Raw genomic sequence first — 56,484 nt, forward strand, 5'->3', positions numbered from 1 at the left:
CGCAACTGAAGCGACACAACCGACTCCGCCTCACCCACCGACCGGTTCGCAAATTTGACGACCAGGTCAAACCCTTATGTGAGCGGCATTGCACCCGGCCCGGCATCGGCCGCGATGTGCTCGGCACCCAGGTCGCGCCGCTGATGGAACATCCGGACCTGTTGGAGACGCTGCGGATCCACATCGACAACGACCTCAACCGCCAGCGCACAGCTCGGCAACTCCATGTGCATCCGAACACCGTCGATTACCGGCTGCGCCGAATCGCGCAGCTCACCGGACTCGATCCCGCCGACGCCAGGGGACTGTGGTACCTGCGTTCAGCACTGATTGTCTGGACCGACGGCGGCACCCGACGGCTCCCCGCCGATGCCAGGCGAATGGCCGACTCGCGGTAGTCCGCAGGCTGCTCGCGCCCTCGACAATCCGCGATGGAGGTGCGAAGAATATCCGGACGTGCGACGCACGCCGCGCGGATGCTCATGGAGGTGCGTGCCGTGGCCGATCGAGTGCCCGGAGGACGTCTGGTCAGGAGCGGTCGGTTGGGCAGACTGGCCGCAGGCCAAGCCGTGCGTGGGGTCGGAGCCCGGTTGTCGATGATCGGCAGGACCGAAGAGGCCCGGCGCGTACTCGCCGAACGTTCCACACTCGCGACCGCGCAGCAGGTTGTCACGGTGCTCGGCAGCATGAAAGGCGCGGCGATGAAGCTGGGCCAGATGCTGTCGGTCCTCGATGTCGACCTCGTTCCCGAATCGCATCGCGAACTCTTTCGGACCAAGCTGGCCGAACTCCGCGATCAGGCGCCGGCCGTGCCGTTCGCGGAGATGCTGAAAGTCATCGAGGACGATCTCGGACCCCCTGCGCGCGTATTCGCCGACTTCGACGAGACACCGATCGCCGCGGCATCGATCGGCCAGGTCTATCGGGCACGACTGCACGATGGGCGCACCGTCGCGGTAAAGGTGCAATATCCCGGTGTCGATCGAGCCGTCCACGCGGACATGCGCAATCTCGAGATGCTCAGCAAGCTGTGGAAGTCCATGTTGCCCAGCGCCGCCGACAATGCCGTGCTGGACGAGATCTCGCGCAATATCGGTAACGAACTCGACTATCCGCGGGAAGCCAGGACCCAGCATCGGGTCGCGATGCGTTATCGCGGGCATCCTTTCATCACCGTGCCCGACAGCATCGAAGAGTACTGCGCGCGAAAAGTTCTCGTGACGGAGTTCGTCGAAGGCGACAGTTTCCGGCAGATCCGGACGCTACCCGACGCCGAGCGTGATCGGCTCGGTGAATTGATCTACCGCTTTTACATCAGTTCGCTGTTCTGTGACAACGAATTCTGCGGTGACCCCCACCCGGGCAATATCCTGCTCACGGCGGACGGCGGGCTCGCATTCGTCGATTTCGGACTCTACGACCGGATGGATCCCGCGCATGTCGACTTCGAGCGCGCGTGTCTGCGGGCGGCCGGGGAAAACCGTGCCCATGACCTGTACGAGGCGTGGGTCGCGCGCGGCATCATCGACCCGGATGCGGGCGTCACGGCGGAGGAATGCTTGGAATACGTCTGGGCCGCGGCGGGGTGGCATTTGCTCGACGAGCGGATAATGATCACCCCAGAGGTCGCGACCGGTGCGGTGGTTTTCGCTGTCGATCCTCGTGCTGCCGAGTTCAAAGGTATGCGACAGCAACTGCTTCCGCCGGAGCACGTGTTCTCGCGCCGCGCGGATCTGTTCACCTTCGCTGTGCTCGGTCAGTTGCGAGCCGCCAACAATTGGCATCGACTCGCGCGTGAGTGGCTCTATGACGAGCCTCCCGTCACCGAGATCGGGCGGGCCATCGCAAAATGGCGGGACAACTTGTGACGCTCCCTGTCGCACAGTGATTCACTGATCGAGGCTCGCCTAACCGATCCTCTCGGGTTTTCGGATCCCCCAACCCGCTGATGGACTCCGACGCCTCGCGTTTCGGTTTGCCGGTCCGGAACGGAACTGCGCGCCGCGGTATCTCGTCGGCAGCCCGACCTCATGCGGTGGAACTCGCATTCTCTCGTTCTGTGGCCGCTCATATATCGAGCTGCAACTTTGCAGTGAGCCGCCCAGAATCCGTTGCTGACCAGCGTTTTTCACCGATTTCCGTCCTATCGTTGCTGCCGTTCGACATTGCGAGGCGCGCCTGCCGGCAAGGACAACCATGCCGAAATACGGAAAGGCATTCGATGAGATCAAGCGTCAGTCGGCGAATATTGCGCACCGCCGTATTCACCGTAACCGCGACCATGACGATGGGGTTGAGCGTGCTGACCGTGCACGCGGCCCCGGAGGCGGGTCCGACCGAGCAACAGTTGGCCGATTACATCGCGGCGGGCCGTAAGGCAGCGCCGGTGGCGGATTCGGGGAGTGCGGGGTCGGGGTCGGCGTGTACGTCGGGGAGTGGTGCGGGTTCCGGGAATGGATCCGGTGACTGCTACGGGGGTTCGGGCAGTAGTTCGGGGTCGTCGGGTGGTTATGCCAGTGACACCGTGGGATTCGGTCCGCCGATGACGTCGTGGGTGGCGGCGTTCGGGTACGGATTGACGCATCCGGATGCCGCGCCGCCGGGAGCGAACGACTGGAACTGTAAGCCGACGGCGGAGCATCCGCGTCCGGTGGTATTGGTGCACGGGACGTGGATGAACGCCTACAACGGATTCGCGTTCATGGGGCAGCCGATCAAGGACGCGGGGTTCTGCACGTTCACGTTCAACTATGGACGGTCGAATCTGTTGGAGGGCGGCGGTCTCGGGTCGGTGTTGCCGGGGGTGATGGGCACCGGTTACATCCAGGACTCGGCCAAGCAGTTGGCGGTCTTCGTGGATCGCGTGCTGGCGGCGACGGGAGCCTCGGAGGTGGATCTCGTGGCGCATTCCCAAGGCGGGTCGATGTCGAACTGGTACACGAAGTTCGAAGGTGGCGCGGCGAAGGTGAAGAACTTGGTCACTTTCGGTGCGACGCATCACGGGACGAGTCTCGACGGGATCGGCGCGTTGGGGCGGGCGATCAACAACTTCGGAATCGATGTGCTGGGTTTCATCGAGATTTTCGTGGGGCACGCGGGAATTCAGCAGACGATCGGTTCCGACTTCGTCAACAAGCTGAACGAGCACGGTGACACGATCGCGGGGGTGGACTACACCGTGGTCGGTACCCGGTACGACGAGATCACCAATCCGTATGACCTGACGTTCCTGAAGGCGGCGCCGGGGGTGTCGGTGCAGAACATCACGTTGCAGGACGGGTGTGAGCAGGACGTGTCGGATCATCTGACGATGATGTATTCGCCGCGAGCGTTGTCGATCGCGTTGCGGGCCTTGGACCCGGTGGGTCACCCGAATCTGGAGTGCACGTTCAACCCGTGGCTGCTGGGCGGGGGAGGTTCGCTGTAATCACTGGATTCTCGAGCGTGCGCCGTAGGCGGCGGTTCCAGTGGGACTCCGACGCCGCGTTCCGGCGCACATTCGCCGCGAAGTCTCGATCATCGACGCGTTGCCCCGATCGATGATCCGCACCGCGGCGAAGTGCCCATCGAGCGACCTGGACCCTCGCTCGATGGGCACACCCATGCGGTCAGTGAGCATGTCTGGAGAGCAGCGGCCGACCGACCGGCTCAGACCGCGGCCTCCCAGGCGAACCCGTCCGGGTCCACGAAAGGGCCGATATTGCCGCGGATGGCGATCCGGTGCGATCCGGTGCCTTCCGGTGCGATGCCGGCGTCCTTGGCCGCGGCACGGCGCCCGTAGAGCGCCAGTTTGACCGACGCGGCCGGGGTGGCGAACTCCACGTACTTGCTGCCGAAGCTCTTCGCGACGGCCAGGCCGTGGTCGATGTAGAACTGCTTGGTCGCCTTGACGTTGTCGACCCCGAGGAGCACGACGAAATCGTCGACTTCCCGAGTGGCCGGGCCGGTGTCCTTCTTCGATGACGTCGCCACCTTCCAGAGCGCACCGTCCGGCGCCTGGACGACGCCGCCGTAGCCCCAGAAGCTCTTCTTGACGGGCTTGAGCGTCGTCGCTCCCGCGTCGACAGCGGTACCGACGAGGCTGTCGACGGTGCTCGGCTGAGACACCACCAGCGAGAGCACGTAGCCCCGGAAACCGCTGGTCGGGGCGTCGGAGGCGCGGAAGCGCAGCTTGTCGCCGAGTCCGAACGCGGCGGCGTAGAAGGCCTCGGCGGCGCCCGGATCGGGCACCTCGAGCACGACGGAATCGATTGCGGCCTGATCAGTGGTGAGGTTCATGGCACCAACGCTAGGCGGCGCGCGGCGAGCGACGCTTCTCGATTCCTGACCGGTCGGTTCCGGCGGCCCGGGATCCTGGGTGTGCCTGGTCGGCCGCTGCGGCGTGGCGTCGGGATCGGCTTGCTCGTGTCCGCTGTGGGTGTTTACTGAAGGAGCGGTTCGGTTCGTCCACCCTTCGATGGCGGTTCGAGGTGCGTATGCCGGTATGGCGGATTCGCGAGTTTCGTGACGCTGATCTGGATCAGGCGATCCAGATCTGGGAGCAGAGCCGTATGGACACCGCGGGTGAGCCGGTGTTCGCGTTGGCGGAGGTGCTGGCGTCCGCGCGGGCGGGGCAGCAGGCGGTGGTGGCCGAGATCGGCGAAGAGATGGTCGGTATGGCCGTCGCGCAGGTCCAAGGTGAGCGGGCGTGGGTGTTGGTGGTCGCGCTCGGTGCGCAGTGGCGTCGGCGCGGTATCGGCAGTGCGTTGCTGACCGAACTGGAGAGGCGTCTGCGGGCGGATGGGGTGCGGCGGATCTGCACGCTCGTTCCCGAGGGCGCCACCGGGTCGGTCGCGTTCGAGAATTCCGGCTATCTGCGCAGGACGGGTTTGGTCTTCTACGAGCTGGTCGAACCGTTGGCGCCCGCGCAGTCCAGCCTGCTGAGCGAACTGGGCGGTCGGCTGTTGCCGCCGGGACTGTGGGAGTCGATGGCGGGCATGGACCGAGAGAAAGAGGTCATCGAGCGGCGGATCGTGCTGCCGTTGGCGCGCCCGGATGTCGCGGAACGTTATCGGGTCATGCCACCCAAGAGCGTGATCTTGTTCGGACCGCCGGGGACCGGGAAGACCAGCTTCGCGAAAGCGGTCGCTTCACGGTTGGGTTGGCCGTTCGTGGAGTTGTTCCCGTCTCGGCTTGCCGCGGCGGCAAGCGGTGGTCTCGCGGCCTCTTTGCGCGAGGTGTTCGCGGATTTGAGCGACCTCGATGAACTGCTGTTGTTCATCGATGAGGTCGAGGAGATCGCCGGTGCGCGCGAGGGGACGGCGACCAGCCCGGCGCACGGGGTGACGAACGAGTTGCTGAAGCTGATCCCGGTTTTCCGGGAGGACTACAGCCGATTGCTGATCTGCGCGACCAACTCGGTCCGGTCTCTGGATTCGGCGTTCCTGCGGCCGGGCCGCTTCGACTACGTGATCCCGGTCGGCCCGCCCGACGAGCCCGCACGCAAGGCGATCTGGCGGCGCTACCTGGGTCCGGCAGCCGAGAGCATTGATCTCGAACGCCTGGTCCGCGCGACAGTCCACTTCACTCCCGCGGACATCGAGTTCGCCGCGCGCGCCGGTGCGCAGTCGGCATTCGAACGCGCGGTCTGCGAGGAAACGAGCGAACCCGCCGACCTCGAGGACTATCTTGCCGCCGTCGCGAACACTCGCCTGACGCTGACACCGGAAATCCTGACAGCGTTCGAGCAGGACCAGGCGAACTACACCCGCCTATGAGATTCGGCCACAGTTGAGGCGTGATTCGAGGGGATGCAGGACTCAATACCGAGGAGTGGGCCGCCCTGCGCTGGACGCCTTCGCCGATCACCTCTCCGAGGCCTGCCGAAGGGGGTGCGACTCCATCAACAGTTCATAAGATCTGCGGCGGTCGCTCGGGTCGTACAGGTCGGTCTTGATCAACAACTCGTCGGCGCCGGTGGCATCGACCAGCGCTTGCAACTGCGGTAGCACCGTGGCGGCGCACCCGACGAACACACCGGTCAGCTTGTCACCGGTGTTCCGGATATCCATATACCCGTGTGCTTCAGCGGTTTGCGGGCTGGGCAGTTGTATCGGTCGGCCCTGCCGCCGCCGGGCGATCTTCATTCTCAATGATCCGGCCAGCCACTGCGCTTGCTCGTCGCTGTCGGCGACGATAACCGCCACACTGATGACGATGCGCGGAGCCGGGCACAGCGATGACGCATCGTTCAGGTGCGTGCGACGAAATCGACGACCGATCTAGTCGGATCGGCCCTGGTGTGGGAAAGAAACGTTCGTTTGTGACTCACACCAGAGGTGATTGCGTTAGTTGAGCTGTTGCGGTACTGCCGTGAACCCCGTCTCGCCGACGGTGATGACGCAGTGCGCGTCATGCCGGTCGAGCTCGTGCAGCGCTTCCAACAAATGGGTGGACATAAGCGATTGCCACTGTTGCCATTTCTGGTCTTCGGGATAGAGCGAGGACTTGCTCACCTCGACGTAGTAGGCGCGCAGTTCATCGCCCGTGACCGCGAACTCGATGGGCACATCCAGTCGTTCACCGCCACGGCCGGTGATCTGCAAGCCCCGATCCGACGACGAGATCTCCACCTGCCACTCGCGGCCTGCCGCGATCACCGATTGCGTCAGCTCGGCTGTGGTGGGGTGCGAGCTAGGCACGACATTTACCTCCAGGGAACGCAGTGACGATGACGCCGTTATCGACGATGACTGTGGGTTCGACGGTTTTCGCGATCTGCCCGTTGACGTGGTTGACCAAGTATATCTGCCCTGAGTAACAGGTTCGAGCGCCTTGCGGGACAACGAGGTCGGGGGTATCCAACGATTTACTGATCGCCATGTCAGCGATGTCGCGCCAGTTGCGGTTTTCTATGGCTGCAAGCCCTTGCCACTCCTCGCCGTGCTTGGCTTGGATGTGCCGGAATCCATAGCTGGTGTTACCGCAGGTCAACCGCGCTTTGCTGTATTTCGCGACAACTTTGTCTTCGGGAGTGCTGATACCGCACGCTCCCCACACTTGCTGTGCCGAAGCTGTTGGCGCGGAACTGATGACGGCGGGAATCGTCGCTGCGAGCTATCGATCTCGATCGCACCGAAGAGGTATTGATTTGCGCGATTTCACCGGCCCTCGTATTCAACTGCGCCCCAAAGTGATCTGATCTCATCCAGATCGATCTTCAGCGGATCGACCATCGGGAATTTCCCATTGCCAGCACCGAATCCGCTACAGCAGGCGCGAACGCCTCACTCCGGAGGCGGCGGGGTTGCGGCCCGGCCTGGCCCATCGACGGGTGCCGGGGTTGCGGCGCGAGGAGTTGGCGCGCGGCGGGAGTGACATGTTGGTTATGCACTCCTTGATGCGTCGATGCGTCCGCATGTGTGGCGTCTGCCGGCGACGGCTGACCAGTCGCGATCACGGGTGGTCGCGATGAGACTGTGCGGGTCTGGGCCTCGACACCGGTCAGGAACCCGCGGTCCTTACCGGCTGCACCGCTTCGGTACCTGCGATGGACACCATGCGGTTCGGACAAGCGCCACTTCGCGCTTCGAGAAGCGGGCACTTGCAGAGCGTGGCCATCTGAGGTGGGGTGTGGGCTGCGACCGACGCGTGGTGGGCACGGAACGTCCTAGTGTCAACGCGCCGTCTGATCCTGTCCTCTCATCGCACTGGTCAACGCGGTCCGTGCCAGATCGCGTAGCCAGATGTGTGCGGGGTCGGTGTCATAGCGTTGATGCCATGACAGGTACGCCGGGGCCGGCGGCAGGTCGAACGGGAGCGGTAGCAGGACCAGCCCGAGATCGGCGGCGGCCGAACGCGCCGTGGATTCGGGGGCTGTGACGAGGAGGTCGGAGCCGCGCACGAACTCGAGCGCGGCTCTTTCGGTGGGCGCGGTCGCCACCACACGCCGGGTGAGGTCGAGCCGCGCGAGAGCGTCGTCGAGGATGTTGCCGAGCCTTCCGCGCCGCGAGACGGTGATGTGCTCGGCCGCGGCGTACCGCGCGGCGGTGACGGTCTCGACCTGAGTGAGCGGGTGCTCCCGCCGTACGACGATGACGTGCTGGGTCTCGGCCACCCGATCGGCGCGAATCTCGGGTGCGGTCGGGCGGTCCGCGTTCGCGGCGAGGTCGACCTCGCCGCGCCGCAACTCGGGGGTGTCGATGCTCGATTCCGCGATGAAGCGCAGACGCACGCCCGGCGCCTGCTCGCGCACGGCAGCGAGAAGGGCGGGGCCGCTGAGGGCGACCAGTGCGTCGTGCCAGCGCAGCGTGAAGGTGCGCTCGAGCGTCGCGAGGTCGAGTTCACGGCTTGGCGCCAGCACGCCCTGAACCTGCCGCAGCAGGTCGTGCACCTGTTCCCGGACGGCGAGCGCGTAGGGCGTCGGAGTCATCGTGCGCCCTGTGCGCACCAGGATCTGATCCCCTGTCGCGCGCCGGATTCGGCCGAGGCTTCGGCTCATCGCGGGAGCGGTGACGTGCAGGCGGTCGGCCGCGCCGGCCACGCTGCCTTCCTCCAGGAGAGCGTCGAGCGCGGCGAGCAGATTCAAATCCAATTGCATGAGAGTCATGTTAGACGTGCTTTACATGCACTTGAAGTTAATGATGACCCCTCCTAATGTTCGAAATGCGGGCGCAAAAGCCACGATTCTCGCCCGGCTGACCTCATCCCCCTGCCCAGATAGGAGCACCCGCCATGCCCGAGTCGATTCGCAACACCGGTGTTGCCACAGCTGCCGGCTCCGCCTCCGACGCCGACCTGCTCGCACACACCGCGATCGCCGTACGCACGGCGAGTTCGGCACTGCGGGAGCGCTTCGGCGACGTGGCCCGGTATCAGACCCGCGAAGAGCTGATGGGCGCGCTCGCCGCCAACGACGACACGGTCCTCGACATCCTGCGCCCCCGCCTCGAAGTCCTGCGCCCGGACGCCCGCTGGGTGGAGGAGGAGCTCGACGGCGGCGCTCTGCCGGTCGGCGAATGGTGGGTCGTGGATCCGGTCGAAGGCAATGTCAACCACCTGCACGCCCTGCCGGAGTGGGCGGTGACCGCCACCCTGGTGCGCGACAACCAGCCGGTGCTCACCGCGGTCCACCTGCCGCTGATCGGCGAGACCTACACCGCGCTCGCCGGCGCCGGCGCCCACCGCGACGGCCGGCCGCTGCACGTGTCGGGGACCACGGACCTCGGGCTGAGCATCGTGGCCACGAGCCAGGCCAGGCCGGACGAGGACGAGAAGGTCGTGCGGCGCGTCGGCTCCTCGATCACCGAGATGCTCATCGACGCGCTCGTGGTGCGCACAGCCGTGCCCGCCACCCTGCACCTGCTGAACGTGGCCGCCGGCCGGATCGACGCCTTCTGGCAGTTCGCCGGGGCCCGCGCGGACTTGCTTCCCGGGGCGCTGCTCGTCGCCGAGGCCGGCGGACGGATCTCCACCGCCGAGGGCCGCCCCTGGACCCCGGACAGCGACAGCTTCCTGGCCGCGGCGCCCGGCGTGCACGCCGATGCGGTCGCCACGCTCTCCCGCTGACCACCGACCAGAACAGAAAACTAGGAGGACCAGCTCACCATGAGCAAGATCGTCATTCTCGGCGGCGGCCGCGTCGGCGGCGGCCTGGCCACCGCCCTCACCCGAACCGGGCACGACGTGACCGTGGCGGACCGCTCGCCGGGCGCTGCCGCCGACGCTGCCCGGACAGCGCAGATCGTCATCAACGCCACGCCGGGCGCCGGCTCGCTGGAGCGGCTCGCCGCGCTGCGCGAGCAACTGCGCGGCAAGATCCTGGTAGACGTCTCCAACGCCACCGTCGACGGGCCGGACGGCCTGCCCGCAGACCTGCTCTACCCCGGCTCGAGCCTCGCGGAGCAACTCCAGGAGGCGCTCCCCGAGACGCACGTCGTCAAGACGCTCAACACGATGCTTCACTCGGTGATGACCGCGCCCGCCGCACTCACCCAGACGCCAACCGCGTTCCTCTCCGGTAAGGACCCGGAGGCCAAGCAGGTCGTCCGAGGGCTTCTCGCGGACCTCGGCTGGCACCAGGAGTGGATCACGGACCTCGGCGGGATCGAGAGCGCGCGGGCTGCCGAGGCCGCGATCTTGTTCGTACCGCACGTGATCCGATCCAGCGGATTCGCGCCCTTCGCGATCTCGATCGCTCGCTGATCCGCACGGAGTGCGCCTCCTGCCGAAGGCTTCGTCGATGGCGCCACCTGAACGATGTCGAGCGGCAGCATCTCTACCGGCTCGCACGACCTTGGTCGGAAGGCGACCGCGCGGATGCGCCGCAGCGGGTCCGGCCGGGGTTGCGGCGGCTGCTGGACTCGGCCGCCGACGTGCCCGCGTACATCGTCGGCCGCAACACCGACGTCCTGGCCTGGAACCGACTCGCCGCCGCGCTGATCACGGACTTCGGCGCACTGCCACCCGCCCAGCGGAACCTGGCCCGCCTCGTCTTCCTGGACGAAGGCATGCGCAGCCTCTACGCCGACTGGCCGGAGAAGACGCGCGACGTGGCCGCCTACCTCCGACTCGACGCCGGGCGTCACCCGGACGACCCGGAAACGGCGGCGTTGCTCGACGAGCTTTCCGCGAGCAGCGCGGAATTCCGGAAAGCGTGGGCAGAGCACCAGCTCGAGGACAAGACCCACGGCCGGTACGTCTACCGGCACCCGGTGGTCGGCGAACTGGACCTCGGCTTCGAAACCCTGCGCTTCCCGGACGATCCGGACCAAGCGCTGATCGCGCACACAGTCGAAGACGGGTCGGCCTCGCAAACCGCCTTGCGGTTACTCGCGATCTGGGCTGAGGAAACGCGGCCGGTGAGTTGAGACCACTCTTGCCATCGCGAGTTCCCCTCGTCGAGCGGCGCGCCACCATCGCCGTCCGGAGTCGATGGCACGCCGGCTCTTGCGCACGGTGGGTATCTGTGTGAGCAGGTGTTGCTGATATCGCCACGGCAGTTGTGGCCCGTGCCGAGCCGCCATCGCATAGGCGAGTTGCACGGGGCCGCGGTCGAGATACCGGTCAGCGTGTTCGAACCACATCATGCTGGTGCGGGCGGCCGCCTGGATCGGGCGCAGCGCAGCGCGGCGCAGTGCATCGTAGTTCTCCAGCGCGTCGGTGAGCTCGGCATGCTCGTATAGGTTCTGCGCGAGCACGACGGCGTCGACGATTGCCAACCGGGTGCCGGAACCGATGGTGAAGTGCGTCGTGTGCGCTGCGTCGCCGAGCAGCACCACGTTGTCGTGATACCAGGTCTTGTTGGTCACCTCGGGAAAGCGGCTCCACCTCGCTGCTTCGCCTCGTGTGGTGCTGAGCAAGGAGTGATCGTCGAGAGTGCGCGTAAATATGTTCTCCAAAACGCGCAAGTTCTCCGGGTTGTCCTCGGAATCGAATCCCAGCCCACGCCAAGTCTGCGGTTGGCACTCAACGATGCAGGTGCTGATTTTCCCGGCAATCGACGGGTAGGCATGGAACCAGATCCATCCGGCCGAGGTGTGTTCGAAAGCGAAGGTGAATCGGGTGAAGACCTTGTCCGTACCGAGCCAGACATATCGGTTCTCGCCCAGTGTGACGGACGTGCCGAAACGATCATTACCCAGCCGCCGTACCCGACTGTTCGCGCCGTCGGAGGCGACGACGAGATCGGTGTCGCCGAAACCGGACAGATCGTGCACCTCTCGCCCGTGCTGGACATCGACGCCCAGTTTGCTCGCCCGCCGGGAAAGTACGTCGAGCAATGCCGCGCGCCCCATGCTGAACCCGTAGCCCCCGAAATATGCGGGCGGGTCGTCACGTACATGGATTTCCTGTTCACGCCATAGGGCCGACCCGGCACGGACCGCCTGGGCGCTGTCGGGGTCATTCCGATACAGAATGTCGAGCAGGTCGTCCCAGTACACGACGCCCCAGCCATAGGTGGACCCAGCGGGATCGCGGTCGATCACCGTGATGTCATGAGCCGGGTCGCGTCGCTTCATCGAAATCGCGAAGTACAGCCCGGCCGGCCCGCCACCGACGCACACGATCTTCATATCGTCACCAGCTCCAGCCCGGTCGGTCGAACTTGGCTTCACATGAGCCGCGCTCGATGCGACCGAGCCCGGCACGCTGTACGTGTCCGGGCTCGGTCACCGGCGCTAGAAGCTGCCCCAACCACCCCAGCCGGGGTTCCACCACCCCCAGCCACCGTTACCCCAGCCACCGCCCCAACCCCAACCCCAACCACCGCCGCGGCCCCAGCCGCCGCCACCCCAACCCCAGCCGCCGCGGCCCCAGCCGCCGCCCCAACCCCAGCCGCCGCCATGACCCCAACCAGGGCTGTCGACGAGCTGGGTCGCAGACGTGGGCGTCGTTGCGCGGGCGGTAGGCGCTTGCGCCGCAGCTGCGACGACCGGAACTGCGGCAACAGCGGCTATACCGGCGGCGGCCGCTAACCGGGCGAACTTTGTATGTGAATTCTTTCTGTCGAACATGATAGGGCTCCAGGGACAGTCCCGACCTGCCCGAATTGTACGCGTTTTCGTAGAATTGTAGAAGTTGAAGCGTTGACTCAGATATAATGCCCGCCACCTTCCCGCCGGACGCAGCAGCAGTCGCGGGGACTTGGGGCAAACGGGGCACCGGGGGCGAGTCGCGCGTTCGATCCTTCGACTTCATCCGGCCGGTCCCCGCACCAACCGAATACAGGGACACCACCGTCGAGCCTGCCTCTCGACCGGAACGTAACCCGGCAGCGTCCACCCTCGGTCATGGCAGCGCCATCTAGATCTGGGCGTGCCACCAGATGAGTGCGATAGCGGCGCCGATCCAGAGCGGTGAGGCGAGCTGGTGGTCGAGAACACGACCGCCGTCGCCGACAGTGCGGATCGCGCAGACGACACCACCGTTGGCGGGACGGACCACGCGGTTCGTAACCCGCGGTACGTAGACGAGTTCCCGCAACGACGCCTTCGGTTGGATGACCGGCGCGATCACCGCTGATCGCCCCTGCCAGCAAACTTTTCGCAGAGCGTAGGTGTGTCGAGACCTGGCAGATGTGCCAGTAATCAGTCCAGGTCGGAGCGTGTTTTCACCGGTGGCCTCCGCGTGTGCGAGCGCACTCCGACACGAGGTCGGGAAAGTGTCACGACTGACGGGAATCTGTGCGCGAGAGGGGACTTGAACCCCTACGTCCGTGGACACCAGAACCTAAATCTGGCGCGTCTGCCAATTTCGCCACTCGCGCTTGATGGTACGACCGTCCAAACTCTACCGGGCCAATCGGTCATCGCGAAGCATTGGGTTGGCGTGGCGTACTCGTCAGTAACCTCACCTGGGATTATAACGATTTGGCAAACCTCAATGTGAGGGGCACTCATGTTTCGTACGTGTTGGTAACCCGATGGACCAGCGTGTTCAAACATGAGGCGGAGTCATGTTTACCACTATTCTGGTACGTACGTACTCAAATACTCTGTAGTAGTGGGCGCGCCCAGGGGTAAACGTGAGGATTTCCTCATGATTCTGTGTCATCCTCGCCCGTATCAGGCCGATCAACCGCGATCACTCGTGAACCGGTAGGGACCGGCGTGTCGCCGAGGCATGTCGCATGGAGAAGGAAGTCGAAGCGTCTTGACGATCAACGAGAGCACCAAGACCGAAGCCGGACAGAGCACGAAGGTGGCTGCCGCCGCCGGGAAGGCCGCGTCGGGCGGGGCGCGGTCGCCGCTGTTGGATCGTCTGCTCGGCGGCGTGCCGTACGCGCTCGCCTTCGGTGGGCAGGGGGCGCGGTGGCTCAGCGAGCTGGAGGAGATCGGGCGCGACAGCGCGCTGGAGCCGGAGCTGACCGCGCTGGTCAACGAGGCGGCGGCGCTGTTGGAGCCCGTCGCGGCGCAGTTGCTGGTGGTTCGTCCGGTCGGCTTCGACCCGATCGGCTGGATGCTGGAGAACGAACTCGCCGACGGTGACGAGGGCGAGATCTCCGCGGCCCCGTCCGACGCCGTGCTGCGCTCGGCGGCGGTGTCCATGCCCGGTGTGCTGCTGACCCAGGTGGCGGCCGTGCGGGCGCTGCGGCTGCAAGGTCTCGATCCGGCCGAGCACGCGCCGGTCGCGATCGTCGGGCATTCGCAGGGTCTGCTCGCCGCCGCCGCGGTCGAAGCCGGTGGCGCCCGCGACGCGGAGCTGCTCGCGGTAGCCCAGATGATCGGCGCCGCAGCGGGTTTGGTCGCACGGCGGCGCGGGCTGATGCCGGTGGGCGAGCGCTCGCCGATGGTCGCGGTGTCCAATGTCGATCCCGAGCAGCTCGGCGCCGTGGTGGCCGAGGTGTGTGACGGAGCCGATCCCGCCGCGGCCGTGGTGGTCTCGATCCGCAACGGACGTCGGCGCGCGGTGCTGTCCGGCCCGCCCGCGCAACTCGAGCGGGTGCGGCAGCGGTGCGCGCAGATCCACGACGAGCAGGCACGCGAGCGCGACGCGAAGGTGCGCGGCGGCTCGGTGTTCGCTCCGGTCTTCGAGGACGTGGCCGTCGACGTGGCGTTCCACCACCCGGCGCTGGCCGACACCGTCGACCTGGTGAGCAGCTGGGCCGACCAGTGCGGCCTGGACAAGGAGCTGGCGGGCGAGCTGGCGCGGCAGATCCTGGTCGATCCGATCGACTGGGTGGACGTCGTCGATGGCGTGATCTCCGCGGGCGCGGAGTGGATCCTTGACCTCGGACCGGGCGACCTGCTCTCCCGCGTCACAGGCGGCACGCTGAAGGGCACCGGCCTCGGCATCATCGCAGCCGCTACCCGCGCCGGACAGCGCAGCCTGCTCACCCCCGGCGCCGCGCCGGAGCCCGCGGCCCCGTGGTCGGCGTTCGCGCCGCGGCCGGTGCGGCTGCCCAACGGGCGCATCGTGGTCGAGACGGCCTTCACCAAGCTGACCGGGCGCTCGCCGATCCTGCTCGCGGGCATGACTCCGACCACGGTCGACGCGAAGATCGTCGCGGCCGCGGCGAACGCGGGCCACTGGGCGGAGCTGGCCGGCGGCGGACAGGTGACCGAGCAGATCTTCGCCGACCGGGTGGCCGAGCTGCGGACGCTGCTGCACCCGGGACGCGCGGTGCAGTTCAACTCCTTGTTCCTCGACCCCTACCTGTGGAAGCTGCAGCTGGGCGGTAAGCGACTGGTGCAGCGGGCCCGCACGGCAGGCGCCCCGTTCGACGGCGTCATCGTGACCGCGGGTATCCCGGAGCTGGAGGAAGCTGTCGCGCTGATCCAGGAACTCACCGAGGTCGGGATCAGCCACGTCGCGTTCAAGCCGGGCACGGTCGCCCAGATCCGGGCCGTGCTGCGCATCGCCGACGAGGTCCCGGACTACCCGGTGATCATGCACATCGAGGGCGGCAAGGCCGGTGGTCACCACTCCTGGGAGGACCTGGACGACCTGCTGCTGGACACCTACTCCGAGCTGCGCAACCGCGCCAACGTGGTGGTGTGCGTCGGCGGTGGCATCGGAACCCCCGAGCGGGCGACGGAGTACCTCACCGGCCAGTGGGCGGTCCGGCACGGCTACCCGGTGATGCCGCTGGACGGCGTGCTGGTCGGCACGGCGGCCATGGCCACGCTGGAGGCCACCACCGCGCCCGAGGTCAAGCAACTGCTCGTGGACACTCCCGGCACGCCCGACTGGGTCGGTGCGGGCACCGCGTCCGGCGGCATGGCCTCGGGCCGCAGCCAGCTGGGCGCCGACATCCACGAGATCGACAACGCCGCTTCGCGCACCGGCCGACTGCTGGACGAGGTCGCGGGCGACGCGGAGGCGGTCGCGGCGCGTCGCGACGAGATCATCGCGGCGCTGAACGTCACCGCCAAGCCGTACTTCGGCGACCTGGCCACCATGACCTACCAGGACTGGCTGGAGCGCTACGTCGAGCTCGCGGTCGGGCTGGACCGTCGCAAGGACTTCGACTGCGGCAGCGACCTCGGCGACGCGATCGCCGAGGCGACCCGTTCGGTGTGGCTGGACATCACGTGGCGGGACCGGTTCGCGGAGATGGTGCGCCGCACCGAATCCCGGCTGCACCCGGCCGACCGCGGCGAGATCCCCACGCTGTTCGCGAGCGACGACGACTTCGAGAACCCGGTCGCGGCGCTGTGCGCCTTGAAGGACGCCTACCCCGCCACGGCCCAGACGCTGCTGCACCCGGCCGACATCCCGTTCTTCATCGCGTTGTGCAAGACCCCGGGCAAGCCGGTGAACTTCGTGCCCGTCGTGGACGGCGACGTGCGTCGCTGGTGGCGCTCGGATTCGCTGTGGCAGGCGCACGATCCGCGCTACTCGGCCGATCAGGTGTGCGTCATTCCCGGCACGGTCGCGGTCGCGGGCATCACCCGGGTCGATGAGCCGGTCGGCGAACTGCTCGACCGCTTCGAACAGGACACGGCGTACTCCCTGGTGCGCGCGGGCGTGGCGCCCACCCCGGTGGACGCGCGTCGCACGGCGGGCGTCACGAGCGGCCCGATCGACGCCGTGCTGGCCGCCCCGGACGTGCAGTGGGCCGGACGCACCGCGATCAGCCCGGTGCACCGGCTCGGTGACCTGTCCGAGTGGGTCGTCGACGGCAAGGGTGCGGTGCATCCGCCCACCGGCGCGACGCTGGTCGAGACCACAGGCGCCGAGCCGGAGCACGCCTACGTGGAGCTGACCGTCCCGCTGCTGGCCGGCAACGCGGTGCGCATCCGGATCACCGTGCCGACCTCGGTCTACAACGGTGGCGCCCCGGTCGTCACCGAGGCCGACGCCGACGAGGCCATGGCCGCGCTGCTCGCGGTCGCCGCGGGCCAGGCTCTGCCGGAGGTCAAGGGCAAGGTCGCCCACGTGAATCTGGCCTGGACGCCGGATCTGATCGCCGATCACGCCGGGGTCACCGGCTCCGGCCTGCCCGCCACGCTGAGCACGCTCGGCCGCACCGTGCCGGACGTGCTGGTCGGCGCGTGCTGGCCCGCCGTGTTCGCGGTGCTCGGCGCGACCCGCACCGCGAAGGGCGAGAGCGTCATCGAGGGCATGCTCGACCTGGTGCACCTGGACCACCAAGTGCACCTCGCCGGTGCGCTGCCCGCCGAGACCAGTGTGCTGGCGGTGCGCGCGGAGGCCGGGGAGACCGTCGACACCGACCTGGGCCGGGTCGTCGAGGTGCACGTGCGGATCACCGCCATGCTGGACAAGCCCGAGACCGGGATGTCGATGCCGGTGCTGGCCACTCTCACCGAGCGGTTCGCGATCCGCGGGCGCAACGGCGCGGGCGAACTGGCCGATCCGCCGCGCGCGGCGGGCACGGTGTCCGACGCGGCCACCGACACCCCGCGCAGGCGTCGCCGCGACGTCACGATCGTGGCTCCGCGCACCATGCACGCCTTCGCCGCCGTCTCCGGCGACCACAACCCGATCCACACCAGCGATGCCGCGGCGAAGCTCGCCGGGCTCGGCAGCCCGATCGTGCACGGCATGTGGCTGTCGGCGGCCGCGCAGCACGTCGTGTCGGCGGTCGATCCCACGAGTCCGGTGCCCGCGCGGACGGTGACCGCGTGGACCACCCGGTTCCTCGGCATGGTCCGTCCCGGTGCGCAGATCGATGTGCGCGTCGAGCGGGTCGCGCTCGACGCGGGCAGCGAGATCGTCGAGGTCTCCTGCCGCGCCGAAGGCGAGCTGGTGATGACCGCGACCGGTCGCACCGTGGCGCCGAAGACCGTCTACGCCTTCCCCGGACAGGGCATCCAGCGCAAGGGGATGGGGCTGGACGCCCGCTCCCGGTCGAAGGCGGCCAAGGAGATCTGGGACCGCGCGGACAAGCACACCCGTGCGGCGCTCGGCTTCTCGATTCTCGCCGTGGTGCGCGACAACCCGACCTACCTGAAGGCGCGCGGCGTCGAACACCGCCACCCGGACGGCGTGCTGCACCTGACCCAGTTCACCCAGGTCGCCATGGCGACCCTCGGCGTCGCTCAGATGGCGGAACTGCGCGAGTCCGGTGCGTTCGTCGAGGGCGCGCTGCTCGCGGGCCACTCGGTGGGCGAGTACAACGCGCTCGCCGCCGTCGCCGGAGTGCTGCCGCTGGAGGCGGTGCTCGAGGTCGTGTTCCAGCGCGGTTCCGCGATGCACGAGCTGGTGCCGCGGGATGCGCAGGGACGCAGCGACTATCGGATGGCTGCGATCCGGCCCTCACAGATCGGATTGCCCGACGCGGAGGTCGTCGGCTTCGTCAAGGAAGTCGGCGATCGGGTCGGGGAGTTCCTCGAGGTGGTCAACCTGAACCTGCGCGGTTCGCAGTACGCGATCGCGGGCACGGTGGCCGGGCTGGACGCGCTGGAGCAGGAGATCGACCGTCGTCGCGCCGAATTCGGCGGCAAGCGGGCGTTCATCCTGGTCCCCGGCATCGACGTGCCGTTCCACTCGACGGTGCTGCGCAAGGGCGTTCCGGAGTTCCGGCAGAAGCTCGAGCAGCTGCTGCCGGTGGATCTGCGCCCGGAGACCTTGATCGGCCGCTACATCCCGAACCTGGTGCCGAGGCTGTTCACGCTCGACCGGGCGTTCGTGCAAGAGATCGCGGACCTGGTGCCGTCCGAACCGCTCGCGGAGGTGCTGGCCGACTTCGACAGCTGGGCCGCCCGGCCGACCGAGCTGTGCCGCGTGGTGCTGATCGAGTTGCTCGCGTGGCAGTTCGCCAGCCCGGTGCGCTGGATCGAGACCCAGGACCTGCTGTTCACCGACCCCGCACAGGGCGGCCTCGGCATCGAGCGGTTCATCGAGATCGGTCTCGGCGCGACGCCGACGGTGGCCAACCTGGCCAGCCAGACGTTGAAGCTGCCCGCGTTCGGCGGAGCCAAGGTGGAGGTGCTCAACATCGAGCGCGAGGCGGCGATCGTCTACGCGACCGACACCGATCCCGCCCCGGTCGACGAGCCGGTGGAGGAGCCTGCCGCCGCCGCGGCTCCGGCAGCGGCCGTCGCCGCCGCCCCCGTGGCCGCGCCCGCTCCGAGTTCGGGCGGCCCGCGTCCGGACGACATCGCGTTCACCGCCGCCGACGCCACGCGCGTGCTGATCGCGCTGTGGACCAAGTTGCGGCTGGACCAGATCGGCCCGGTGGACACCATCGAGGGCCTGTGCGACGGCGTGTCGTCCCGGCGCAACCAGCTGCTGGTCGACCTCGGCTCCGAGCTCTCGCTCGGTGCGATCGACGGCGCGGCCGACGCCGACATGGGGGCGCTGTCCGCGACGGTGGAGCGGCTGGCCCGCACCTACCGTCCATTCGGCACGGTGCTCACCGACGCCATCGGCGACCATCTGCGCAAGGTGTTCGGGCCGTCCGGCAAGCGTCCGGCCGCCATCGCGGACCGGGTCAAGAAGGTCTGGGAACTCGGTGACGGGTGGGCCAGCCACGTGACCGCCGAGGTGTCGCTCGGCACCAGGGAAGGCACCAGCGTGCGTGGTGGCGACCTGGGCGGCCTGGTCTCCGGCGCGCTGGGCGACGCCGCCTCGGTCGACGCGGCCATCGATGCCGCCGTGCAGGCCGTCGCGGCCCGTCGCGGTGTCGCGGTGTCGCTGCCCTCGGCGGGCGGCGGTGGCGGTGCGACCGTCGACGCCGCCGCGCTGGGCGAGTTCACCGAGCAGATCACCGGACGCGACGGCGTGCTCGCCACGGCCGCGCGCGTCGTACTGGAACAGCTCGGACTGTCCGAGCGCGTCTCCGCGCCGGAAGCGACCGACAGCTCCCTGGTCGATCTGGTGTCGGCCGAACTCGGTTCGGACTGGCCGCGTCTTGTGGCGCCGGCGTTCGACGCCCGCAAGGCGGTGCTGCTGGACGACCGGTGGGCCACGGCGCGCGAGGACTTGGCCCGGCTGTGGCTCGCCGACGACGCCGGCAGCGCGAACGGACCGATCACCGGGTTCATCGGTGCGGGAGAAGCCGTTGCGGCGCAGGCGAACTGGTGGCGGCAGCGGGCGATGCACGAAGCGCGCTCGGTGCTGGCCGGCCTGTACGAGCGCATCGCCGAGGCGGCGCTGAGCACGGAGGAGCCCGGGCTGTGGTCCTCCGACATCGCGGTGATCACCGGCGCGAGCAAGGGATCCATCGCCGCGGCGACGACCGGCAGGCTGCTCAGCGGTGGCGCCACGGTCGTGGTCACCACCTCGTCGCTGAACGACGAACGCCTCGCCTTCTACCGGAAGCTCTACCGCGACAACGCCCGGCACGGCGCGGCTCTGTGGGTGGTGCCCGCCAACATGGCGTCCTACCAGGACGTCGACGCCCTGATCGACTGGATCGGCACCGAGCAGGTCGACAGCGCGGGCGGCGCGAAGATCAAGGTCAAGGACGCGATGACGCCCACGCTGCTGCTGCCGTTCGCGGCGCCGCGGGTGGCCGGTGACCTCGCCGACGCGGGCGCGCGCGCCGAAATGGAGATGCGCGTGCTGCTCTGGTCGGTCGAACGGCTGATCGGCGGGCTGTCCAAGCTGGGCGCCGATCACGACGTGGACGCGAAACTGCATGTGGTGCTGCCGGGTTCGCCCAACCGCGGCATGTTCGGCGGCGACGGCGCCTACGGCGAGTCGAAGGCGGCGCTGGACGCGGTGGTCGCCAAGTGGCGGGCCGAGAAGTCGTGGTCGACCCGGGTCACCCTGGTGCACGCGCTGATCGGCTGGGTGCGCGGCACCGGACTGATGGGTCACAACGATCCGATGGTCGAGGCGGTCGAGAAGGCGGGTGTGCAGACCTGGTCCACCGCAGAGATGGCCGACGAGTTGCTCAAGTGGTGCACCTCGCGGGCCCGCCAGGTGACCGCGACCGGCCCGCAGCAGATCGACCTGACCGGTGGGTTGGCCAGGGCCAAGCTGGACCTGCCCGCGCTGGCCAAGCAGGCCGCGGAGCAGGCGGAGGCGGAGACCGACGCGGACGAGGGTCGCACGATCGCCGCGCTGCCCGCGCCGCCGACCGTGACCTCCGCGCTGCCGGTGCCCGAGTGGGGCGAGGTGACGGCGGATCCGGCCGACATGGTGGTCATCGTCGGCGCGGGCGAGCTGGGCCCGTACGGCTCGGCGCGCACCCGCTTCGAGATGGAGGTCTCCGACGAGCTGTCGGTGGCGGGCGTGCTGGAACTGGCTTGGACCACCGGCATGGTCACCTGGGAGAACGACCCGAAGCCGGGCTGGTACGACGCCGCGTCCGGTGACTACGTCCCCGAGCACGAGCTGGCCGAGCGCTACCACGACGCCGTTGTCGCCCGTTGCGGTGTGCGCCGCTACGAGGACGACGGCGCCATGACCGACAATTCGGCCCCACTGATGACCTCGGTCTTCCTCGACCAGGACCTGTCGTTCACGGTGGGCGGCGAGGCCGAGGCGCGTGCCTTCCACGCCGCCGATCCGGAGCACACGGTGATCACACCGGTCGCGGACTCCGGCGACTGGACGGTGACGCGCCGAGCGGGCACGGAGATCCGCGTGCCGCGCCGCGCCAAGCTCTCGCGCACCGTCGGCGGCCAGATCCCGACCGGCTGGGACCCGACCATCTGGGGCATCTCGCCCGATATGGCCGCTTCGGTGGACCGGGTCGCGCTGTGGAACATCGTCTGCACAGTCGACGCGTTCATCGGCTCCGGGTTCAGCCCCGCTGAGCTGATGAGCTGGGTGCACCCCTCGCTGGTCGCCAACACGCAGGGCACCGGCATGGGCGGCATGTCCTCGATGCGCTCGCTGTACATCGACAACCTGCTCGGTGAGTCCCGCCCGAACGACATCCTGCAGGAGGCGCTGCCGAACGTGGCGCTGGCGCACGTGGTGCAGTCCTACGTCGGCAGCTACGGCGCGATGGTGCACCCGGTCGCGGCCTGCGCGACCGCCGCGGTGTCGGTCGAGGAGGGCGTCGACAAGATCCGGCTGGGCAAGGCCGATCTGGTCGTGGCAGGCGGCTACGACGATCTCGGCATCGAGGGCATCGTCGGCTTCGGTGACATGTCGGCCACCGCGGATTCCGCGGCCATGAGCGCCAAGGGCATCAGCGACCGGTACTTCTCCCGCGCCAACGATCGCCGCCGCGGCGGGTTCATCGAATCGCAGGGCGGCGGCACGGTCCTGCTGGCGCGCGGCAGCGTCGCGCTGGAGATGGGCCTGCCGGTGCTGGGCGTGGTGGCCTACGCGCAGTCCTTCGCCGACGGCGTGCACACGTCCATCCCGGCTCCGGGTCTGGGCGCGCTGGGCGCCGGTCGTGGCGGGACGGAATCCCGGCTGGCGACCGAACTGCGCAAGCTCGGCGTCACCCCGGACGAGATCGCGGTGGTGTCCAAGCACGACACCTCGACGGCCGCCAACGACCCGAACGAGTCGGAACTGCACGAGCGGCTCGCGACGGCCATCGGGCGCTCGGACGGCGCTCCGCTGTTCGTCGTCTCGCAGAAGACCCTCACCGGGCATGCGAAGGGCGGGGCGGCCGCATTCCAGCTCATCGGCCTGTGCCAGGTGCTGGAGCAGGGCGTCATCCCGCCGAACCGCAGCCTCGACTGCGTCGACGAGAAGATGCTGGCCTTCCCGCACCTGGTGTGGCTGCGCGAACCGCTGCGGCTGGGCGGTCGCCTTCCGCTGAAGGCGGGTCTGGTCACCTCGCTCGGCTTCGGCCACGTGAACGGTCTGCTGGCGATCGTGCACCCGGAGGCGTTCATCCAGGCCATCGAGCCGGGACGGCGCGAGGAGTACCAGCGCACGGCGCAGGAGCGTCAGCTGGCCGGCCGCCAGCGGTTCGTGGAGGCGATGTGCGGCGGCGCGCCGCTGTACGAACGTCCCGCGGATCGCAGGCTCGGCGGGGAGGGCACCCCCTCCCAGCGGGCGCGTCAGCTGGAGGCCGACGTGCTGCTCTCGCCGGAGGCGCGCCTGGATCAGGACGGCGCCTACCGCGCGAAGGGCATCGGATGCGCGTAACCGGAAGCGCGGCGGGGCAACTCGCCGCGCCGGGTCCGTGCGCGGGCTCGCCGAGGACGTCGTAGGCTGCCCGCCTATGACGATCCTCGGTATCGGCTTGGACTTGGTGACCATCTCCGAGTTCGCCGAACAGCTCGAACGCGCCGGAACGACGATGCTCCGGGAAAGTTTCACCGCGGGTGAGCGGCGCTACTGCCAGAGCAAAGGAACCGACCCGGCGCGCAGCTACGCGGCGCGGTGGGCGGCGAAAGAGGCGGTGCTCAAAGCATGGGCCTCGTCGCGGTTCGCCCGCCGCCCGCAGATCGGGGACAACCCCTATCCGCTGATCGAGGTGGTCAACGACGCGTGGGGCAGGCCGAGCATCAAGCTGCACGGCCTGGCCGCCGAATTCCTGCCCCGGGTAAGGGTTCACCTCTCGCTGACCCACGACGGCGACACCGCCGCCGCGATGGTGGTGCTGGAGGATCCGGGCGAGCTGGCCGACCTCATCGAAGGCCGCGACAGCGCCGGTTGAGTCGCGCGGTTGGTCCCGGTTCCGGCCGGGACCACCACTTATTTTTGGCCGCCGGTCCGCGATTCCTTCTCCGCGACCAGCAGATAGGCGACCATCAGCCGCTTGAGTTCGGCGACCGCGTCGGCACTGCTCTGCTCGTCCTGCACGGAGAAGTTGAGCATCGAATAGACCACGTGCACCAGCACTTCGGCCATCATGGTGCGCCGTGGCCGCGGGGTGCGCGGCGTGAGCGGCCGCAGCATCTGCGACACGACCTCGGCGAACTGCTTCTCGTGGATCGCCCCGGTGGCCCGAGTGGACGGCGTGGACTGCATGGCCAGCCACACCTCCCGCCGGGACGGGTCGGTCATCCAGAGGTTGGCCAGGTGGTCGACGAACTGGTTCATGTGCCGCAACCAGTCCAGCGAGGGAATCTCGCCGTGGAAGTCGGCCAGCTCCTGGGAAACGGCAACCAGATCTCGGCGATTCAGCTCACAGACGATGACGTACTTGTTGGCGAAGAACTGGTACAGCGTGCCGATCGGCACCTCCGCCCTGGCCGCCACCTCCTCGCAGGTGAACGACTCGAACCCGACCTCGACGAGCAGCTCCCTGGACGCCTGGAGTAAGGCGTCGAACTTTCGTTTGCTGCGTTCCTGCGTCGGCCGGCGTCGCGGCATGAGCTCCTGTGGGTCGTCCTGCAGCTCCAACGCAGGGTCCAGACGGTGCTTCACCCTGGCCTCCGCGCGTACTTCCACGCATCCAGGCTAACGGTAGGGACAAGCGTGCGATACGCGCATCCGCCGTTCGCGTCCAGCTGACTTGATTTCCGCTACCCATCCGTAACCGATGCGGCATCGAACATATACCGAGCGCGCGTGCATCGCGACGTGTGTTCCGAGCAGGGGAATCCATGGGGCTCATGGCTTTCGGCAAGCCCGTGAGCTCGGTCAATGCACAGAGGGGAAGGCGTGATCAGTGGTAGCTGAATCTGTGGTGACTCTCGGCGTTTCGACCGAACGCGGTGCCGTGCACGCGGTGGCGCTCGCCGACGGCAGGAAGCTGGCCGATCGGGTGCTGCTGCGCCGGATCGAGCGAACGGACGGCGACAGCAAGGCGGACGTGGCCGAGGCGGTCGAGGCCGCGCTGGACGCCCTGGCCGCCGGGCTGGGCTCGGAGCGGGAAGTCGGTGGCGTGGCCGTCGCCTATCGGGACGCCGCGGAGCGTCGCGCCATCGTGACCCGGCTGGCGGCAGGCCCGTGGCACAGCGCCTCGATGGTCTCGGTGAAATCGGCCCACCTGAGCGTGGCGAGCATGATGACGTGGCTCGACGCCTACGACAACCTGCTGGTGTGCGAGGTGGTGCCCGGGTACCACGCGTTCACGCTGGTCGACCGGGGCCGCCGCCGGGTGCTCGCCGCCGTGGGGCAGGCGGGCCGGGCGACGCCCCGGTCGCTGGGCATCGGCGTCACGGCGGCGTGGGATCAGCTGGACGCGGCCGGCGCGCGGCCGGACGCGGTGGCGCTGATCGGCTCGGCGGGCGCGGGCTCCGCGGTGCTGACGGCGGTCGAGAAATTCGGGGCTCCGGTGATCCCCTGCACGGTAGGCGCTTTCGCGTCCGCCGCGGGCGCGGCGTTGAGCGCCCGGCTGGAGCAGGACAGCTACGTCGGGCCGGTGAGCGAGTCGAGTCGGGCGCGCGGCGGCGTCGCGGTGTTCGCCGCGGCCGGGGTGCTGGCCAGCGGAATGGTCGTCGGCGGGAGCTATCTGCTGAACGATTCCGCGCAGCCGACGCCGACCGTCGTGGCGGACGCCCGGATCGAAGGCGCAGGCGCGACGCATCCGGTAGAGCCGGTCCGTCCCGCGGACACCGAGGCGGACGAGTCGTTCGACGGGCCGCGGGGCGGCGATGCCACCACGACCGGAGTGTGGCTTCCGGACCAGCGCGGGGGGCTTGCCCCGCGGCATAGTCCGTTGCCGTTGGTCGCCGCGGACGCGACAACCGGGCCGGAGACGGAAACCCCCGAGCCGCTCCTGCCGGGGACCGGCGTTCCGACCGATCGCAAGGTGGGCGCACCCGACGCCGCGTTGCTGTTCCCCGGTGAGGCCCCACCACCCGCCGTGTTCACCCCGGAAGCCGCGGACTGGTGGGACGAGCACCTTCGCCTGATGGCGCAGTGGGCAGCCCAGCAGGTGTGGCAGGTCTGATCCGATCCACCCGACTTCGGCCCGGCGCCCCTGTGGCGCCGGGCTTTTCGTTGCCCGCGCTACACCGACAGATCGCGGCGCAACTTGGCGACGTGGCCGGTGGCGCGGACGTTGTACTGCGCGACGGCGATCTTGCCCGCTTCGTCCACCAGGAAGGTCGAGCGAATGACGCCGACGACCGTCTTGCCGTACATGGTCTTCTCGCCGTACGCGCCCCACGCGGTGAGCACGGCGCGATCGGGATCCGACAGCAGCGGGAAGGTCAGCCGTTCGGCGTCGCGGAACTTGGCCAGCTTGGCGGGCTTGTCCGGTGAGATGCCGACGACGTCGATGCCCGCGCCGTCCAGGTCGGCCAGGTTGTCGCGGAAGTCGCAGGCTTGCTTGGTGCAGCCGGGCGTGCTCGCGGCGGGGTAGAAGTACACGATCACCTTGCGACCGCGGTAGTCCGACAGCGAGACGTCCTTGCCGTCGGCGTCGGGAAGCGTGAAGTCGGGGGCGGTGTCGCCCGGGGAGAGTCGTTGGTTGGTGGTCACCTTCTGCACGGTATCCGAAGGTTCCGACCGGAGATCCGCGCGCGGCCGGATAGCGGCGCGTGGCGGCGGATAGACTCGTCCGCGAGCCCCGGGTGCTCCGCGAACGGCCGAGCGTGCGGTGCGATTCGTGCACCGGGTGCGGCAATCGACAACAGGAGGGTGGAACGTGGCAAGGGATACCGAGCGGATCGAGCACGAAATCGAGGCCGCCCGCACTCGGCTGGCGAGCACGCTCGACGAACTCGCGGTACGCGCGGACCCGCATCGGATCGCGGACGACACCAAGCAGATCGTGGTCTCGAAGCTGAACGAGCCGAAGGTGAAATACAGCCTGATCGGCGCGGCCGCTGTGGTGGTCGGGCTGGTGCTGCTCAAGATCTTCCGCTGAGCTGGAAAAACGACGACACCCGGTGGGCGATGCCCACCGGGTGTCGTCGTTTCGCGGTCGGTTCAGACCGTCGGGCAGGCGAAGCCGTCGCCGTCGGGATCCAGGTGCGGGCCGTAGCCCGGTTCGCCGCGGAACAGCGGCGCGTGTCCCGCGGCGCGGGCGTCGTCGCAGTTGGCGTAGGCGCCACCGGCCGAACCGGTCTGCGACAGACCGGCCGAGCCGGTCGCGGCGGAGCCGGTGTCGACGGCCGAGGAGCCCGTTCCGGCGGATCCGGACGGAGGGGCGGCTAGGGCGGCAGGAGCCGCGAGAAAGGTCAATCCCGCGATGGCCGCGCTGACGGAGAGCCGGCGAACGTTCATGTATTCCTCTATGTATGTGGTTGCTGCGGTGGATGGGCGTCCGACCGGACGCCGCATCCACTGTTGTGACGGGCCGCTCTCTTGTCAACCTCGCGGGGACGGAACTAGGGGATTAGGGGATCGCACCCGGTGTCGTGGCTCAGGCGGTCGTCCCGGCGCCGCGGATGTGCTCCGCTGGGATGTTTCCCATGCGCCCGGCCTGGTAGTCCTCCATCGCTTCGATGATCTCCGCACGGGTGTTCATCACGAACGGCCCGTACTGCACCACCGGTTCGCGGATCGGCTGTCCGCCGAGCAGCAGGACTTCGAGCGCTCCGGTCCGATTGTCTTGGCGCGCATCGGCTGTCACGCTGATCGCGTCTCCGTGGCCGAAGACCGCGAGCTGCCCCTCGTTCAGTGGCCTGCGCTCCGCGCCCACAGTGCCGCTGCCGGACAGCACGTACGCCATCGCCGTGAACTCTTGCGGCCAAGGTGTTTCGAGGATCCCGCCGGGCGTGATCGACGCGTGGGCGTAGGCGATCGGGGTGTATGTCGAACCGGGGCCGGTGAATCCGCCGACCTCTCCGGCGATGAGCCGCACCAGCGCGCCGCCGTCGTGCGAACTCACCAGCGTCAGTTCGCTGGCGCGCAGGTCCTGGTAACGCGGCGTGGCGAACTTGAGCGCGCGCGGCAGGTTCACCCAGAGCTGGATGCCGTGGAACCAGCCGCCGGAGGCGACCATCTCCTCCGGCGGTACCTCGTCGTGCAGGATGCCGGAGCCCGCGGTCATCCACTGGGTGTCGCCTTCGCCGATGATGCCGCCGCCGCCCTGCGAGTCGTGGTGCACCATGGTGCCGTCGAGCATGTAGGTGACCGTCTCGAAGCCGCGGTGCGGATGCCACGGGGCCCCCTTCGCCTCGTGCGGTTCGTAGGCGACCGGACCCATCTGGTCGAGCAGGATGAAGGGATCGGCCGTGCGCAGATCCATGCTGGGGAACGGCCTGCGCACCTCGAATCCCGCGCCTTCGCGCTGTTTGTGCGCGGTGACCAGGCTCCGGACCGGCCGTTGGCGCAGGGTCGCGTCCGGGCGGGGGAGGCGTGGCAGAACCATGATGTCGGGAACGGTGACGGCGGGCATGGGGACCTCCTCAGGAGTTGGTGTCCATGTCAACCAACGGTGACTACACTTCATTCCCATGGTCCGGTGGTTGAGTGACGACGAGCAGGCGACGTGGCAGGCCTACGTACGGCTGCGCCAGCGTTTGGACGGGGCGATTTCCGCCGGGCTGGCCGAGGACGGCCTGTCCCTGGCGGACTACGAGCTGATGGTGGCGTTGTCGGCAGCCGCCAACGGGTGTCTGCGCGCCAAAGAGCTGGCCACCGAGGTGTGCTGGGAGAAGAGCCGGCTGTCCAAGCATCTGGCCAGGATGGACGCGCGCGGACTGGTCGAGCGGCGCCCCGCGGAGGAGGATGCCCGCGGCATCATCGTTCAGCTCACGCCGCAGGGGCGCGTGGCGCTGGAGCGGGCCGCGCCCAACCATGTCGATCTGGTCCGTCGCGTCTTCGTCGAGCTGATGACGCCGGGTGAGGCGCGTGCGCTGCGCGCGCTGGCGGACAAGGTGATCACCGAGGTCGAGCAGGTGACCGAACTCGGCGCCTGATCGCAGTTCGTTCCCGCCGCTATCCGGCTTCGGTGTCGTGCCGCCGCCATCGACGCCACCACTGGCGGCGTGGAGGCGGCGCGATGCGGCCGGCCTGCGCAGGGGCGGGGCCGGTGGATTCGAGGCTGGGTTGCGCGCGTTTCGGCCTTGCGGCCTCGCGTGCGCGCCTCCATTGCTCGACGATCTCGTCCGCGTTCACCGGAGCGATCGGGACGAACGGTCCTTGCGGCATCCGCAGCCACTCCACGATGCGTTTGTTGAGTTCGCTCACGGCGGCTCGCACCTCGCGCTCGCCGGTCGCATCACGCACGGTCTCGGGCAGGTGCTCGATATCGCGTCGCAGCAACAGCGACGGGGGCAGCAGCGCGTCACCGCTGACTCCTTCGCGACGCAGATATGCGCGCAGCCACCAGTCCTCGTCGGGAGCCGTGCCCACCCCGGGAATCGGTTTGCCGGTACCGGGCAGGTTGTCGAGTTCGCCGCGCTCGGCCGCCTCCCGGATCTGCTTGTCGACCCACGATTCGAAGGTCTGCTTCGGCGGCTTGCGCTCGGTCATCGTGACGGCTGCGTAGGCGGGTGCATGACGCTAGTCTACGGAAGTCTGTAGTAGACACGGAAAACGTTGAAGCACAAAGACTTTAGCGGAAACTCAGGACCACGGCGTGATCGGCGGCTTCACCCAGAGCAGTTTCTCGTCGGTGTGCTCGCGCCGGGCCGCGGGATGCCGCGGATGTCGGGCGGCCCAGTCGTCCTTCTCCGTCAGCAGCCGTGCCACCGCGGTCCAGGTCTCGTCGGTGCTCGGCGGGTTCGTTCCGGCGGCCTTGGCGAGTTTGCGCCGTACCGGCGCGGGCATCGCGAGCACCTCGGAGCCGGTGATACCACGGGGCCAGAGGTAACTCGCCAGCCGGCGTGCTTTCTCGGCGCGGCTCTTGGCCGCCGCGTCGTTGTGTGCGTAGTCGGTCACGGCAAGGTCCAGGGGGTCGCGGGGATGTGCACCATTATTGCCGGAGCCGCAGATGCGCCTGGCCGACCGCGCGGACACGGCCGGAAGCGCCGCAGCCTCCCCATCCGATGGATGGGGAGGCTGCGTGGCGGGGTGGATCAGTACGCGCTGTTGACGTTGTCCATCGAGCCGTAGCGGTGCGCCGCGTAGTTGCAGGCGGCGGCGATGTTGGCGACCGGGTCCCAGATGTCGAACGGCGTGCCGGCGACGTGGTAGGCGGCGAAGGTGGGGTCGATCACCTGGAGCAGGCCCTTGGACGGGATGCCCATGGCGGCGTTGGAGTCCCACAGGTTGATCGCCTGGGGATTGCCCGTCGACTCGCGCATGATGTTGCGGTAGATGCCGTTGTAGGTGCCGGGGATGCCGTTCGCCGACATGATGTCGAGCGCCTGGCGGATCCAGCCGTCCAGGTTGTCCGCGTAGACCGGCGGGGCCGGGGCGGGCATCGGGGCCGGGACCGGGGCCGCCTCCGGAGCGGGCGCGGGCGCGGGGGCGGGCGCGGGTGCGGGCATCGGCGCGGGGATCGCCTCGGCCGCCGGTGCGGCGACCGGAGCGGCTGCGGCCTCGGGCTGCTGCTCGGCCACCATGGCGATGCGAGACGGGACGCTGTTGTCGGCAACGGACGCCGCGGAGCAGGCGGCCACGGCGACGACACCCGCGGCGGCGAAGGCGACGGTGACGGTTTCGCGGAGCGAGGGGCGGCGAAGGGTGGAAAGGCGTCTGTCAGGCATTGCGAATCGGTTCCTTGATCGGGGACTTACTCGATCCGGCCGCAGTTGGGCAGCACGGATCCTGCGGCGTACGCTCGTGTGCGTTCGCCGAAACGGCCATGTGCTTTTGTGTGGTTTTGTTGTGGGGGACGCTGATGTCCCCGGAACGCGACGCTTCGTGCGTGCGGCACCGGATCGCCCTCGGTGGGCTCGGCCGCTTGTCGCGCGAGACTCCGCATCCTCGATGCGGTGAGACGGGCGGAAGTATGGGATTGCGGGTCCGTTGCCGGATTCCGCTCCGCCGATCACGTGGCGGGCAGGGTGCCTGCCGTGTGATCGTTACCGAATCGGTGTCTACAACTCCTCGGGCTGACCAAACTTCAGGTCGCTTTGTGACCTGATTGCAGAATGGTCACGCATAGTTAACAGACGGTGAACTGATCATGAACGGCAGGCGCAGACGATCTTGGAAAGCCCAGGACGCAGTTGTCGAATCGTTATCTAAGCTGGGAGTTTGCCGTTAAACCTCTTGTGCCGTAGGTCACAGAAATTTTTGGGCGCACAGGTGGATTTCCCGGCGATCGCGGGCGTATAGCTGTCCGAATTGAGACCACTGGTGCAACTGGGAAAAAGTCCAGGTCACGGTGATGTCACGGGAATCGGGCCATCATGGAGACGAAAAAACCGTGCCCTTGCCAGCCGATGACTGGCGAGGGCGCGGTTTGCGTGTTGTGCGCCATCAGGGACTCGAACCCCGAACCCGCTGATTAAGAGTCAGCTGCTCTGCCAATTGAGCTAATGGCGCTTGCTCCGTGTTCCGGTGCGGGACAAACCTTAACAGGCCGGGGCCGCAGAAGTGAAATCGTATCCTGACCGGCGCGGATGTGATGCTCTCCGCCGCCGTAACGCGGGGATTCGCCGCGGTGATCCAGTGGTGGTAACGCTGCAGTGACGGACTAGGTGTTCACATTGGCCAGGACGTGACGCACTGGCAGAATGTCCGATTGTGGTTTCGACCGCCCGCGTACACGGCGGGGTGAGCGGCGTGGCGGTCGGCATCCGAAGCCCTCGGTGTGTCCTGGAGCGCCGAGACTTTGAAACGGGGTTGAAATGAGTTTTGGTCGAGGTCGGCACGTGCGCAAGCCGACTACGAGGCGGTCGCTACGCACGTTCGCGGGACCGGTGATAGTTGTCGCGGTCGCCGCGCTGGCATTGACCGGATGTTCGGCATCCGACGCCAAGGACGCGGCTCAGGTGGCCATCGACCGCAACCCCATCACGGAACTGATCAAGCCAAAGCTGTTGTCGCCGGTGAAGGATGGCGAGGTAGGGGTATCGCCGGGCGTCCCGTTGGCGTTCAAGGTGGAAGACGGCAAGTTCACCAACGTGAGCTTGGTCACCCCGCAGGGCAAGGCGGTGGAGGGCAAGCTCGCCGCCGACGGGCGTTCGTGGGAGACCACCGAGGTGCTCGGCTACGGCAAGACCTACCGGCTGAAGGCCGACGCGATCGGGCTCGGCGGGGCGAACTCCGCGACGCTGAGTTTCACCACGAGTTCGCCCGGTAACCAGACCAAGCCCTACCTGGTGCCCGGCGAGGCGGAGGTCGTCGGTATCGGACAGCCGGTGGCCGTCCAGTTCGACGAGAACATCCCCGACCGGAAGGCCGCGCAGGATGCGATCAAGATCACCACGGAGCCGCCGGTGGAGGGCGCGTTCTACTGGGTGAACAACCGCGAGGTGCGCTGGCGGCCGGAGCATTTCTGGGCGCCGGGATCGAAGATCACCGTCGATGTGAACGTCTACGGACGTAATCTCGGCAACGGCCTCTACGGGCAGGACAACATCCACTCGTTCTTCACCATCGGCGACGCGATGGTCTTCACCGCCGACGACAACACCAAGCAGGTGACCGTCGAGTTGAACGGCCAGGTGATCCGCACCATGCCGACCTCGATGGGCAAGGACAGCACCCCCACCGACAACGGGGTCTACATCGTGGCCGACCGCCACGAGAAGATCATCATGGACTCCTCGACCTACGGCGTGGCGGTCAACGCGCCCGACGGGTACAAGACGCCGGTCGACTTCGCGACGCGACTGTCCTACAGCGGCATCTTCTTCCACTCGGCGCCGTGGTCGGTCGGTGCGCAGGGGTACAGCAACACCAGTCACGGCTGCCTGAACCTCAGCCCGGCGAACGCGCAGTGGGTCTTCCAGAACGCCAAGCGCGGTGACATCACGATCGTGAAGAACACCGTGGGCGGCACCCTGTCCGGTGTGGACGGCTTGGGTGACTGGAACATCCCGTGGCCGGTCTGGAAAGCGGGCAACGCCGAAGACAATCGCTGAGCCGAAGCGGAACGCCGAACGGGCCACTGGAGCGAATCCGGTGGCCCGTTCAGCGTTCAGGGGGTCACGGCAGCATGTTGCAACCCAACTGGGCGTCGCCCAGGATCGCGATGGCGCTGCCGGTGGCGGCGCACAGCAGCTTGCTGCCCGCCGAACCGGTGCCGGAGGAGCCGGTGGTGGCCAGGCCGCCCGCCGATCCGCTCGACGCCGAGCCGGAGTCGGGCAGCGGGGGAAGTCCGATTCCCGCGACCGCGGTTCCGCTGGATCCGGTGAGGAGAGTGGCGCCGACGAAGGCTGCGATAACCGCGGAACGCATCACGAGGTGTGTCTTTCTGGTCTAACCGGGAAGGCGCCCCAGCGACACCGTCCTACGTGCACCGCAGTCTACGGACGCATGGCGGATTCTGGAGTGGTTTCGTTTCACATCGCGGCGAGCGCCTGCGGCAAAAGGTTTGGGGCGCAGCGAAAAAGCCCGTGGCGGAGTGCCAGCCGCGCCCGATCGAGCCGACCTAGCTCTCGGTGAGGACGTCCGCCTCGGGTCCAGTGCCGGGCGAGGTCGTCCAGCTCGGTGAACGCGATGACGCTGCGGAAGTGGCGGGTTCCGGAGTGCGGACGCTAGCCGGGGCCTGGGACGAGATGATTTCCGCGTCGGAGAGACCCGGGCGATATTCCACGTCGGGAATGAACAGAGTAGAGAAGGCGCCAGCCGTAGTGTGCGAACCGCCTCAGAGGACGGTTCGCACACCGCGACACCTGGGGTGAGCGACGGGACTCGAACCCGCGACAGCCAGGATCACAACCTGGTGCTCTACCAACTGAACTACGCTCACCATCGCTGGTGAAGAACCAGCGGGCTAGATATTAGCGTGTCTACCCGCCCACTCCCTAATCGTTATCTGGCGAGCCGTTGACCTGCGCCGATTCGGTCCGCCGTTCAGCGGTCTCGGAGACCTCGGCGGCGACGGCGGCGATTTCGGTGGTGGAGGGACCGGGCGGCGCGACGAAGGCGGTCCGCCGGTAGTACTCCAGTTCCCGGATGGACTCCTGGATGTCGGCCAGTGCGCGATGGCTCAGCCCCTTCTCCGGCTGGCCGAAGTAGATGCGTGGGTACCAGCGGCGGCACAGCTCCTTGATCGAGCTCACGTCGACCATCCGGTAGTGCAGGTGGGCATCCAGCAGCGGCATGTCCCTGGCGATGAAACCGCGGTCGGTGGCGATCGAGTTGCCGGCCAGCGGCACGGTGCGCGGGGTGGGGATGTACTGGCGGATGTAGTCGAGCACGCGCTGCTCGGCCTCTTCGAGGGTGACGGTGGAGCGGCGGACCTCGTCGGTCAGCCCGGAGCGCGCGTGCATCTCGGCGACCACGGCAGGCATCGCGGCCAGCGCGTCGTCCTCGGCGTGGATGACGATGTCCACGCCCTCGCCGAGGATGTTGAGATCGCTGTCGGTCACGAGTGCGGCCACCTCGATCAGCTTGTCGCTGTCCAAGCGCAAGCCGGTCATCTCGCAATCCATCCACACCATGTATTTGTCGGACACCCGTGCAACATTAGCCGGGCGAAGGTCCGGTGCCTGCGATACGGCTCGGCAACCCCGAAGCCGCCGATGCAGGCAGGAATCCGACCGGCGGCGATACAGTTTCTTCCAGATCGGTACCCGGCGTTTTCGGTGCGGCAGCAAACATCGAGTGAAGCAGCCCGGTCGAGCCAGGACGGAGACGTGCGATGACCACCCCGCAGGAGAAGGCGGCCGCGGCGCGCAAAGCGGCCGACGAGGCGGCGCGGATCGCCGCGGAGGCCTCCGCCGCCGCGGAGGCCGCGGAACGTGAACTGGCCGAGCAGACAGCGGGTGGAGCCGGTGCCGCCGAAGGAAGAGACGAACCGTCCCCGGGCTCGACCGCCGCGCAAGAGATCGCCGCGGGCTACGCGTTCGAGGGCGCCGCGCTGGAACTGGGCACCGTGGTGGTCGATGCGAGGGTGGATTCCGCTGCGCGCGTCCGTATCCCGATGCGGATGATGAACCGGCACGGTTTGGTCGCGGGGGCGACCGGCACGGGGAAGACGAAAACCCTCCAAGGCATCGCGGAGCAACTGTCGAGCGCCGGGGTTCCGGTGGTGCTGGCGGATATCAAAGGCGACCTGTCGGGTTTGGCCGAGCCGGGCCGATCGAGCGAAAGACTCGCCACGCGGATCGCGGAGACCGGCGCCGCGGACTGGGCGGCGACCGGCTTCCCCACCGAGTTCGTGTCGCTGGGCACCACCGGGGCGGGGCTTCCGATTCGCGCCACGATCAGTTCGTTCGGCCCGGTTCTGCTGAGCAAGGTGCTCGGGCTGAACGAGACGCAGGAATCCACCCTCGGCCTGATCTTCCACTGGGCCGACCGCAACGGCCTCGCGCTGCTGGACCTGAAGGACCTGCGCGCCGTGATCACCCATCTGACCAGCCCCGAGGGAAAGGAGGATCTGAAGGGCATCGGCGGTGTCTCCGCGGCCACCGCGGGCGTGATCCTGCGCGCCTTGGCGAATCTGGAGGCCGACGGCGGCGACACGTTCTTCGGCGAGCCGGAACTCGACCCGGCCGACCTGGTGCGGGTGGTGGACGGAAAAGGGGTGATCACGCTCTTCGAGCTGGGTGCCGAGGCGGCGCGGCCGGTGATGTTCTCCACATTCCTGATGTGGGTGCTGGCCGACCTGTTCCAGACCCTGCCGGAGGTCGGCGACGTGGAGCGGCCCGAGCTGGTCTTCATCTTCGACGAGGCGCACCTCCTGTTCTCCGACGCCTCGAAGGCGTTCTTGGATCAGGTGGAGCAGACCGTCAAACTGATCAGGTCCAAGGGAGTGGGCGTGTTCTTCTGCACACAGTTGCCCACCGATATCCCGAATCCGGTGTTGTCCCAGCTCGGCGCGCGCATTCAGCACGCGTTGCGCGCGTTCACCCCGGACGACCAGAAGGCGTTGGCCAAGACCGTCCGCACCTACCCGAGGACCGGTGTATACGACCTGGAGCAGGCGCTGACCTCCCTCGGCACCGGCGAGGCGATCGTGACGGTGCTCTCCGAGCAGGGCGCGCCGACGCCGGTGGCCTGGACCAGGATGAGGCCGCCCCGGTCGCTGATGGACACCATCGGCGTGGACGCGATCCGGTCGCGGGCGCTGTCCAGCTCGCTGGCCTCGAAGTACGCCCGGACCATCGACCGGGAATCGGCCTACGAACTGCTGGCCGCCAAGGTGGCCGACGCGACGCGGGAGCCGGAACCGGCGCCCGTCCCCGGCCGTAGCGTGAACCGCGTGGAAGAGGAGTCCGCCGCCGAGCGGATCATGCGGAATCCCGCGGTCCGCGGCTTCCTGCGCTCGGCCGCCACCGCGGCGGGACGCGAGATCACCCGCAGTCTGTTCGGCACCCGGCGCCGCTGAGCGCGCCGGTCATCCGACCTCGCGGGCGAGCAGGTCCGCCGTCGTCTCTCTGCGTACCAGTTCGCGGGCGCGGCCGTGGTGAACGGCGATGACCGGCGGTCGCCCGACAGTGTTGTAGGACGAGGCCAGGCTGTGATGGTAGGCGCCGGTGCACGGCATCGCGAGCACCTCGCCGGGGCGCAGGTCGGCAGGCAGCCGGACGTCGGCGGCGAGGATGTCGCCCGCCTCGCAGAAGCGACCGGCGACCGTCGCGGTCATCTGCGGACCGCAAGGGTGGCGGTTGGCGACCACGACCTCGTAGCGCGCGCCGTAGAGCGCGACGCGCGGGTTGTCGCTCATCCCGCCGTCCACGGTGACGTAGGTGTGCCCGCCTTCGACGTGCTTGATCGAGAGCACTCGGTACAGCGTCACCCCGGCCCTGGCGACGACGGCGCGGCCGGGTTCCAGCGCGAGGACCGGGCGCGGGAAGTGGTGGCGGGCGCAGGCGGCGTCGAGGGCGTCCTCGAGGATGTCGGCGAGTTCGGCGAGATTCATTTCGGCGTCACCGGCGCGATAGGCCACCGCGTGACCGCCGCCGAGATCCAGTTGGGACAGCATGACGCCGTGGTCTTGCCGCACTTGCGCCATCGCGGCGACCAAGCGCCGCACCGCCTCGCCGTAGTGATCCGGGTTGTGGATCTGCGAGCCCAGATGGCAGTGGAAGCCGACCAGGATGAGGTTCGGTTGGCGCAGCACACGGTCGATTGCCTCGGCGGCCGAATCGCTGCCGAGGGGGAAGCCGAACTTCTGGTCGCGCACACCGGTGCGCACCGCCGGATGACCGTGGACATCGATGCCGGGGGATAGCCGCAGCAGCACCTGCTGTGGCTTCGTGGCCAGGGCGGACAGCAGCGTGATCTCGGTGTGCGAGTCGATCACGATGCGGCCGACCCCGCTGCGCACGGCGGTGGTCAGTTCGTCGAACGACTTCCCGTTGCCGTGCAGGACGATGCGCGCGGCGTCCACACCGGCCGCCAGCGCGACGGCCAGTTCGCCCGCCGAGCACACGTCGACCGAAAGGCCTTTGTGGGTAACCCAATCCAGCACCGACCGGATCATCAGGGCCTTGCCCGCGTAGATGATCTCGGCCTCCGGAAAAGCTTTGCGATAGGCCCGGCAGCGGGACCGTACCTCCTGCTCGTCCAGGACGTAGGTGGGCGTCCCGTACTGATCGGCGATGTCGGCGAGGGCGACGCCGCCGACGGTGATCCCGCCGTCGCCGTCGTAGTGCGTGTCCCGCGGCCAGACCACGGCATCCAGACGCGAAGGTGATCCCGACCGCAATGACGGGAGGATGTCGAGCAGCGTCACGATGTTCTCCTGGGTCGCCCCCGCTTTCTCGAATTGCGGGGCCGATGCCAGGACTACGCCGGGTGCGGGGCCGGTGGGCCGGTCATTTGCGGATCCTTGACCACCGGGCGTCGCTTATTGACAGCTCGCTGACGCGGCTGACTCAGCTGCCGAGTTTCTTGTAGAACGCGCCGGCGATGGGAGCGGTGACCGCGCGCGGGCCGTACTGTCCCGCCACACTCATTCCCTTGCTGATCAGGCCGGGGACCACGCGCATCTTGTTGCGGGCGAGCGCGTCGATGGACACCTTCGCGGTGGATTCCGAGGAGACCCACATGAAGTCGGGCACCATCCGGTCGACGATGGAGGCGTCGGCGGGATCCGGGGTCTCGGTGCGGACCGGGCCGGGCGCCAGCAGGGTGACGTGCACCCCGGAGCCTTTCAGCTCGCCGCGCAGCGATTCGGAGAAGGTGTTGGCGAACGCCTTGCTCGCGGCGTAGGTGGCGTTGTTCGGGATCGGCATGTTGCCCGCGGCCGAGCCGCTGATCAGGATGCCGCCGCTGCCGCGGGCGAGCATGCCGGGCAACACGGCCAGCGTCAGGTCGTGCACGGCGACGGCGTTGAGTTCCATCTGCGCGCGCTCGTAGGCCGGGTCGAGTTCGGCGATGGCGCCGAAGGTCGCGATGCCCGCGTTGTTGCACAAGACGGCGATCTCGCGGGTCGCCAGTTCTTTCACCAGTACGGCGCGCTGCTCGCGGTCGGCCAGGTCGACCGCGCGCACCTCGGCGGTGATGCCGTGGGCCAGGGTCAGTCGCTGCGCGAGCTCGGTGAGCAGCTCCTCGCGGCGGGCGACCAGGATCAGCGAGTAGCCGCGGGCGGCGAGTTCGGCGGCGAGCGCGGTGCCGATGCCGGAGGAGGCGCCGGTGACGACCGCGCGGTTCTCGGAAGTGGGGGAGGGCAGGCTCACCCGATGCAGCCTAGGCGACGTGGCCCGGTGGTCCGCCGCACGATCCCCGGCGCGGTTCCGTGCCGCGGTCACGGCGGCCGGGCGTTCGGGCCCGGCCGCCGCCCGCTCACAGCCGTGCGGCCAGCCGGGTGCCCTGGTCGATGGCTCGTTTGGCGTCCAGCTCGGCAGCCAGTTCGGCGCCGCCGATGAGGTGCGGGCTCATCCCGGCGGCGCGCAGCGGGGCCTCCAGGTCGCGCACGGATTCCTGGCCCGCGCAGACGATGACGTTGTCGACCGGGATCAATTGCGGCCGTAGTCGTTTCTCGCCGAAGCTGATGTGCAGGCCGTCGTCGTCGATGCGCTCATAGTTCACGCCGCCGATCTGCTCGACGCCCTTGGCCTTCAGCGCGGCCCGATGCACCCACCCGGAGGTCTTGCCCAGGTCCTTCCCGAACGGAGTGGTCTTGCGTTGCAACAGAACGACTTCGCGCGCCGCCGGAGCCGGCCTGGGCGTGGTGAACTGTCCGGGGACCTGCTCGTCGTCGGAGGTGACGCCCCACTCCTCCTTCCACTCGTCCAGCTTGAGGGCGGGATGCCCCTCCACGGTGAGGAATTCGCTGACGTCGTAGCCGATGCCGCCCGCGCCGATCACGGCGACGCGCTTGCCGACCGGCTTCTCCTCCCGCACCAGCTCGGCGTAGGACAGCACCATGGGGTGGTCGATACCGGGGATGTCCGGGATCCGCGGCTGTACGCCGGTGGCGAGCACGACCTCGTCGTAGCCGCCCGCGATGAGTTCGGCGGCGCCGACCCGCTTGTTCAGGTGCACCGTGACGCCGGTGAGCTCGAGCATCCGGGTGTAGTACCGGATCGACTCACTGAATTCTTCCTTGCCCGGGATGCGGCGGGCGATGTCGAACTGACCGCCGATCTTGTCGTCGGCCTCGAACAGGTCGACGCGATGGCCGCGTTCGGCGAGGCTCACCGCCGCCGAGAGCCCGGCCGGGCCCGCGCCGACCACGGCGACGCGCTTGCTGCGGCGGGTCGGCAGCAGCTTCAGCTCGGTCTCGTGCCCGGCGCGCGGATTGAGCAGGCAGGACACGGTCTTGTGCTGGAAGGCGTGATCGAGGCACGCCTGGTTGCACGCGATGCAGGTGTTGATCTCGTCGACCCGATCCTGAGCGGCCTTGTTCACCCACTCCGGATCGGTGAGGAAGGGACGGGCCAGCGAAATCAGCTGCGCGTCACCGCGGGTCAAGATCTCCTCGGCCACCTCGGGCATGTTGATCCGGTTCGACGCGCACACCGGGATGGTCACCCGCGCGGTGATCTTCGCGGTGAATTCGACGAAGGCGGCACGGGGTACCGAGGTGACGATGGTGGGCACTCGCGCTTCGTGCCAGCCGATGTCGGTGTTGAGGATGTTCACCCCGGCGGCTTCGAGTTCCACGGCCAGCGCGACGATCTCGTCGAAGCTCTGTCCCTTCTCCACCAGCTCGGCCATGGACAGCCGGAACACGATGATGAAGTCCGGGCCGACCGCGGCGCGGGTGCGGCGCACGATCTCCACCGCGATCCGGCGCCGGTTCTCCGGGGAGCCGCCCCACGCGTCCGTTCGCTTGTTGGTGCGCGGCGCGAGGAACTGGTTGATGAAATATCCTTCACCGCCCATGATCTCGCAGCCGTCGTAGCCCGCGAACTGGGCCAGCTTCGCGCAGCGGGCGTAGTCGTCGATCGTGCGCTCGATGCCTTTGGCCGACAGCGCGCGCGGCCGGAACGGGTTGATGGGCGCCTTGATGGACGACGCCGACACACTGCCCGGCATGTAGGAGTAGCGACCCGCGTGCAGGATCTGGATGGCGATCTTGCCGCCGTGCTCGTGCACCGCTTTGGTGATCGTGCGGTGCCGGTACGCTTCGGTTTTGTTGGTCAGCTTGGCGCCGAAAGGCAGCAGCCAGCCTGCGCGATTCGGCGCGTAGCCGCCGGTGATGATCAGGCCCGCGCCGCCGCGTGCTCGTTCGGCGAAGTAGGCGGCCAGTTTGTTGGTGTCCCAGGCGCGATCCTCCAGCCCGGTGTGCATCGACCCCATCACCACGCGATTGCGCAGGGTGGTGAAGCCGAGATCGAGCGGCTCGAACAAATGGGGGAAGGAGCTCATGGGGCAGGTCGCCTTTCTCCGTCCGCGTGCGGGGCTGTGGCGCGCGGGTGTAGTGCTTGCAGAACTTCGTCGCACCATTCGACGAATCCGGCCTCCACGCGGACGCCCGCGCGCAGGACGAGGTACTGGTGCAGGGCTGTCCCGGCGAGCCGCTCGGGAGCGGGGAAGTCGTGTTTCTCGATGTGCCGGTACAGCTCGAGCCGCTGGGCGTGCTGGTCGCGGTGGCGGGCCACCTCCGCGCGTAACGCGGTGATGTCGCCGTACGCGGCGGCGCGGATCTTCACGGCGAGTTCGTTGCGCGGAGTGGCGGAATCGCTCGGTTCGGCGATCCAGCGCGCGAGTTCGGCGCGTCCGGTCTCGCTCACCGAGTAGACCTTCTTGTCCGGTCTGCCCTCCTGGATCACCGTCTCGCCGTCGACCCAGCCGGACTCCTCCATGCGCTTGAGGACGCGATAGATCTGCTGGTGGGTCGCGCTCCAGAAGTAGCCGATGGACTTGTCGAAGCGGCGCGCCAGCTCGTACCCCGAGCCGGCGCGCTCGGTCAGCGATACCAGCAACGCGTGCTCGAGTGCCATGCGGTGAGGATAGCCGTGACACTCGGTACTATGCAACTAGGTGCATAAGAATCCGCCGTGTTCGTCGCGGCCGGACCCGATTTCGGCCCGCCTCGTAACCGTCTCGCGCATTAAGCTGCGCGGCATGACCGAGGTGAACGCCCAGGCGACAGTCGGGCAGGCCGCCGGGCGCGGGCAAGTGGTGGCGTGGGGGCTGTGGGATTGGGGATCTTCGGCATTCAACGCCGTGATCCTCACCTTCGTCTTCTCGGTGTATCTCACCGACAAGGTCGGCGACGATCTGCCCGGCGGTGTCTCCGCCAGCGCGTGGCTGGGGTGGGCGCTGGGCATCGCGGGCCTGATCGTGGCGTTGACCGCGCCGGTCAGCGGACAGCGCTTCGACGCGTCCGCGAAACGCAAGGGCTCGCTCGGTGGGTTGACCGCACTGACCATCGCGGCGATGACGCTGATGTTCTTCGTGCACGACGACTACCACGACCTGTGGTTCGGCCTGGCGCTACTGGCGTTCGCGTCGGCCTGCTTCGAACTGGCGAACGTGCCGTACAACGCGATGCTGCGGCAGGTCTCCACGCCGCAGACCGTCGGCCGGGTCTCCGGATTCGGTTGGGCGATGGGCTATTTCGGCGGCATCCTGCTGCTGCTGATCTGCTATTTCGGCTTCATATCCGGCGAGGGAGACAACCGCGGGCTGCTCGGCGTGCCCACCGATCAGGGACTCAACATCCGCCTGGTCGCCGTGCTGGCCGCCGTCTGGTTCGCCGCCTTCGCGTTGCCGGTGCTGTTCGCGGTCCCCGAACTGCCACGGACGAACGCCGATCCCGGCGCGGCGAGCGCCGGGTTCCTCGGCTCGTACCGGGTGTTGTGGCGTGACCTGCGCGAGCTGTGGCACGTCGACCGGCGCACGGTCGGCTTCCTGGTGGCCAGCGCCGTCTTCCGGGACGGCCTCGCCGGGGTGTTCACCTTCGGCGCGGTGCTCGCCGTGCGGGTCTACGGGATCGCCGACTCGGATGTGCTGCTGTTCGGCATCGCGGCCAATGTCGTTGCGGCGCTGGGTGCGATCGTCGCGGGACGCTTCGACGACCGGGCCGGACCGAAGATCGTCATCGTGGTGTCCCTGGCCGCGATGCTGGTGTGCGGGCTGGCGCTGCTGGTGGTATCCGGCCCACTGATGTTCTGGATCTTCGGCTTGCTGCTCACCGTCTTCGTCGGCCCGGCACAGGCGGCGGCGCGCTCGTTCCTGACCCGCCTCGCGCCGCCGGGCCGGGAGGGTCAGCTCTTCGGCTTGTACACGACCACCGGGCGCGCGGTGTCCTTCCTCGCCCCGAGCCTGTTCGGCTTGTTCGTCTGGCTGTTCGGTTCGGACCGGGCGGGGATCGCGGGCCTGTTGGTCGTGCTCGCGGCAGGGCTCGCGGTGCTGCTGCCGGTGCGGTCACCGGATCCGGTCACGGCGCGCGGCGATGTCGAGGAGCCACGGCCCGCCGAGTGAGTTCCGGTCGCGGCGCGCGGCGGCGTCGAGGAGCCACGGCCCGCCGAGTACGTTCGGCGGCGGATCAGCGCCCTTTCGGTGGCCGCCAGCCACCCATGCCGAGTGCGATCAAACGCATCTGCTGGACGGTGCGGTCGATGATCGCCTGCTCGTCGCGCGGTGCGGCCGACACGTAGGCGGCGATCCCGTCGGTCACCGTGCTGACCAACAGGTCGGCGGCGATCTCCAGGTCTCGTGGCGTCCAGGAGTCCAGGGCCCGGATGCGGGAGAGGTCGGCGACGAGCTCCCGGACGATCAGTTGGATCTCCCGGGCGATGGCCGTGCGCAAGGCGGCGGACCCGCCGTGGCGCTCCCTGGTGAGGAAGCCGAACAGCTCACGTTTGGGGCCCACCTGCGCGAACACGAAGCGCACCGTGTCCGACAGGCCCGCGTCGGCATTGCGGCGGACTTCGCGCAGCGCCAGCCGCAGCGCGGTGACGCCGTCGTCGACCAGCGTGGCGCCGAGGTCCTCCAGCGACGCGAAGTGCCGATAGAACGCCGTCGGCACGATGCCGGCGGAGCGGGCGATCTCCCGCAGGCTGAGCGCGGCGAATCCGCGTTCGGCGGCCAACGCGAGCGTGCCGTCCAGGAGCGCCTGCCTGGTCCGCTCCTTGCGTTCGCCTCGGGTAGCTGCCTGCTCACTCATCTCGGTGAGCATACATCCGTTCACCATTCGACCTATCCCCAGATGTAGTTCGAGTCACATGTTTCGCCGGTTGACACCCCACCCCCGTCATCCGTCACACTAGTTGAGTGTACAGACGTGCACTGAAATTCCAGCCGCACGTCGTCAGTCCGACAAAGGTACGGAGAACAAATGGTGGATCTCATCAACTTGGTGCAGACCCTGACCTCGCCGCACCCGCTGGATCGGTACCTCGAGCTGGTCCGCCCCACCCTCACGGTGCGGGACATGCGGGCCGAAATCACTCACGTGCGCCGGTCGGCGCCGGGCTCGGTGACGCTCACGCTGCGCCCCACCCGGCACTGGAAGGGCCACGTCGCCGGACAGTACGTCCAGATCGGCGTGGTGATCGACGGCGTACGGCACACGCGGTGCTACTCGCCGGTGAACCCGGAAGGCGGTCGGGATCGTCATATCCAGCTGACCGTGAAAGCGCATCCGGACGGTTTGGTGTCGCAGTACCTGTACCGCCACGCCGCCCCCGGCATGGTGGTCGACCTGGCGCCCGCCGACGGCGTGTTCCGGCTGCCCGAGTCGCGGCCGCGGCGCGTCCTGCTGATCAGCGGTGGCAGCGGCATCACGCCGGTGCTGTCCATGCTGCGCACGCTCGCCGCGGAGGACCATCCGGGCGAGGTCGTCTTCCTGCACTACGCCAAGTCGCCCGCTGTGCTGCCGCACCGAGCGGAACTGGACTCGATCGCTGCGCGGCATCCGAACTTCCGCATCGAGCTGCGCTATCCGCATCGCATGCCGGATCTGGCGCCTCGGGCGGATTCGGATGCGCCGTGGGTGGATCTCGCCCAGCCGAAGGGCGGCGGGTACTTCGACTACGACGAACTGGAGCGCGTCGCGCCTTGGTTCGCCGACGCGCAGACCTTCGTCTGCGGCCCGCCGTCGCTGATGGACGCGGTGCGCACGATCTATCAGGCCGAGCAACTCGAGGACCGGCTGCACTCCGAGGAGTTCACGCTGTCGGTCGCGCCGGTGGACGCCGCCGACGCACACGGCACCGTCAACTTCTCGGCCAGCGGCGTGAGCGCCGACAACACCGGCGCCACGTTGCTCGAGCAAGCCGAATCCGCCGGTCTCACGCCCGAGTACGGCTGCCGCATGGGGATCTGCTTCTCCTGCACAGCGGTGCGCCGCTCCGGCTGCACGCGCAATCTGCGCACCGGCGAGACCGACACCGACCCCGACCAGCCGATCCAGCTGTGCATCAACGCGCCGGTCGGCGACGTCGACATCGACATCTGATTCACGAAGGGGAGCCAACCATGACCATCCTGACCGAAACCGAGAACGGACCGCTGGTCCTGAGCCCGGACCAGATCGAGGAACTCGGCCGCGAACTCGACGAACTGCGCGCGGCCATCGTCGCCGACCTCGGCGAGCGCGACCGGGAATACCTGTACTCGATCATCAAGGCGCAGCGGGGATTCGAGATCGCCGGGCGCGGCCTGATGTATCTCGGCTTCCTTCTGCCCTTCTGGCTGGCCGCCGTGGCGGCGCTGAGTGTGTCGAAGATCCTGGACAACATGGAGATCGGCCACAACGTGATGCACGGCCAGTACGACTGGATGCGCGAGCCCGGCCTGAATTCCCGCGTGTTCGAATGGGACACGGTCTGCCCGGCCGACCAGTGGAAGCACTCGCACAACTACCTGCACCACACCTACACCAACATCCACAACAAGGACCGCGACATCGGCTACTCCATCCTGCGCATGGACGAGGCGCAGGAATGGAACGTGCTCCGGCTCGGCCAGCCGCTGTACGCCTTCGTGCTCATGATGCTGTTCGAGTGGGGTGTGATGGGCCACGACCTCGAGGTCGAGAACATCCTGGCGGGTAAGAAGAAGTGGCCGGAGGTCAAGAATCTGATCCTCGGTCAGTGGCGCAAGGCGGGCAAGCAGGTGCTCAAGGACTACCTGGTGTTCCCCGCGCTGACCGGACCGCTGTTCTTCCACACGCTGGCGGGTAACGTCACCGCCAACCTGGTGCGCAACGTGTGGGCCTTCGCCATCATCTTCTGCGGTCACTTCCCGGCCGGCGTACAGACGTTCACCGAGGAGGAGACCGCGGACGAGACCCGCGGCGAGTGGTACATCCGGCAGATGCTCGGCTCGGCCAACATCACCGGCAGCAAGCTGTTCCACATCATGTCCGGGAATTTGTCGCATCAGATCGAACACCATCTGTTTCCCGATCTGCCCGCGAGCCGTTATCCGGAGATGGCGCCTACCGTCCGCGCATTGTGTGAAAAGTACGGTTTGCCGTACAACACCGGCTCGCTCGGTAAGCAGATCGGCTCGGTGTGGAAGAAGATTTTCAAGCTGGCACTTCCGCCGCGCTGGGTCGAGAGCGAGCCGTCTCCCGGTGTTATCGTGATGCGTCAGCGAAAGGCGAGCGAAGCGGGCGTGTGAATGATCGGGAAATTCGAGAGCAACAAGGATCTCATTCAGGAATTGACGTCTTCCGGTGCCAGGCACGTCGGCAATATCGCCAACATCATCACGGGGACGGTCGCCGAGGTCACCAGGGAGATCGGTGAGTGGATCACCGACGCCATCGAGATGAACGAGGCGGCGGCCGCGGCACGCCGGGACGCGGAGGCGCAGCGGGATCTCGATCGTGACGTCGACGCCGAGACCGAGGTCACGGTCACGAAACCGCGGGCGGAGGCGACGGAGGCGTTCCTCGACGCCGAGGTCGTCGAGCCGGGCGTCGACGAGCCGCGCTGATCACCAGACCGGCAGCCTGCGCCGATGCTCGATGACGTCGGTGATCAGATCCTGATAGCCGTCGACCAGCTCGGCCAGCCTGGACCACTGCAGGTGGGCCTCACCGCCCGCCTGCCCCGGGTGCGGGTCGGCCGTGATCTCGTCGTCCAAGGAGTGTCGGGCCGAAACCCATTTCGCCGCGATTCGGTCGATGACCGCGCCGAGTGTCTCGGTATGCAGGGAGGCGCCCTCTCGGTGCTGCACGTTCTCCGCCACCCAGGCGTCGATCCGCCCGATCCATTCCGCGCGGCAGCGGTCGATGTGCTCCACTTGCTGGGTGCAGGCGGCGACGCGGGTGCTGGATGCCTCCGGGGCGTGTGATCGCTCGAGTGTCCGCTGCCGTCGCTCGTGGCAGTCGACGAGCTTCCGCGCGGCGTGCAGCACGCTGTGCCGGTGCTGGTTCTCGCCGGGTTCGCGAATCGCGCGAAGCAGTGCGGCCGGCGGCGGCAGCTCTTGGGCTCCGAAACTGCGCTGAGCGTATTCGGTGGGCATGACATACCTCTGCGACACGATGAATCCTGGATGCGCCAGGGCCGAGGGGGATTTCGGGGAGGGGCGCCCCTCGGCTCCGGCGCAGTCCCGCACCCGGATGCCATCCCACGTTCCACCAGCACGGCAGAGAAACCGGGAAATCCGCGACGATGCGGGAGAAGACGGTCCGAGAAAACAGGACACTTTCAGGAAAGCGCGGTAACCGAAGCCGCGCAATACTCTGGTCTGTGAATCCGAAAGCTGCCGGGAAATCGTTATGTTCCGTTACGGATCGGTCAACCGGACCGGCGCTCGGCGGTGCGTTCTCGAAATTGTCGAGCGTATGATTAGCAACCGATCCGGTGTGCGCGCTGCGCGCCGCCGCCGCATGGGCTAGCCTCGGTATTCGTGCCCGCCTACGTGTCATCGCCGGAGCTGACATTCGGCTTCATGTTCGCGCTGGAAGACCCTGAGCGAATCGCGGAGGTCGTGCGTGATCTGATCGTCCGCAAGACCGTCTCGGTCTTCCGTCTCGCCCGGCTGTCCGACGACGACGGCCCGCCGGAGCGCTACGTGGTCAACTGGGCGGTCATCCCGCAGATCTCGATCACCACCGCCGCGCCGGACGAGGAGGAGCTGCGCACCACCCGCACCATGCTGGTCAACGCTTTTCTCAGTGAGGACGGCGAGGTCAGCCTGTATTCGGCGCAGTCGAGCGGACCGGCCTGACCGGACCGTCCCGGAGGCGCACATCCAGGACGGTCCGATCGATCACCCGACCGGTGGCGGTGCGTCGAGCCGTCCGGAGCGGGCGAGCGCGAACAGGCCCGCCGCCGCGGCCGCTCCCACGGCGACGAGCGCGGCCCACGCCAGTGCGCTCATCCCGGCCTCGCGCGTGCGGTCCAGCAGCGTTCCGATGCCCAGATTCCCGAGCAGGATGCCGATGCCGACGATGGTGTTGTAGAGGCCGTAGTGCGTCGCCACCAGGCGGTTGCCCGACAACGCGACCACGGTGTCCATCTCGAACGGAAACACCGCTGCCGCACCGATTCCCAGCGCGGCGGCGGTCAGCAACAGTGCGCCGATCGCGGGCCACACGCCGAAGCCGGTGCCAGGGATCACCATCAGCGGCACGAACGCCGACGCGAGTATCGCCATGCCGAATGCCAGGCTGTGCGCGCGGCCCCACCGCTGCCCGAACCAGCGGGTGATACGCAGTTGCCCGGCGATCGCGATCAACCCGGACAGCACGAACACCGCCGTCATCAGCACAGTCGCCGAATCGCCCGCTATCCGTGCGGCGTGCACAGGCAACGCCAGGTATACCTGGAAGGCCAGGACCGAAGAACTGATCATCGCCGCGGCGAACAGCAGGAACGGGCGGTTGGCCAGCGCCACGCGCCAATCGTCCAGCACCGAGGTGGTTTTCGGCTCGGCGCGGTGCTGCGGGAGCGCGCGTAACTGGGCCAGCGTCAGCACGCCGAACACCACCGCCGCGCCCGTGGCGGTCGCGCGGAAGTCGACGGTCATCAGCGCGAGCCCGGCGATCGGGCCGAACAGTATGCCCGCCTGGTAGAAGACGTTGAACACGGCGAACGCCTCCACTCGGCGCTCGCCCGAGTCGATTGCCAGATACGCGCGGACCGCCGGGTTGAACAACGCGCCCGCGAAGCCGGTCGCGGCCGAGGCCGCCAGCAGCGCTGGCAGCGTGTCCGCGACCGCGAGCAGCGCGAAACCGCCGGTGCGCAGCAGGCATCCGGTCACGATGAGCGGCTTGTAGCCGAGTCGATCGGCCAGCGTGCCGCCGACGAGGAACATGCCCTGCTGGGAGAAGTTGCGGATTCCGAGGACGAGGCCGACCGCCCACGCGGCCAGCCCGAGCGGACCGGCCAGGTAACCGGCCAGGTAGGGCATCAGCATGTAGAAGCCGGTGTTGATGGCGAATTGATTGACCATCAGCATCCGGCTGGGACGGTTGAAGCCGCGGTAGGTGGCGATCAGATCGGTCATCGCGTCCGCTCCTTCCCGGCGGCGCCGCGGGGATCGACGACCGTCGTGCACCGGGTCCACGAGAGCGCGACGGCGTCGGCCGGATGCGCGATGCGCAGCGGTGCGGTGGGTGGTGCGATGTCGAGCAAGCCGTGCTCGCGGCAGTAGTCGTCGTTGTACACCGTGTCGAAGTAGCGCAGCGGTCCGTCGGGAAAGACCGCGGCGATCCGCGTGGCCGCATCGCCGGTGCGGGCCAGCCAGCCCGCGACCAGGGCGACCGCGCCGACGCTCCAGCCGCCGCTGGCGTGGTGTGTCGCGGCGAGTCTGCGGCAGGCCCAGACCGCCTCCGCGGGCGCGACCCAGTGCACCTCGTCGAACGCCGAATAGTCGACGTTGTCCGGATGGATACTCGAACCCAGCCCGCGCATCAGCCGTGGCCCCGCGGGCTGTCCGAAGATCGTGGACGCCACCGTGTCGACGCCGACCAAGCGCAGGTGCGGAAAGTATCGGCGCAGCGTGCGCGTGATCCCCGCGGAATGGCCACCTGTGCCGACCGAGCAGACCAGGACGTCGATCCGTCCCAGTTGCGCGACCAACTCGAGTGCCAGGGTCTCGTAGGCGTCGCGGTTGTCGGGGTTGCGGTACTGGTCGGGACACCACGCGAGGGCATCTCGGGCCAGCAGCTCGGCGACGCGGTCACGGCGCGCCTGCTGCCAGCCGCCGGTGGGGTGCGGTTCGGTGACCAGTTCTACGCGCGCGCCGTAGGCCGCGAGCATGCGGCGCATGAGCGGTTCCAAGCCGGGGTCGGTGACCAGCGTGACCGGATGGTGATACACCATGCCCGCGAGCGCCAGGCCCAAACCGAGTGTGCCACTGGTCGATTCGATGATCGGGGCGCCGGGTGCGAGGTCACCGCGCGCGATGGCGCGTTCGACCATGTGCAGCGCGGGCCGGTCCTTCATGCCGCCGGGGTTGGCGCCCTCCAGCTTGGCCCAGAAGCCGAGGCCGTCCGGTCGCGTTGTGCCGCCGAGCGGTTCGGTGATCCAGAGCACGGGCGTATTGCCCACCATGGTGGCCGGACGCGGACAGCGCAGGGCCGCCGTCAGGAGACTCGCCGGGCTCGCGAGCGGGGTCGTCTCCGGTTCGCGCGGAGCGGGATCGGGCACAGCCGGGTTCTGCAGCGCAGAAGTCATGGGGAATCGTCGATTCTGTGCGGTCGCTGTCGCAGCGACGGTGTGAGTGCGGACTTCGCACGAACACCGGCCGGGCCCCGGCAGGCTCCGGCCTGACGCTGACCGATCAGTTCCGATCGATGCCGAATCGAGTGAGTCGTTCTCTGCCCGGATACACCGGGAGGGTCGCGACCGGGGGTGCGCGCACGCCGCCCCCGAGCGCGGACCCAGGGGCCGCGAGCAGCACCGACACGGACGCGATCAACAGCAACAGCAGCAGCGAGGCGGCGCGTGGCAGGGCCGCGAGCACACCGTCGGCGGGCACATGCCGGTCCGGCTCGGCGGCGTGCTGGTGCCGGTCGACGAGGATCGCCGGGGAGACGATAGAGGCCACGACGGGCCCGGACGCTTCGATGTGGGCGTGTGACGCGACAGCGTGGCCGAAGACATGGCACTGGGGCACCGCCATGGCGACCACCCAGACGGTGTACGCGAGAGCCACGATCATCCGGATCACCGGTAGCCGCAGCGCGCCGAACGTCACGCTGTCCGATGGTACAAGTTCCTCCGCGCGACGATCCGCGGGCGGGAACGACGATGCGGTCGCGTGCGGGTGATATCGGCTGCGGGACAACGCCGGTCGTTCGCCGAAGACCGAATGCACCCCGATTCGTTGGCGTGTCGGTATCAGATGGTGCCGTTCGCGAGCAGCCGGATACGCGACAATCAGGACACCTACTGGTTGTGGCATGGATCACAGCAACCGTAAGGAGCGTAGCTCATGGAACTCGAGAAGCCCGTCCCGCCGCCCAGCCCGATTCGTGTTCGAGGCGATCTGGACCCCGCGCTGTCGCGGTGGCTGTGGCTGGTCAAGTGGCTACTGGCGATTCCGCACTACGTCGTGCTGTTCTTCCTGCACATCGCGTACGCCGTGCTCACGGTGGTGGCCTTCTTCGCCATCCTGATCACCGGCAAGTACCCGCGGGGACTGTTCGACTTCAACGTCGGCGTCATGCGCTGGGGATGGCGGGTGACTTTCTACGCGCTCTCGGTACTGGGCACCGACAAGTACCCGCCGTTCAGCCTGCAGCCGAACGCGGACTACCCGGCCGACCTGGAGATCGACTATCCGGAGACGTTGCACCGCGGTCTGGCGCTGGTGAAGTGGTGGCTGCTCGCCATTCCGCACTACCTGATCATCGGAGCGGTGCTCAGCGGCGGCATCGCGATCGCGGGGAGCGACGGTGACGACTGGGGCGGCGGCTCGATCTCGTTGCTGAGCCTCCTGCTGATCGTCGCGTTGATCGGGTTGCTGTTCACGGCGCGCTACCCACAGGGCATCTACGACTTCGTGATGGGCGTCAATCGCTGGATCATCCGCGTGCAGGCGTACGCCGGTCTGATGCGGGACGAGTACCCGCCCTTCCGGCTCGACCAGGGCGCTCGCGAATCCGACTGAATTCGATATCGACACCGGATCCGCCCGCCCCGTCAGCGGGCGGATTCGTATATCCGCCGCACCACGTCCTCGATCTCGGGCTCCTCGATCGACAGGTCCCGCACTTCGGCGCGGTCGGACACCGCGGCCAGCAATTGCGCGGCCGTGGTCTGCTCGGGATCGAAGGCCAGTCGCTGCCGCATGCCGTCCCCTTCGGTGCCGAGCAGCTGGGCCGAGGGAAGGTCGTCGAGGGCGGGCGCCGGTTCGGCCAGATCGACCACCAGCACCCGGCGCGCGCCGACGGTGGCCGCCAGGCCGGTCAGCGACCCGTCGTACACCAAGTGGCCGTGGTCCACGACGAGCACACGCTCGCACAGCCTTTCGATATCGCCCATGTCGTGGGTGGTGAGCAGCAGGGTCGTGCCGCGCTCGGCCCGCTCTGCGCGCAGGAACTCGCGCAGCCGTTGTTTGGACAGCACATCGAGGCCGATCGTGGGCTCGTCCAGGATGACCAACTCGGGCGAATGCAGCAGTGCCGCGGCGACTTCCGCGCGCATGCGCTGGCCCAGCGAGAGCTGGCGCACCGGTGTGTCGAGTGTGTCGGCCATTTCCAGCTGCTCGATCAGCTCGTGCGCGCGCTCGCGCGCGGTGTCCGGCTCCAGCCGGTGGATCGCGGCAAGGATCGAGAACGATTCGCGCAGCGGCAGATCCCACCACAGCTGCGAGCGCTGGCCGAACACCACGCCGATCCGCCCGGCGAGTTCGCGTCGCTGCCGCACCGGATCCAGCCCGCAGGTGCGTACGGTGCCCGCGGTGGGGACCAGGATGCCGGTGAGCATTTTGATCGTGGTGGATTTGCCCGCGCCGTTGGCGCCGATGTAGCCGACGGCGGCGCCCCGCTCGATCCGGACAGTCATCCCGTCGACCGCGGTGAGCGTCTCGCGGCGCCTGCGCCAGCGGCGGCCGTCCTTGCGATACAGGACGAACTGCCTGGTGAGTCCATCCATGTCGATGATCGCCTCGGGGCTGCCGAACCCACCCGTGCTCATCCGCCGCCTCCCTGGTAGTGCCGAGTGCCCGATCGCCACAAACCCAGCGCCAGCAGCCAGACCCACAGCGCCGCCACCGGGGTGAGCCAGGCCAGCCAGGCGGGCAGCAGTGGTGGACCGGGCAGGCCGAGCAGCGCGAGGGTGGGTAGATAGGCCGTGAACGAGACCGGAATCGCGAACCCGAAAAGCAATCGCATGGGTGTGGGAAACAGCGACGCGGGTTGCGTCGCCGCGAACGAGCCGCCGTAGGTGAAACTGTTGGTGAGTTCGGCGCCGTCGATCAGATAGAACTGCAATCCGGCGGCGCAGACGAACACTCCGCCGAACAGCGCGATACCGCCGACGAGCGTGAGTGCCAGCAGCGCGGTCGCGGTCGGGTTCCAGGCGATGTCGTTGCGCGCCGTACCGGCCACCAGCGCGACGACCGAGACCGAGGCGCGAGCGAACCGGCGCAGAGAGATGTCGCTGGTGATCAGTTGCAGCAGCAGCGGTTGCGGCCGCAGGTGGTAGGCGTCGAGCCGGCCCATCCGAATCAGGACCGGAAGTGTGTCCAGGTGGCCGAAAAGTACCTGGGACAGCGCGAAACTCGTGTTGCTCAGCCCGAACAGCAACAGTGCGCCATCCAGGTCGAGTCCGCCGAGAACGCGTGCCGTGCGGAAGATCAACCACACTTCGGCCAATTCGACCAGGCCAACCAGGAAAGCGCTCAAAAGCTCACTGGCAAAGGACAACCGGTAACTGCGCTGCGCCCGGATCCTGGAGCGCAACACGGCCACGTAGGGCGTCGACCACGACGCGGTGCGCGGGGGAGCGGTGTCACCCACCCTGCACCTCCAGCCTGCGACGGCCCGCGACCAGCAGCACGCGCCCGGCGATCGCGGTCACCAGCACCCAGAACACCTGGACGCCGACGACCGAGAGCGCTTCCGCGCCGGTGATCCGTCCCGAGAGCACGTCGATCGGAGATTGCAGCATCGAGGGAAAAGGCGAGGCCGCCGCGATAGCTGCCAGCCACGACGGGAACATGTGCACCGGCACGAACAGTCCGGCCAGGAACGTGCCCCCGGTGTAGTACAGCACCCGGATGCCACGGGTTTCCACGACCCAGAATCCGATCAGCACCACGAGGAACCGGCACAGGAACGAAACGACTACCGCCAGCAGGACACTCAGCGCCCCGAGGAGGTAGGGGCCGAAGGTGACCGGCATCGCCAGCCCGAAGGTGAGGGTGCCCACCAGCACACTCGGCACTCCACGCGGCAGGAAGGTGCACGCCGCGCGCCCGAGATCGTCGGCGAGATAGCCGCATTGGATGTCGACCGGGCGCAGGAAGTCGATCGCGATGTCGCCGTTCTTCACCCGATCGTCCAGCGGTCCCAGCGGTCCCATGAACTGCAACGCGCCGAGCAGGCCCTGCGAGAGCCATACGTAGGCGCCGATGCTGCCCCGGTCGTACCCGCCGAAGTCGCCCGCGGCATCCACCGCCGCGGCGAGGACGGCCGCGCGGACGAACCCGAACACGCAGTTGGTGAACAGCCCCGCGAACATGGCCGCTTTGTATTGCCACTGTCTGCGGAATCCGGCGCCCACAAGCGATGTGTAGAGAGCGACGGCGCTGCGAAATCGTTCCCCGACGGCACGCTGTCCGCCCCCCTCCGGTCTGCCGCGCACAAGGAGTCGACTCTACCGGCCCCACTGGGCGCGGGAAAGGCTTCGGCGCTGTTTCAGGGAAAAGGCCACATCCGAGCTCCGCCGGTGTTAGAAACACTCTCACTTCAGATTGTGGAGCGCTCGCGCACGACGAGTAAGGAACGCCGATGACCGTCGCCGAGATGACTGTTTTCGAGGCACTCGAATCGAACGTGCGCGGGTACTGTCGCTGCTGGCCCGCCGTCTTCGACACCGCCAGCGGAGCGTGGTTGCGCGACGAGAACGGCAAGGAGTACCTGGATTTCTTCGCGGGCGCGGGCTCGCTCAACTACGGCCACAACAACCCCGTACTCAAGCGAGCGCTGCTCGACTACATCGCCGGGGACGGCATCACCCACGGGCTGGACATGTCCACCGTCGCCAAGCGGCGGTTGCTGGAAGTGTTGCGCGACAACGTCCTCGCCCCGCGCGGGCTGGATTGGAAAGTCCAGTTCCCCGGGCCGACCGGAGCCAACGCGGTCGAGGCCGCGTTGAAGCTCGCGCGCAAGGTGACCGGGCGGCAGACCGTGCTGAGCTTCACCAACGCTTTCCACGGGATGTCGCTTGGCGCGCTGGCGGTCACCGGGAACGCCGCGAAGCGGTCGGGCGCCGGAGTGTCGCTCGGGCATGCGATGCCGATGCCATACGACGGGTATCTCGGTGTCGCCGACGATCTGCTGTGGATGCGTAAGGCGCTGGATGATCCGTCATCGGGGTTGGACAAGCCCGCGGCGGTGATCGTGGAGACGGTGCAGGGCGAAGGCGGCATCAATGTGGCCCGGGCGGAGTGGTTGCGTGGACTGGCCGAATTATGTTCGGCTCGCGGCATTCTGTTGATCGTCGACGACGTGAAGATGGGTTGTGGCCGTACCGGGCCGTTCTTCTCTTTCGAAGCCGCCGGGATCACGCCCGACATCGTGACGTTGTCGAAGTCGATCGGCGGCTACGGCCTGCCGATGGCGTTGGTGCTGTTGCGGCCGGAGCTCGATCAGTGGGCGCCCGGTGAGCACAATGGCACCTTCCGGGGCAACAACGCGGCATTCGTGACGGGGCGTGTCGCGCTCGAGCACTATTGGTCGGATTCCGCACTGGAACTCGCGACCGTCGCCAAGGGGCAGCGGATCGCGCGAGCCCTGAGCGAATTCGTCTCGACCTTTCCCGGAGTCTCGACGCGGGGGCGGGGTTTGGTGCACGGCGTCGTGTTCGAGGACACGTCTCTCGCCGAAAAGGTCGGCCGGGCCGCTTTCGATCGTGGCTTGCTCGTGGAGACGTCCGGTTCGCTGGACGAGGTGATCAAGTTGATGCCGCCCCTGACGATCGCCGACGACGAGATCGACCACGGCATCCGGCTATTGGCGGCAGCGATGGAAGCGGTGTGCGGATAAGGGCTTTCCGTACATGCCCGGCCGTGCCAGCTGGCCGGACCGCCGGCGAAGACACGCAGCAGGCAGTGCGCGGTGACGCCGGTGACCCGCGGCGTCTTGGGCAACTGCCCGAGCAGCAGGGCATCGCTCTCCCGAGAACTGGGGGTGCGGGTGACGCAGACGATCTGCGTGGCGCCCGAGGTGAGGCAGACCCACGAGGTATCCGGCCGCCGGGCCAGCGCATCGGCGACGCCGCGTCGGGGGTCACCTGGACGCGGACGAACCACTCCACCCACCCCAGTCGCCGGGCGTTCGGCAGGCCGACCACCCGCAGTTGCCCGGTGGAACGCAGCCTGCGGTACCGCCGGGCGACCGTCTGATCGGACACGCCGAGCACCGCTGCGATGCGGCTGAACGGTGCGCGCCCGTCGATGTGCAGCGCGTGCACGATCGCGCGACTCACCGGCGACAGCGTAATGCGGCCATCCGCGACCGAATTCTCGTCGTGGGCGTGCTCACCCACGGCGCTCTTCCTGGCCACCTCCGGCGTGCTGCCGTACTTCCTGGCCGGCTGCTCCGAAGCGATGCCGCAACTCGGTCGCGAAGGCGTCGGCGAACTCGGCCGGATCGGCGGCATAACGCCGCGGATAGGGAAGCCGACCGGGCAACGTTCTTCGGTGTTTGAGCGTCGTGCTCGGGGGGTAATACCCCTGTGACCCGTCGTATGTACAGGTCACAGGGGTTGTTGCGCCCCCGGCAGGAATCGAACCTGCGACCTAGGGATTAGAAGGCCCTTGCTCTATCCAACTGAGCTACGGAGGCAGCGGGTTCTACGATGGCCGACATTGGCCGTGCTGTCCAGCGAGTCGATTATAGCGAGCGTCCAGGTGGCCGGATTCTTAGCGTTAGCAACGTTTCAGCCATCCCGAGATAGTAGGTGACGCGCCCGTGGTGATCGGGGCCAAGGATATCGGTACAAACCCGACCGGGCCACGGAATACTCGCCGAACTACGCTCAGTCGTATGTCCTCCGCCCCCACCTCGTCCGCCGCTCCCCGAGCCGAGGCCGCTCGGTCGGGGGCGACGTTCGGCACGATCACCGCGCTGGCCGGCGCCATCGCGGCCGTGGTCGCGGCGCTGGTGGTGGGGTTGTCGGCGGCGCAGGCACTGAGCCTGCTCGGCATCCCCGATCCGGGCGCGGCGACCACCTACGGACTGCCCGCGGTCCGGGCGCTCGCCGACCTGTCGGCCGCGCTGACAGTCGGCTCGCT

52 protein-coding genes and 4 tRNA genes (1 of these 56 only partly in view) are annotated in these 56,484 nt (G+C 68.1%); 23 read left to right on the forward strand and 33 right to left on the reverse strand.

Features of this window, described 5'->3' with window-relative positions; translation table 11 throughout:
- From ACWEO7_RS24360 to ACWEO7_RS24370, 3 genes are all read left to right on the forward strand, one after another.
- On the forward strand, positions 1-398 hold a 398-nt coding region (locus tag ACWEO7_RS24360), incomplete at its 5' end, for a PucR family transcriptional regulator (protein ID WP_452426372.1).
- Positions 399-497: 99 nt separating this feature from the next.
- A complete protein-coding gene (locus tag ACWEO7_RS24365; RefSeq protein ID WP_452426374.1) occupies positions 498-1,868 on the forward strand; it encodes an ABC1 kinase family protein in 1,371 nt (456 codons plus the stop codon).
- 413 nt (positions 1,869-2,281) lie between these two features.
- Positions 2,282-3,427: an esterase/lipase family protein gene (locus ACWEO7_RS24370; RefSeq protein WP_452426376.1), complete on the forward strand. Its 1,146-nt coding sequence runs from the start codon at positions 2,282-2,284 to the stop codon at positions 3,425-3,427.
- Positions 3,428-3,648: 221 nt separating this feature from the next.
- On the opposite strand, the gene ACWEO7_RS24375 is transcribed toward ACWEO7_RS24370, so the two are convergent.
- Complete coding sequence (locus tag ACWEO7_RS24375; protein WP_450023937.1) at positions 3,649-4,278, reverse strand: glyoxalase; 630 nt, start codon at positions 4,276-4,278, stop codon at positions 3,649-3,651.
- A 197-nt stretch (positions 4,279-4,475) separates the two neighbouring features.
- Here ACWEO7_RS24375 and ACWEO7_RS24380 point away from each other — a divergent pair, with 197 nt between their 5' ends.
- Complete coding sequence (locus ACWEO7_RS24380) at positions 4,476-5,756, forward strand: ATP-binding protein (protein WP_452426378.1); 1,281 nt, start codon at positions 4,476-4,478, stop codon at positions 5,754-5,756.
- Positions 5,757-5,843: 87 nt separating this feature from the next.
- Here ACWEO7_RS24380 and ACWEO7_RS24385 read toward each other — a convergent pair whose 3' ends face one another.
- From ACWEO7_RS24385 to ACWEO7_RS24400, 4 genes are all read right to left on the reverse strand, one after another.
- The gene (locus tag ACWEO7_RS24385; protein WP_452426380.1) at positions 5,844-6,185 is read right to left on the reverse strand and encodes a hypothetical protein; all 342 of its coding nucleotides are present in this window, start codon (positions 6,183-6,185) and stop codon (positions 5,844-5,846) included.
- 141 nt (positions 6,186-6,326) lie between these two features.
- Entirely contained in the window at positions 6,327-6,680 is a 354-nt protein-coding gene (locus ACWEO7_RS24390; RefSeq protein ID WP_450023931.1) for a hypothetical protein, read from the reverse strand.
- Positions 6,673-7,038 carry a hypothetical protein gene (locus tag ACWEO7_RS24395; RefSeq protein WP_452426382.1) on the reverse strand — a complete coding sequence of 122 codons (366 nt, stop codon included), beginning with the start codon at positions 7,036-7,038 and terminating at the stop codon, positions 6,673-6,675. Before ACWEO7_RS24395 ends, ACWEO7_RS24390 begins: the two co-directional genes overlap by 8 nt.
- A gap of 616 nt (positions 7,039-7,654) precedes the next feature.
- On the reverse strand, positions 7,655-8,578 hold the full coding sequence (locus ACWEO7_RS24400) for a LysR family transcriptional regulator (RefSeq protein WP_452426384.1): 924 nt from the start codon (positions 8,576-8,578) through the stop codon (positions 7,655-7,657).
- 134 nt (positions 8,579-8,712) lie between these two features.
- On the opposite strand from ACWEO7_RS24400, the gene ACWEO7_RS24405 reads away from it, so the two are divergent.
- The 3 genes from ACWEO7_RS24405 to ACWEO7_RS24415 all read left to right on the forward strand — a co-directional run bounded on the left by ACWEO7_RS24405 (position 8,713) and on the right by ACWEO7_RS24415 (position 10,847).
- A complete protein-coding gene (locus ACWEO7_RS24405) occupies positions 8,713-9,546 on the forward strand; it encodes an inositol monophosphatase family protein (RefSeq protein WP_452426386.1) in 834 nt (277 codons plus the stop codon).
- A 39-nt stretch (positions 9,547-9,585) separates the two neighbouring features.
- Positions 9,586-10,182, forward strand: a complete 597-nt coding sequence (locus ACWEO7_RS24410; protein ID WP_452426387.1) for an NADPH-dependent F420 reductase — start codon at positions 9,586-9,588, stop codon at positions 10,180-10,182.
- Between the two features lie 140 nt (positions 10,183-10,322).
- Positions 10,323-10,847, forward strand: coding sequence for an MmyB family transcriptional regulator (locus ACWEO7_RS24415; protein ID WP_452426389.1), 525 nt, complete (start codon positions 10,323-10,325; stop codon positions 10,845-10,847).
- On the opposite strand, the gene ACWEO7_RS24420 is transcribed toward ACWEO7_RS24415, so the two are convergent.
- The 3 genes from ACWEO7_RS24420 to ACWEO7_RS24430 form a co-directional block, all read right to left on the reverse strand.
- Positions 10,806-12,053, reverse strand: a complete 1,248-nt coding sequence (locus tag ACWEO7_RS24420; RefSeq protein WP_452426390.1) for an FAD-dependent monooxygenase — start codon at positions 12,051-12,053, stop codon at positions 10,806-10,808. The two genes, ACWEO7_RS24415 and ACWEO7_RS24420, sit on opposite strands and share 42 nt — an antisense overlap.
- 730 nt (positions 12,054-12,783) lie before the next feature.
- A complete protein-coding gene (locus ACWEO7_RS24425; RefSeq protein ID WP_452426392.1) occupies positions 12,784-12,996 on the reverse strand; it encodes a hypothetical protein in 213 nt (70 codons plus the stop codon).
- Positions 12,997-13,164: 168 nt separating this feature from the next.
- Positions 13,165-13,246, reverse strand: a tRNA-Leu gene (locus tag ACWEO7_RS24430).
- 386 nt (positions 13,247-13,632) lie between these two features.
- Between ACWEO7_RS24430 and ACWEO7_RS24435 the strand changes: the two genes are divergently transcribed.
- Positions 13,633-22,950: a fatty acid synthase subunit beta domain-containing protein gene (locus ACWEO7_RS24435; protein ID WP_452426393.1), complete on the forward strand. Its 9,318-nt coding sequence runs from the start codon at positions 13,633-13,635 to the stop codon at positions 22,948-22,950.
- Positions 22,951-23,026: 76 nt separating this feature from the next.
- Positions 23,027-23,464, forward strand: a complete 438-nt coding sequence (acpS, locus tag ACWEO7_RS24440; protein ID WP_043721202.1) for a holo-ACP synthase AcpS — start codon at positions 23,027-23,029, stop codon at positions 23,462-23,464.
- 38 nt (positions 23,465-23,502) lie between these two features.
- Here the strand turns inward: acpS and ACWEO7_RS24445 are convergent, their stop codons facing one another.
- Complete coding sequence (locus tag ACWEO7_RS24445) at positions 23,503-24,123, reverse strand: TetR family transcriptional regulator (RefSeq protein ID WP_450023696.1); 621 nt, start codon at positions 24,121-24,123, stop codon at positions 23,503-23,505.
- A 298-nt stretch (positions 24,124-24,421) separates the two neighbouring features.
- On the opposite strand from ACWEO7_RS24445, the gene ACWEO7_RS24450 reads away from it, so the two are divergent.
- Entirely contained in the window at positions 24,422-25,648 is a 1,227-nt protein-coding gene (locus ACWEO7_RS24450; RefSeq protein ID WP_452426395.1) for a hypothetical protein, read from the forward strand.
- A 59-nt stretch (positions 25,649-25,707) separates the two neighbouring features.
- On the opposite strand, the gene bcp is transcribed toward ACWEO7_RS24450, so the two are convergent.
- Positions 25,708-26,181 carry a thioredoxin-dependent thiol peroxidase gene (bcp, locus tag ACWEO7_RS24455; RefSeq protein ID WP_355075844.1) on the reverse strand — a complete coding sequence of 158 codons (474 nt, stop codon included), beginning with the start codon at positions 26,179-26,181 and terminating at the stop codon, positions 25,708-25,710.
- A 166-nt stretch (positions 26,182-26,347) separates the two neighbouring features.
- Between bcp and ACWEO7_RS24460 the strand changes: the two genes are divergently transcribed.
- Entirely contained in the window at positions 26,348-26,569 is a 222-nt protein-coding gene (locus ACWEO7_RS24460; protein ID WP_379254230.1) for a DUF3618 domain-containing protein, read from the forward strand.
- 62 nt (positions 26,570-26,631) lie between these two features.
- Here the strand turns inward: ACWEO7_RS24460 and ACWEO7_RS24465 are convergent, their stop codons facing one another.
- Both ACWEO7_RS24465 and ACWEO7_RS24470 read right to left on the reverse strand, forming a co-directional pair.
- Positions 26,632-26,928, reverse strand: a complete 297-nt coding sequence (locus ACWEO7_RS24465) for an excalibur calcium-binding domain-containing protein (RefSeq protein ID WP_355075846.1) — start codon at positions 26,926-26,928, stop codon at positions 26,632-26,634.
- Between the two features lie 139 nt (positions 26,929-27,067).
- Positions 27,068-28,045: a pirin family protein gene (locus ACWEO7_RS24470; RefSeq protein WP_452426397.1), complete on the reverse strand. Its 978-nt coding sequence runs from the start codon at positions 28,043-28,045 to the stop codon at positions 27,068-27,070.
- A 70-nt stretch (positions 28,046-28,115) separates the two neighbouring features.
- Between ACWEO7_RS24470 and ACWEO7_RS24475 the strand changes: the two genes are divergently transcribed.
- Complete coding sequence (locus ACWEO7_RS24475; RefSeq protein ID WP_450019762.1) at positions 28,116-28,568, forward strand: MarR family winged helix-turn-helix transcriptional regulator; 453 nt, start codon at positions 28,116-28,118, stop codon at positions 28,566-28,568.
- Positions 28,569-28,587: 19 nt separating this feature from the next.
- On the opposite strand, the gene ACWEO7_RS24480 is transcribed toward ACWEO7_RS24475, so the two are convergent.
- The 4 genes from ACWEO7_RS24480 to ACWEO7_RS24495 all read right to left on the reverse strand — a co-directional run bounded on the left by ACWEO7_RS24480 (position 28,588) and on the right by ACWEO7_RS24495 (position 31,086).
- Positions 28,588-29,124: a DnaJ family domain-containing protein gene (locus ACWEO7_RS24480; RefSeq protein ID WP_452426399.1), complete on the reverse strand. Its 537-nt coding sequence runs from the start codon at positions 29,122-29,124 to the stop codon at positions 28,588-28,590.
- 93 nt (positions 29,125-29,217) lie between these two features.
- A complete protein-coding gene (locus ACWEO7_RS24485) occupies positions 29,218-29,532 on the reverse strand; it encodes a hypothetical protein (protein WP_452426401.1) in 315 nt (104 codons plus the stop codon).
- A 137-nt stretch (positions 29,533-29,669) separates the two neighbouring features.
- Positions 29,670-30,302, reverse strand: a complete 633-nt coding sequence (locus tag ACWEO7_RS24490) for a transglycosylase SLT domain-containing protein (RefSeq protein WP_356968312.1) — start codon at positions 30,300-30,302, stop codon at positions 29,670-29,672.
- Between the two features lie 711 nt (positions 30,303-31,013).
- Positions 31,014-31,086: transfer RNA gene (locus tag ACWEO7_RS24495), tRNA-Lys, on the reverse strand.
- A gap of 305 nt (positions 31,087-31,391) precedes the next feature.
- Between ACWEO7_RS24495 and ACWEO7_RS24500 the strand changes: the two genes are divergently transcribed.
- Positions 31,392-32,630, forward strand: coding sequence for a L,D-transpeptidase (locus ACWEO7_RS24500; RefSeq protein ID WP_450019757.1), 1,239 nt, complete (start codon positions 31,392-31,394; stop codon positions 32,628-32,630).
- A gap of 64 nt (positions 32,631-32,694) precedes the next feature.
- Here ACWEO7_RS24500 and ACWEO7_RS24505 read toward each other — a convergent pair whose 3' ends face one another.
- From ACWEO7_RS24505 to orn, 3 genes are all read right to left on the reverse strand, one after another.
- Positions 32,695-32,946: a hypothetical protein gene (locus ACWEO7_RS24505; protein ID WP_355075858.1), complete on the reverse strand. Its 252-nt coding sequence runs from the start codon at positions 32,944-32,946 to the stop codon at positions 32,695-32,697.
- Positions 32,947-33,384: 438 nt separating this feature from the next.
- Positions 33,385-33,460: transfer RNA gene (locus ACWEO7_RS24510), tRNA-His, on the reverse strand.
- A 55-nt stretch (positions 33,461-33,515) separates the two neighbouring features.
- Positions 33,516-34,154, reverse strand: a complete 639-nt coding sequence (gene orn / locus ACWEO7_RS24515; RefSeq protein WP_452426448.1) for an oligoribonuclease — start codon at positions 34,152-34,154, stop codon at positions 33,516-33,518.
- Positions 34,155-34,354: 200 nt separating this feature from the next.
- Between orn and ACWEO7_RS24520 the strand changes: the two genes are divergently transcribed.
- Positions 34,355-36,043 carry a helicase HerA-like domain-containing protein gene (locus tag ACWEO7_RS24520; protein ID WP_452426404.1) on the forward strand — a complete coding sequence of 563 codons (1,689 nt, stop codon included), beginning with the start codon at positions 34,355-34,357 and terminating at the stop codon, positions 36,041-36,043.
- Between the two features lie 9 nt (positions 36,044-36,052).
- On the opposite strand, the gene lysA is transcribed toward ACWEO7_RS24520, so the two are convergent.
- The 4 genes from lysA to ACWEO7_RS24540 all read right to left on the reverse strand — a co-directional run bounded on the left by lysA (position 36,053) and on the right by ACWEO7_RS24540 (position 41,051).
- The gene (gene lysA / locus ACWEO7_RS24525) at positions 36,053-37,393 is read right to left on the reverse strand and encodes a diaminopimelate decarboxylase (RefSeq protein ID WP_452426406.1); all 1,341 of its coding nucleotides are present in this window, start codon (positions 37,391-37,393) and stop codon (positions 36,053-36,055) included.
- 142 nt (positions 37,394-37,535) lie between these two features.
- Positions 37,536-38,339: a mycolate reductase gene (gene cmrA / locus ACWEO7_RS24530; protein WP_452426408.1), complete on the reverse strand. Its 804-nt coding sequence runs from the start codon at positions 38,337-38,339 to the stop codon at positions 37,536-37,538.
- A gap of 106 nt (positions 38,340-38,445) precedes the next feature.
- The gene (locus tag ACWEO7_RS24535) at positions 38,446-40,476 is read right to left on the reverse strand and encodes an FAD-dependent oxidoreductase (RefSeq protein ID WP_452426410.1); all 2,031 of its coding nucleotides are present in this window, start codon (positions 40,474-40,476) and stop codon (positions 38,446-38,448) included.
- Entirely contained in the window at positions 40,473-41,051 is a 579-nt protein-coding gene (locus tag ACWEO7_RS24540) for a PadR family transcriptional regulator (protein WP_452426411.1), read from the reverse strand. Before ACWEO7_RS24540 ends, ACWEO7_RS24535 begins: the two co-directional genes overlap by 4 nt.
- Before the next feature lie 124 nt (positions 41,052-41,175).
- Here ACWEO7_RS24540 and ACWEO7_RS24545 point away from each other — a divergent pair, with 124 nt between their 5' ends.
- On the forward strand, positions 41,176-42,537 hold the full coding sequence (locus ACWEO7_RS24545) for an MFS transporter (protein WP_452426413.1): 1,362 nt from the start codon (positions 41,176-41,178) through the stop codon (positions 42,535-42,537).
- 64 nt (positions 42,538-42,601) lie between these two features.
- Here ACWEO7_RS24545 and ACWEO7_RS24550 read toward each other — a convergent pair whose 3' ends face one another.
- Positions 42,602-43,222 carry a TetR family transcriptional regulator gene (locus tag ACWEO7_RS24550; protein ID WP_452426414.1) on the reverse strand — a complete coding sequence of 207 codons (621 nt, stop codon included), beginning with the start codon at positions 43,220-43,222 and terminating at the stop codon, positions 42,602-42,604.
- A gap of 171 nt (positions 43,223-43,393) precedes the next feature.
- On the opposite strand from ACWEO7_RS24550, the gene ACWEO7_RS24555 reads away from it, so the two are divergent.
- From ACWEO7_RS24555 to ACWEO7_RS24565, 3 genes are read left to right on the forward strand one after another with little or no spacing between them, the layout of a single operon-like run.
- Positions 43,394-44,515 carry a ferredoxin reductase gene (locus ACWEO7_RS24555; protein ID WP_452426416.1) on the forward strand — a complete coding sequence of 374 codons (1,122 nt, stop codon included), beginning with the start codon at positions 43,394-43,396 and terminating at the stop codon, positions 44,513-44,515.
- Positions 44,516-44,535: 20 nt separating this feature from the next.
- Entirely contained in the window at positions 44,536-45,684 is a 1,149-nt protein-coding gene (locus ACWEO7_RS24560) for a fatty acid desaturase family protein (RefSeq protein WP_452426418.1), read from the forward strand.
- Complete coding sequence (locus ACWEO7_RS24565; protein ID WP_452426420.1) at positions 45,685-46,002, forward strand: hypothetical protein; 318 nt, start codon at positions 45,685-45,687, stop codon at positions 46,000-46,002.
- Here the strand turns inward: ACWEO7_RS24565 and ACWEO7_RS24570 are convergent, their stop codons facing one another.
- The gene (locus tag ACWEO7_RS24570; protein ID WP_452426422.1) at positions 46,003-46,533 is read right to left on the reverse strand and encodes a DUF4254 domain-containing protein; all 531 of its coding nucleotides are present in this window, start codon (positions 46,531-46,533) and stop codon (positions 46,003-46,005) included.
- A gap of 387 nt (positions 46,534-46,920) precedes the next feature.
- Here ACWEO7_RS24570 and ACWEO7_RS24575 point away from each other — a divergent pair, with 387 nt between their 5' ends.
- On the forward strand, positions 46,921-47,241 hold the full coding sequence (locus ACWEO7_RS24575) for a hypothetical protein (protein WP_450019733.1): 321 nt from the start codon (positions 46,921-46,923) through the stop codon (positions 47,239-47,241).
- A gap of 42 nt (positions 47,242-47,283) precedes the next feature.
- Here the strand turns inward: ACWEO7_RS24575 and ACWEO7_RS24580 are convergent, their stop codons facing one another.
- The 3 genes from ACWEO7_RS24580 to lpqS all read right to left on the reverse strand — a co-directional run bounded on the left by ACWEO7_RS24580 (position 47,284) and on the right by lpqS (position 50,217).
- A complete protein-coding gene (locus ACWEO7_RS24580; RefSeq protein WP_452426424.1) occupies positions 47,284-48,522 on the reverse strand; it encodes an MFS transporter in 1,239 nt (412 codons plus the stop codon).
- Positions 48,519-49,694 (reverse strand): PLP-dependent cysteine synthase family protein, encoded by a 1,176-nt coding sequence (locus tag ACWEO7_RS24585; RefSeq protein WP_452426426.1) that lies wholly within the window; start codon positions 49,692-49,694, stop codon positions 48,519-48,521. The genes ACWEO7_RS24580 and ACWEO7_RS24585 overlap by 4 nt, the downstream gene beginning before the upstream one ends.
- A 106-nt stretch (positions 49,695-49,800) precedes the next feature.
- The gene (gene lpqS / locus ACWEO7_RS24590) at positions 49,801-50,217 is read right to left on the reverse strand and encodes a putative copper homeostasis (lipo)protein LpqS (protein ID WP_452426428.1); all 417 of its coding nucleotides are present in this window, start codon (positions 50,215-50,217) and stop codon (positions 49,801-49,803) included.
- A gap of 237 nt (positions 50,218-50,454) precedes the next feature.
- Between lpqS and ACWEO7_RS24595 the strand changes: the two genes are divergently transcribed.
- On the forward strand, positions 50,455-51,132 hold the full coding sequence (locus ACWEO7_RS24595) for a DUF4389 domain-containing protein (RefSeq protein WP_452426429.1): 678 nt from the start codon (positions 50,455-50,457) through the stop codon (positions 51,130-51,132).
- 32 nt (positions 51,133-51,164) lie between these two features.
- On the opposite strand, the gene ACWEO7_RS24600 is transcribed toward ACWEO7_RS24595, so the two are convergent.
- Genes ACWEO7_RS24600 through ACWEO7_RS24610 form a run of 3 tightly spaced genes read right to left on the reverse strand, consistent with a single transcriptional unit; the run spans position 51,165 to position 53,708 of the window.
- Positions 51,165-52,160 (reverse strand): ABC transporter ATP-binding protein, encoded by a 996-nt coding sequence (locus ACWEO7_RS24600; protein WP_452426431.1) that lies wholly within the window; start codon positions 52,158-52,160, stop codon positions 51,165-51,167.
- Entirely contained in the window at positions 52,157-52,984 is an 828-nt protein-coding gene (locus ACWEO7_RS24605) for an ABC transporter permease (RefSeq protein ID WP_452426433.1), read from the reverse strand. The genes ACWEO7_RS24600 and ACWEO7_RS24605 overlap by 4 nt, the downstream gene beginning before the upstream one ends.
- A complete protein-coding gene (locus ACWEO7_RS24610) occupies positions 52,977-53,708 on the reverse strand; it encodes an ABC transporter permease (protein WP_452426435.1) in 732 nt (243 codons plus the stop codon). The genes ACWEO7_RS24605 and ACWEO7_RS24610 overlap by 8 nt, the downstream gene beginning before the upstream one ends.
- Before the next feature lie 269 nt (positions 53,709-53,977).
- Here ACWEO7_RS24610 and ectB point away from each other — a divergent pair, with 269 nt between their 5' ends.
- Complete coding sequence (ectB, locus tag ACWEO7_RS24615) at positions 53,978-55,234, forward strand: diaminobutyrate--2-oxoglutarate transaminase (protein WP_452426437.1); 1,257 nt, start codon at positions 53,978-53,980, stop codon at positions 55,232-55,234.
- Here the strand turns inward: ectB and ACWEO7_RS24620 are convergent.
- Positions 55,143-55,736, reverse strand: coding sequence for an Lrp/AsnC family transcriptional regulator (locus ACWEO7_RS24620; RefSeq protein WP_452426450.1), 594 nt, complete (start codon positions 55,734-55,736; stop codon positions 55,143-55,145). The two genes, ectB and ACWEO7_RS24620, sit on opposite strands and share 92 nt — an antisense overlap.
- Between ACWEO7_RS24620 and ACWEO7_RS24625 the strand changes: the two genes are divergently transcribed.
- Positions 55,618-55,929 carry a hypothetical protein gene (locus ACWEO7_RS24625; protein ID WP_452426452.1) on the forward strand — a complete coding sequence of 104 codons (312 nt, stop codon included), beginning with the start codon at positions 55,618-55,620 and terminating at the stop codon, positions 55,927-55,929. The two genes, ACWEO7_RS24620 and ACWEO7_RS24625, sit on opposite strands and share 119 nt — an antisense overlap.
- Before the next feature lie 32 nt (positions 55,930-55,961).
- Here ACWEO7_RS24625 and ACWEO7_RS24630 read toward each other — a convergent pair.
- Positions 55,962-56,035 (reverse strand) — tRNA-Arg (locus ACWEO7_RS24630).
- A gap of 201 nt (positions 56,036-56,236) precedes the next feature.
- Between ACWEO7_RS24630 and ACWEO7_RS24635 the strand changes: the two genes are divergently transcribed.
- A protein-coding gene (locus tag ACWEO7_RS24635; protein WP_452426439.1) for a cytochrome c oxidase assembly protein crosses the window boundary here: on the forward strand, positions 56,237-56,484 show its beginning. It continues 1,786 nt past the right edge of the window; only the first 248 of its 2,034 coding nucleotides appear in the window; the start codon lies at positions 56,237-56,239; the stop codon falls past the right edge of the window.

Source organism: Nocardia sp. NPDC004260 (assembly GCF_053603155.1).

Coding starts and splice junctions, on each gene's coding strand:
- ACWEO7_RS24470 (WP_452426397.1), bottom strand. CDS start 28,045: ATGCCCGCCGTCACCGTTCCCGACATCATGGTTCTGCCACGCCTCCCC.
- ACWEO7_RS24445 (WP_450023696.1), bottom strand. CDS start 24,123: ATGCCGCGACGCCGGCCGACGCAGGAACGCAGCAAACGAAAGTTCGAC.
- ACWEO7_RS24535 (WP_452426410.1), bottom strand. CDS start 40,476: ATGAGCTCCTTCCCCCATTTGTTCGAGCCGCTCGATCTCGGCTTCACC.
- ectB (WP_452426437.1), top strand. CDS start 53,978: ATGACCGTCGCCGAGATGACTGTTTTCGAGGCACTCGAATCGAACGTG.
- ACWEO7_RS24505 (WP_355075858.1), bottom strand. CDS start 32,946: ATGCGTTCCGCGGTTATCGCAGCCTTCGTCGGCGCCACTCTCCTCACC.
- ACWEO7_RS24565 (WP_452426420.1), top strand. CDS start 45,685: ATGATCGGGAAATTCGAGAGCAACAAGGATCTCATTCAGGAATTGACG.
- ACWEO7_RS24550 (WP_452426414.1), bottom strand. CDS start 43,222: ATGAGTGAGCAGGCAGCTACCCGAGGCGAACGCAAGGAGCGGACCAGG.
- ACWEO7_RS24490 (WP_356968312.1), bottom strand. CDS start 30,302: ATGCCTGACAGACGCCTTTCCACCCTTCGCCGCCCCTCGCTCCGCGAA.
- ACWEO7_RS24580 (WP_452426424.1), bottom strand. CDS start 48,522: ATGACCGATCTGATCGCCACCTACCGCGGCTTCAACCGTCCCAGCCGG.
- ACWEO7_RS24500 (WP_450019757.1), top strand. CDS start 31,392: ATGAGTTTTGGTCGAGGTCGGCACGTGCGCAAGCCGACTACGAGGCGG.
- ACWEO7_RS24610 (WP_452426435.1), bottom strand. CDS start 53,708: ATGTTCGCGGGGCTGTTCACCAACTGCGTGTTCGGGTTCGTCCGCGCG.
- ACWEO7_RS24560 (WP_452426418.1), top strand. CDS start 44,536: ATGACCATCCTGACCGAAACCGAGAACGGACCGCTGGTCCTGAGCCCG.
- ACWEO7_RS24480 (WP_452426399.1), bottom strand. CDS start 29,124: ATGACCGAGCGCAAGCCGCCGAAGCAGACCTTCGAATCGTGGGTCGAC.
- ACWEO7_RS24405 (WP_452426386.1), top strand. CDS start 8,713: ATGCCCGAGTCGATTCGCAACACCGGTGTTGCCACAGCTGCCGGCTCC.
- ACWEO7_RS24465 (WP_355075846.1), bottom strand. CDS start 26,928: ATGAACGTTCGCCGGCTCTCCGTCAGCGCGGCCATCGCGGGATTGACC.
- ACWEO7_RS24600 (WP_452426431.1), bottom strand. CDS start 52,160: ATGAGCACGGGTGGGTTCGGCAGCCCCGAGGCGATCATCGACATGGAT.
- ACWEO7_RS24545 (WP_452426413.1), top strand. CDS start 41,176: ATGACCGAGGTGAACGCCCAGGCGACAGTCGGGCAGGCCGCCGGGCGC.
- orn (WP_452426448.1), bottom strand. CDS start 34,154: ATGGTGTGGATGGATTGCGAGATGACCGGCTTGCGCTTGGACAGCGAC.
- ACWEO7_RS24420 (WP_452426390.1), bottom strand. CDS start 12,053: ATGAAGATCGTGTGCGTCGGTGGCGGGCCGGCCGGGCTGTACTTCGCG.
- ACWEO7_RS24595 (WP_452426429.1), top strand. CDS start 50,455: ATGGAACTCGAGAAGCCCGTCCCGCCGCCCAGCCCGATTCGTGTTCGA.
- ACWEO7_RS24380 (WP_452426378.1), top strand. CDS start 4,476: ATGCCGGTATGGCGGATTCGCGAGTTTCGTGACGCTGATCTGGATCAG.
- ACWEO7_RS24520 (WP_452426404.1), top strand. CDS start 34,355: ATGACCACCCCGCAGGAGAAGGCGGCCGCGGCGCGCAAAGCGGCCGAC.
- ACWEO7_RS24375 (WP_450023937.1), bottom strand. CDS start 4,278: ATGAACCTCACCACTGATCAGGCCGCAATCGATTCCGTCGTGCTCGAG.
- ACWEO7_RS24625 (WP_452426452.1), top strand. CDS start 55,618: ATGCGGCTGAACGGTGCGCGCCCGTCGATGTGCAGCGCGTGCACGATC.
- ACWEO7_RS24540 (WP_452426411.1), bottom strand. CDS start 41,051: ATGGCACTCGAGCACGCGTTGCTGGTATCGCTGACCGAGCGCGCCGGC.
- acpS (WP_043721202.1), top strand. CDS start 23,027: ATGACGATCCTCGGTATCGGCTTGGACTTGGTGACCATCTCCGAGTTC.
- ACWEO7_RS24370 (WP_452426376.1), top strand. CDS start 2,282: ATGACGATGGGGTTGAGCGTGCTGACCGTGCACGCGGCCCCGGAGGCG.
- ACWEO7_RS24400 (WP_452426384.1), bottom strand. CDS start 8,578: ATGCAATTGGATTTGAATCTGCTCGCCGCGCTCGACGCTCTCCTGGAG.
- ACWEO7_RS24555 (WP_452426416.1), top strand. CDS start 43,394: ATGGTGGATCTCATCAACTTGGTGCAGACCCTGACCTCGCCGCACCCG.
- ACWEO7_RS24410 (WP_452426387.1), top strand. CDS start 9,586: ATGAGCAAGATCGTCATTCTCGGCGGCGGCCGCGTCGGCGGCGGCCTG.
- ACWEO7_RS24585 (WP_452426426.1), bottom strand. CDS start 49,694: ATGACTTCTGCGCTGCAGAACCCGGCTGTGCCCGATCCCGCTCCGCGC.
- ACWEO7_RS24570 (WP_452426422.1), bottom strand. CDS start 46,533: ATGCCCACCGAATACGCTCAGCGCAGTTTCGGAGCCCAAGAGCTGCCG.